This window comes from Pseudomonas sp. GW456-12-1-14-TSB6, assembly GCF_059424205.1.
In genome coordinates this window covers 1-55036 of sequence record NZ_JBWKZE010000022.1, presented here as the reverse complement: position 1 = coordinate 55036, position 55036 = coordinate 1, and the positions used below count along the sequence as shown (strand labels likewise).

At 60.2% G+C, this 55036-nt stretch carries 59 protein-coding genes, 1 tRNA gene and 1 pseudogene (1 of these 61 cut by a window edge); 20 read left to right on the top strand and 41 right to left on the bottom strand.

Going from position 1 to position 55036, the window contains the following annotated elements:
• The 3 genes from xseA to leuA all read left to right on the top strand — a co-directional run.
• Nucleotides 1-747 carry the 3' portion of an exodeoxyribonuclease VII large subunit gene (xseA, locus tag AC07Y2_RS20060; protein WP_007956669.1) on the top strand. The gene continues 633 nt to the left of window position 1, outside the view, so only the last 747 of its 1380 coding nucleotides appear in the window; its start codon lies beyond the left edge, outside the window; its stop codon occupies nucleotides 745-747.
• A gap of 3 nt (nucleotides 748-750) precedes the next feature.
• Nucleotides 751-1572 (top strand): peptidoglycan DD-metalloendopeptidase family protein, encoded by an 822-nt coding sequence (locus AC07Y2_RS20055; RefSeq protein ID WP_039765736.1) that lies wholly within the window; start codon nucleotides 751-753, stop codon nucleotides 1570-1572.
• A gap of 367 nt (nucleotides 1573-1939) precedes the next feature.
• Nucleotides 1940-3619: a 2-isopropylmalate synthase gene (gene leuA, locus AC07Y2_RS20050; protein ID WP_007956672.1), complete on the top strand. Its 1680-nt coding sequence runs from the start codon at nucleotides 1940-1942 to the stop codon at nucleotides 3617-3619.
• A 196-nt stretch (nucleotides 3620-3815) separates the two neighbouring features.
• Here the strand turns inward: leuA and AC07Y2_RS20045 are convergent, their stop codons facing one another.
• The 21 genes from AC07Y2_RS20045 to trmJ form a co-directional block, all read right to left on the bottom strand.
• Nucleotides 3816-4607 carry an amidohydrolase gene (locus AC07Y2_RS20045; protein ID WP_085668158.1) on the bottom strand — a complete coding sequence of 264 codons (792 nt, stop codon included), beginning with the start codon at nucleotides 4605-4607 and terminating at the stop codon, nucleotides 3816-3818.
• Nucleotides 4595-5743, bottom strand: coding sequence for a pyridoxal phosphate-dependent aminotransferase (locus AC07Y2_RS20040; RefSeq protein WP_085668159.1), 1149 nt, complete (start codon nucleotides 5741-5743; stop codon nucleotides 4595-4597). The genes AC07Y2_RS20045 and AC07Y2_RS20040 overlap by 13 nt, the downstream gene beginning before the upstream one ends.
• 156 nt (nucleotides 5744-5899) lie before the next feature.
• Nucleotides 5900-7372 (bottom strand): ribosome biogenesis GTPase Der, encoded by a 1473-nt coding sequence (gene der, locus AC07Y2_RS20035; RefSeq protein WP_007956675.1) that lies wholly within the window; start codon nucleotides 7370-7372, stop codon nucleotides 5900-5902.
• Nucleotides 7373-7508: 136 nt separating this feature from the next.
• Nucleotides 7509-8660 (bottom strand): outer membrane protein assembly factor BamB, encoded by a 1152-nt coding sequence (gene bamB / locus AC07Y2_RS20030; RefSeq protein ID WP_039765728.1) that lies wholly within the window; start codon nucleotides 8658-8660, stop codon nucleotides 7509-7511.
• Nucleotides 8653-9294 carry a tetratricopeptide repeat protein gene (locus AC07Y2_RS20025; RefSeq protein WP_011335807.1) on the bottom strand — a complete coding sequence of 214 codons (642 nt, stop codon included), beginning with the start codon at nucleotides 9292-9294 and terminating at the stop codon, nucleotides 8653-8655. The genes bamB and AC07Y2_RS20025 overlap by 8 nt, the downstream gene beginning before the upstream one ends.
• A gap of 41 nt (nucleotides 9295-9335) precedes the next feature.
• Complete coding sequence (hisS, locus tag AC07Y2_RS20020) at nucleotides 9336-10625, bottom strand: histidine--tRNA ligase (RefSeq protein WP_064383908.1); 1290 nt, start codon at nucleotides 10623-10625, stop codon at nucleotides 9336-9338.
• Between the two features lie 22 nt (nucleotides 10626-10647).
• Nucleotides 10648-11757 carry a flavodoxin-dependent (E)-4-hydroxy-3-methylbut-2-enyl-diphosphate synthase gene (ispG, locus tag AC07Y2_RS20015; protein WP_007956680.1) on the bottom strand — a complete coding sequence of 370 codons (1110 nt, stop codon included), beginning with the start codon at nucleotides 11755-11757 and terminating at the stop codon, nucleotides 10648-10650.
• A gap of 3 nt (nucleotides 11758-11760) precedes the next feature.
• Nucleotides 11761-12810, bottom strand: a complete 1050-nt coding sequence (locus AC07Y2_RS20010; protein ID WP_103386712.1) for a RodZ domain-containing protein — start codon at nucleotides 12808-12810, stop codon at nucleotides 11761-11763.
• A complete protein-coding gene (gene pilW / locus AC07Y2_RS20005) occupies nucleotides 12810-13568 on the bottom strand; it encodes a type IV pilus biogenesis/stability protein PilW (RefSeq protein ID WP_007956682.1) in 759 nt (252 codons plus the stop codon). Before pilW ends, AC07Y2_RS20010 begins: the two co-directional genes overlap by 1 nt.
• A 12-nt stretch (nucleotides 13569-13580) precedes the next feature.
• Nucleotides 13581-14729, bottom strand: coding sequence for a dual-specificity RNA methyltransferase RlmN (gene rlmN / locus AC07Y2_RS20000; protein ID WP_007964428.1), 1149 nt, complete (start codon nucleotides 14727-14729; stop codon nucleotides 13581-13583).
• A gap of 28 nt (nucleotides 14730-14757) precedes the next feature.
• The gene (gene ndk, locus AC07Y2_RS19995) at nucleotides 14758-15183 is read right to left on the bottom strand and encodes a nucleoside-diphosphate kinase (RefSeq protein WP_039765715.1); all 426 of its coding nucleotides are present in this window, start codon (nucleotides 15181-15183) and stop codon (nucleotides 14758-14760) included.
• Nucleotides 15184-15271: 88 nt separating this feature from the next.
• The gene (gene iscX / locus AC07Y2_RS19990; RefSeq protein ID WP_027619659.1) at nucleotides 15272-15472 is read right to left on the bottom strand and encodes a Fe-S cluster assembly protein IscX; all 201 of its coding nucleotides are present in this window, start codon (nucleotides 15470-15472) and stop codon (nucleotides 15272-15274) included.
• Between the two features lie 14 nt (nucleotides 15473-15486).
• Nucleotides 15487-15828 carry an ISC system 2Fe-2S type ferredoxin gene (gene fdx, locus AC07Y2_RS19985; protein ID WP_007956685.1) on the bottom strand — a complete coding sequence of 114 codons (342 nt, stop codon included), beginning with the start codon at nucleotides 15826-15828 and terminating at the stop codon, nucleotides 15487-15489.
• On the bottom strand, nucleotides 15828-17693 hold the full coding sequence (gene hscA, locus AC07Y2_RS19980) for a Fe-S protein assembly chaperone HscA (protein ID WP_007956686.1): 1866 nt from the start codon (nucleotides 17691-17693) through the stop codon (nucleotides 15828-15830). Before hscA ends, fdx begins: the two co-directional genes overlap by 1 nt.
• A 51-nt stretch (nucleotides 17694-17744) precedes the next feature.
• Nucleotides 17745-18266, bottom strand: a complete 522-nt coding sequence (hscB, locus tag AC07Y2_RS19975; RefSeq protein ID WP_007956687.1) for a co-chaperone HscB — start codon at nucleotides 18264-18266, stop codon at nucleotides 17745-17747.
• An 8-nt stretch (nucleotides 18267-18274) separates the two neighbouring features.
• The gene (iscA, locus tag AC07Y2_RS19970; RefSeq protein ID WP_003227904.1) at nucleotides 18275-18598 is read right to left on the bottom strand and encodes an iron-sulfur cluster assembly protein IscA; all 324 of its coding nucleotides are present in this window, start codon (nucleotides 18596-18598) and stop codon (nucleotides 18275-18277) included.
• 34 nt (nucleotides 18599-18632) lie between these two features.
• Nucleotides 18633-19019, bottom strand: a complete 387-nt coding sequence (iscU, locus tag AC07Y2_RS19965) for a Fe-S cluster assembly scaffold IscU (RefSeq protein ID WP_003227907.1) — start codon at nucleotides 19017-19019, stop codon at nucleotides 18633-18635.
• 101 nt (nucleotides 19020-19120) lie between these two features.
• Nucleotides 19121-20335: an IscS subfamily cysteine desulfurase gene (locus tag AC07Y2_RS19960; RefSeq protein ID WP_103386713.1), complete on the bottom strand. Its 1215-nt coding sequence runs from the start codon at nucleotides 20333-20335 to the stop codon at nucleotides 19121-19123.
• Nucleotides 20336-20385: 50 nt separating this feature from the next.
• Nucleotides 20386-20877, bottom strand: coding sequence for a Fe-S cluster assembly transcriptional regulator IscR (iscR, locus tag AC07Y2_RS19955; RefSeq protein WP_007956690.1), 492 nt, complete (start codon nucleotides 20875-20877; stop codon nucleotides 20386-20388).
• Between the two features lie 168 nt (nucleotides 20878-21045).
• Nucleotides 21046-21822: a serine O-acetyltransferase gene (cysE, locus tag AC07Y2_RS19950; protein ID WP_007956691.1), complete on the bottom strand. Its 777-nt coding sequence runs from the start codon at nucleotides 21820-21822 to the stop codon at nucleotides 21046-21048.
• A 2-nt stretch (nucleotides 21823-21824) separates the two neighbouring features.
• Complete coding sequence (gene trmJ, locus AC07Y2_RS19945; RefSeq protein WP_007956692.1) at nucleotides 21825-22595, bottom strand: tRNA (cytosine(32)/uridine(32)-2'-O)-methyltransferase TrmJ; 771 nt, start codon at nucleotides 22593-22595, stop codon at nucleotides 21825-21827.
• Nucleotides 22596-22740: 145 nt separating this feature from the next.
• On the opposite strand from trmJ, the gene suhB reads away from it, so the two are divergent.
• On the top strand, nucleotides 22741-23559 hold the full coding sequence (gene suhB, locus AC07Y2_RS19940) for a type III secretion system regulator SuhB (protein ID WP_007941397.1): 819 nt from the start codon (nucleotides 22741-22743) through the stop codon (nucleotides 23557-23559).
• A gap of 99 nt (nucleotides 23560-23658) precedes the next feature.
• Here suhB and AC07Y2_RS19935 read toward each other — a convergent pair whose 3' ends face one another.
• The 6 genes from AC07Y2_RS19935 to queA form a co-directional block, all read right to left on the bottom strand.
• The gene (locus tag AC07Y2_RS19935; RefSeq protein ID WP_007956693.1) at nucleotides 23659-24207 is read right to left on the bottom strand and encodes a glycine zipper 2TM domain-containing protein; all 549 of its coding nucleotides are present in this window, start codon (nucleotides 24205-24207) and stop codon (nucleotides 23659-23661) included.
• 120 nt (nucleotides 24208-24327) lie between these two features.
• The gene (gene secF, locus AC07Y2_RS19930; protein ID WP_085684627.1) at nucleotides 24328-25242 is read right to left on the bottom strand and encodes a protein translocase subunit SecF; all 915 of its coding nucleotides are present in this window, start codon (nucleotides 25240-25242) and stop codon (nucleotides 24328-24330) included.
• A gap of 9 nt (nucleotides 25243-25251) precedes the next feature.
• The gene (secD, locus tag AC07Y2_RS19925) at nucleotides 25252-27120 is read right to left on the bottom strand and encodes a protein translocase subunit SecD (protein WP_039765691.1); all 1869 of its coding nucleotides are present in this window, start codon (nucleotides 27118-27120) and stop codon (nucleotides 25252-25254) included.
• Nucleotides 27121-27184: 64 nt separating this feature from the next.
• Nucleotides 27185-27520, bottom strand: coding sequence for a preprotein translocase subunit YajC (gene yajC, locus AC07Y2_RS19920; RefSeq protein ID WP_007956696.1), 336 nt, complete (start codon nucleotides 27518-27520; stop codon nucleotides 27185-27187).
• A 43-nt stretch (nucleotides 27521-27563) separates the two neighbouring features.
• The gene (gene tgt, locus AC07Y2_RS19915; protein WP_161794909.1) at nucleotides 27564-28679 is read right to left on the bottom strand and encodes a tRNA guanosine(34) transglycosylase Tgt; all 1116 of its coding nucleotides are present in this window, start codon (nucleotides 28677-28679) and stop codon (nucleotides 27564-27566) included.
• A gap of 14 nt (nucleotides 28680-28693) precedes the next feature.
• A complete protein-coding gene (gene queA, locus AC07Y2_RS19910) occupies nucleotides 28694-29743 on the bottom strand; it encodes a tRNA preQ1(34) S-adenosylmethionine ribosyltransferase-isomerase QueA (RefSeq protein WP_064383916.1) in 1050 nt (349 codons plus the stop codon).
• A 108-nt stretch (nucleotides 29744-29851) separates the two neighbouring features.
• Between queA and AC07Y2_RS19905 the strand changes: the two genes are divergently transcribed.
• From AC07Y2_RS19905 to AC07Y2_RS19875, 7 genes are all read left to right on the top strand, one after another.
• A tRNA-Leu gene (locus AC07Y2_RS19905) sits at nucleotides 29852-29936 on the top strand.
• 93 nt (nucleotides 29937-30029) lie between these two features.
• The gene (locus AC07Y2_RS19900) at nucleotides 30030-30359 is read left to right on the top strand and encodes a hypothetical protein (RefSeq protein ID WP_085610937.1); all 330 of its coding nucleotides are present in this window, start codon (nucleotides 30030-30032) and stop codon (nucleotides 30357-30359) included.
• Nucleotides 30360-30514: 155 nt separating this feature from the next.
• Nucleotides 30515-30886: a hypothetical protein gene (locus AC07Y2_RS19895; protein ID WP_085610938.1), complete on the top strand. Its 372-nt coding sequence runs from the start codon at nucleotides 30515-30517 to the stop codon at nucleotides 30884-30886.
• 119 nt (nucleotides 30887-31005) lie between these two features.
• Nucleotides 31006-31752 (top strand): hypothetical protein, encoded by a 747-nt coding sequence (locus tag AC07Y2_RS19890; protein WP_103386714.1) that lies wholly within the window; start codon nucleotides 31006-31008, stop codon nucleotides 31750-31752.
• Between the two features lie 71 nt (nucleotides 31753-31823).
• Complete coding sequence (locus AC07Y2_RS19885; RefSeq protein ID WP_103386715.1) at nucleotides 31824-33743, top strand: alkaline phosphatase D family protein; 1920 nt, start codon at nucleotides 31824-31826, stop codon at nucleotides 33741-33743.
• A 199-nt stretch (nucleotides 33744-33942) separates the two neighbouring features.
• Complete coding sequence (locus AC07Y2_RS19880; RefSeq protein WP_039765667.1) at nucleotides 33943-34197, top strand: type II toxin-antitoxin system Phd/YefM family antitoxin; 255 nt, start codon at nucleotides 33943-33945, stop codon at nucleotides 34195-34197.
• A complete protein-coding gene (locus AC07Y2_RS19875; protein WP_011335833.1) occupies nucleotides 34194-34448 on the top strand; it encodes a Txe/YoeB family addiction module toxin in 255 nt (84 codons plus the stop codon). Before AC07Y2_RS19880 ends, AC07Y2_RS19875 begins: the two co-directional genes overlap by 4 nt.
• Before the next feature lie 8 nt (nucleotides 34449-34456).
• Here the strand turns inward: AC07Y2_RS19875 and AC07Y2_RS19870 are convergent, their stop codons facing one another.
• Entirely contained in the window at nucleotides 34457-35629 is a 1173-nt protein-coding gene (locus tag AC07Y2_RS19870) for an aspartate aminotransferase family protein (protein ID WP_103386716.1), read from the bottom strand.
• Between the two features lie 102 nt (nucleotides 35630-35731).
• Between AC07Y2_RS19870 and AC07Y2_RS19865 the strand changes: the two genes are divergently transcribed.
• The 4 genes from AC07Y2_RS19865 (at nucleotide 35732) to AC07Y2_RS19850 (ending at nucleotide 38554) form a co-directional block, all read left to right on the top strand.
• Nucleotides 35732-36637, top strand: a complete 906-nt coding sequence (locus tag AC07Y2_RS19865) for a LysR family transcriptional regulator (protein ID WP_039765662.1) — start codon at nucleotides 35732-35734, stop codon at nucleotides 36635-36637.
• A gap of 45 nt (nucleotides 36638-36682) precedes the next feature.
• Nucleotides 36683-37087 carry a GNAT family N-acetyltransferase gene (locus AC07Y2_RS19860; protein ID WP_039765660.1) on the top strand — a complete coding sequence of 135 codons (405 nt, stop codon included), beginning with the start codon at nucleotides 36683-36685 and terminating at the stop codon, nucleotides 37085-37087.
• Nucleotides 37088-37151: 64 nt separating this feature from the next.
• Entirely contained in the window at nucleotides 37152-37676 is a 525-nt protein-coding gene (locus AC07Y2_RS19855) for a hypothetical protein (protein WP_103386717.1), read from the top strand.
• Between the two features lie 173 nt (nucleotides 37677-37849).
• Nucleotides 37850-38554, top strand: coding sequence for a hypothetical protein (locus AC07Y2_RS19850; RefSeq protein ID WP_039765656.1), 705 nt, complete (start codon nucleotides 37850-37852; stop codon nucleotides 38552-38554).
• Nucleotides 38555-38623: 69 nt separating this feature from the next.
• On the opposite strand, the gene AC07Y2_RS19845 is transcribed toward AC07Y2_RS19850, so the two are convergent.
• The 9 genes from AC07Y2_RS19845 to hmpA form a co-directional block, all read right to left on the bottom strand.
• Nucleotides 38624-39115: a RidA family protein gene (locus tag AC07Y2_RS19845; RefSeq protein ID WP_039765654.1), complete on the bottom strand. Its 492-nt coding sequence runs from the start codon at nucleotides 39113-39115 to the stop codon at nucleotides 38624-38626.
• 230 nt (nucleotides 39116-39345) lie between these two features.
• Nucleotides 39346-40233, bottom strand: a complete 888-nt coding sequence (cyoE, locus tag AC07Y2_RS19840; RefSeq protein ID WP_085668163.1) for a heme o synthase — start codon at nucleotides 40231-40233, stop codon at nucleotides 39346-39348.
• Between the two features lie 10 nt (nucleotides 40234-40243).
• Complete coding sequence (gene cyoD / locus AC07Y2_RS19835) at nucleotides 40244-40579, bottom strand: cytochrome o ubiquinol oxidase subunit IV (protein WP_007956718.1); 336 nt, start codon at nucleotides 40577-40579, stop codon at nucleotides 40244-40246.
• Nucleotides 40579-41205 carry a cytochrome o ubiquinol oxidase subunit III gene (locus AC07Y2_RS19830; protein WP_007956720.1) on the bottom strand — a complete coding sequence of 209 codons (627 nt, stop codon included), beginning with the start codon at nucleotides 41203-41205 and terminating at the stop codon, nucleotides 40579-40581. Before AC07Y2_RS19830 ends, cyoD begins: the two co-directional genes overlap by 1 nt.
• Before the next feature lie 3 nt (nucleotides 41206-41208).
• Nucleotides 41209-43239: a cytochrome o ubiquinol oxidase subunit I gene (gene cyoB, locus AC07Y2_RS19825; RefSeq protein ID WP_007956721.1), complete on the bottom strand. Its 2031-nt coding sequence runs from the start codon at nucleotides 43237-43239 to the stop codon at nucleotides 41209-41211.
• A 3-nt stretch (nucleotides 43240-43242) separates the two neighbouring features.
• Nucleotides 43243-44184, bottom strand: coding sequence for a ubiquinol oxidase subunit II (cyoA, locus tag AC07Y2_RS19820; protein ID WP_011335843.1), 942 nt, complete (start codon nucleotides 44182-44184; stop codon nucleotides 43243-43245).
• Nucleotides 44185-45008: 824 nt separating this feature from the next.
• Entirely contained in the window at nucleotides 45009-45518 is a 510-nt protein-coding gene (locus AC07Y2_RS19815; protein ID WP_007956723.1) for a disulfide bond formation protein B, read from the bottom strand.
• A gap of 25 nt (nucleotides 45519-45543) precedes the next feature.
• A complete protein-coding gene (locus AC07Y2_RS19810; RefSeq protein WP_039765648.1) occupies nucleotides 45544-46104 on the bottom strand; it encodes an ester cyclase in 561 nt (186 codons plus the stop codon).
• Nucleotides 46105-46314: 210 nt separating this feature from the next.
• Entirely contained in the window at nucleotides 46315-47496 is a 1182-nt protein-coding gene (gene hmpA / locus AC07Y2_RS19805) for an NO-inducible flavohemoprotein (protein ID WP_074691014.1), read from the bottom strand.
• Between the two features lie 163 nt (nucleotides 47497-47659).
• Between hmpA and norR the strand changes: the two genes are divergently transcribed.
• The 5 genes from norR (at nucleotide 47660) to AC07Y2_RS19780 (ending at nucleotide 51942) form a co-directional block, all read left to right on the top strand.
• A complete protein-coding gene (gene norR / locus AC07Y2_RS19800; RefSeq protein ID WP_103386718.1) occupies nucleotides 47660-49213 on the top strand; it encodes a nitric oxide reductase transcriptional regulator NorR in 1554 nt (517 codons plus the stop codon).
• A 124-nt stretch (nucleotides 49214-49337) separates the two neighbouring features.
• Nucleotides 49338-50240 (top strand): chemotaxis protein CheV, encoded by a 903-nt coding sequence (locus tag AC07Y2_RS19795; protein ID WP_011335848.1) that lies wholly within the window; start codon nucleotides 49338-49340, stop codon nucleotides 50238-50240.
• A gap of 27 nt (nucleotides 50241-50267) precedes the next feature.
• Nucleotides 50268-50726, top strand: a complete 459-nt coding sequence (locus tag AC07Y2_RS19790) for a GNAT family N-acetyltransferase (protein WP_103386719.1) — start codon at nucleotides 50268-50270, stop codon at nucleotides 50724-50726.
• Between the two features lie 61 nt (nucleotides 50727-50787).
• Nucleotides 50788-51105, top strand: coding sequence for a hypothetical protein (locus tag AC07Y2_RS19785; RefSeq protein ID WP_103386720.1), 318 nt, complete (start codon nucleotides 50788-50790; stop codon nucleotides 51103-51105).
• A gap of 87 nt (nucleotides 51106-51192) precedes the next feature.
• On the top strand, nucleotides 51193-51942 hold the full coding sequence (locus tag AC07Y2_RS19780; protein ID WP_103386721.1) for a YkgJ family cysteine cluster protein: 750 nt from the start codon (nucleotides 51193-51195) through the stop codon (nucleotides 51940-51942).
• Here AC07Y2_RS19780 and AC07Y2_RS19775 read toward each other — a convergent pair.
• The 4 genes and pseudogenes from AC07Y2_RS19775 to AC07Y2_RS19760 form a co-directional block, all read right to left on the bottom strand.
• Nucleotides 51939-53039, bottom strand: a complete 1101-nt coding sequence (locus AC07Y2_RS19775) for a methyl-accepting chemotaxis protein (protein ID WP_408980484.1) — start codon at nucleotides 53037-53039, stop codon at nucleotides 51939-51941. The two genes, AC07Y2_RS19780 and AC07Y2_RS19775, sit on opposite strands and share 4 nt — an antisense overlap.
• Before the next feature lie 207 nt (nucleotides 53040-53246).
• Nucleotides 53247-53528 (bottom strand): annotated as a pseudogene (locus AC07Y2_RS19770) (PAS domain-containing protein); the annotation flags it as partial.
• A 147-nt stretch (nucleotides 53529-53675) separates the two neighbouring features.
• Complete coding sequence (locus AC07Y2_RS19765) at nucleotides 53676-53903, bottom strand: hypothetical protein (RefSeq protein WP_039765632.1); 228 nt, start codon at nucleotides 53901-53903, stop codon at nucleotides 53676-53678.
• A gap of 135 nt (nucleotides 53904-54038) precedes the next feature.
• Nucleotides 54039-54398: a DUF6124 family protein gene (locus AC07Y2_RS19760; protein WP_011335854.1), complete on the bottom strand. Its 360-nt coding sequence runs from the start codon at nucleotides 54396-54398 to the stop codon at nucleotides 54039-54041.
• Nucleotides 54399-55036 lie beyond the last annotated feature (638 nt).

The following is a 55036-nucleotide window of genomic DNA, read 5'->3' as shown; positions in this document are numbered from 1 at the left end:
GGCGGCTCGCTGGAAGACCTCTGGTGCTTCAACGAAGAAGCCGTGGCCCGGGCGGTAGATGCCTGCGTCACGCCGATCGTCAGCGCGGTAGGCCATGAAACCGATGTGTCGATCAGCGACTTCGTGGCTGACGTGCGCGCACCGACACCGTCCGCCGCGGCTGAACTGCTTGCCCCGGACTCCAGCCACCTGATCCGTCAGGTCGAAAGTCTGCATCGCCGGTTGGTGATGCGCATGCGTGACCGCCTGATGCGCGATCGCCTGCGCCTTGAAGGCATGACGCGCCGCTTGCGCCATCCCGGCGAACGCCTGCGCCAGCAGGCACAGCGGCTGGATGATCTGGACATGCGCATGCGTCGGGCGTTCGAGCGCCAGCTCAATACCCGTCGTGAACGCCTGATCCGTCTGGAAACCCGCCTCGCCGGGCAGCATCCGGGACGCCAGCTGGCCCTGTTGCGCCAACGTCTCGACAGCCTCGCCGAACGCCTGCCACGCGCCATGAACGAAGGCCTGAAACGTCGTCGCCTACAGTTGCAAAGCCAGATGCAGACCCTGCACGTGGTCAGCCCGCTGGCGACCCTCGGTCGTGGCTACAGCATTCTGCTGGATGAGCGCGGCAACGCGATCCGCAACGCCGCGCAGACTCACACCGGCCAGCGCCTCAAGGCCAGACTGGGCGAAGGCGAACTGCAAGTGCGCGTCGAGGACAATCACCTGACGCCCGTCACCCTTTCTTTACTGGACTGATCCATGCCGCGTTTTCTCGCTCCGCTGCTGTTGCTCTGCCTGACCTTCAACGCCCACGCCGACAGTTACATCACCCGCCTGCTGAACAAACCGGTGCCGGGCGGCGTGGCTGTCGTCGATCTGGGGACCGCTGCGCAAGCGCCGAAAGCCACGTATCAGGGCAAACCGGTGCTGGTGGTCAAGGAACAGAACAACTGGCTGGCGATTGTCGGCGTTCCGTTGACCGTCAAACCCGGCGTTCAGCAGATCAGCAGTGGCGGCCGTAATCTCAACTTCAATGTCGGCAACAAGAAATACCCGGAACAGCACATCACCCTGAAGAACACCCAGCAGGTCAATCCGAACCCGGCCAACCTCAAGCGGATCGAGGGCGAACTGGCCGAGCAGATCAAGGCCTATCGCAGTTTCAGCCCGAACACACCGAGCAACCTGCTGCTGGACAAACCGGTCAACGGACCGCTGTCGAGCAAGTTCGGCGTGCGCCGTTTCTTCAACGGTGAAGAGCGCAATCCGCACGCAGGCCTCGACTTCGCAGTGCCGGCCGGCACGCCGATCAAGACCCCGGCAGCGGGCAAGGTAATTCTGATCGGCAACTACTTCTTCAATGGCAACACAGTGTTCGTCGACCACGGCCAGGGCTTCATCAGCATGTTCTGCCATATGTCGAAGATTGATGTGCAGAACGGCCAGCAACTGGCGCGCGGTGCGGTGGTGGGCAAGGTTGGCGCTACAGGTCGGGCGACCGGGCCGCACATGCACTGGAACGTCAGCCTGAACGATGCGCGGGTCGATCCGGCGATTTTCATTGGGGCATTCCAGCCTTGATTTGTGGGTGAAGCGACTGGCCCCATCGCGAGCAAGGTCGCTCCCACAGGGATTGCGCACGACGAACGGACTGCGCAATCTCTGCAAACATTCACTTTGATTCAGAGAATAAAATCTCGGAAAAAACCACTTTCCGGGTATTCCTCTCAATTTTTTCCGACTGCTTGCCATCCTCATCCCTCGCGGTTAGGGTTGAGGGCATGAAAACCTCTCACACCCTCATTCAGCTTCGCCAGCACCGCAGCCTGTGCCTCGTCAGCGCACGACTGCCGGGCTGAATCGCTGCGCCTCGTCCCACGCTTTTCCAAGAACGTTCGTTCCACCGGCAGGCCGCCTCTTTTCGGCCCAGACAATAAGGAATTTCCCGATGAGCATGCTCAAAGACCCGTCTTCGAAATACCGCGCGTTTCCAGTGATCAACCTGCCGGATCGCACCTGGCCGTCGAAAACCATCGATGCCGCGCCGATCTGGTGCAGCTCCGACCTGCGTGACGGCAACCAGTCGCTGATCGAACCAATGGACGCGGTGAAAAAGCTGCGCTTCTGGAAAACCCTGGTGCAGGTGGGTGTGAAGGAAATCGAGGCGTCGTTCCCGGCCGCTTCGCAAACCGACTTCGACTTCGTGCGCACCTTGATCGAAGACGGCCACATCCCGGACGACACCACCATCCAGGTGCTGACCCAGGGCCGTGAAGACCTGATCGAGCGCACCTTCGAATCCCTGCGCGGGGCGAAGAAGGCAATCGTTCACCTGTACAACGCCACCTCCCCTTCTTTCCGTCGCATCGTCTTCAATCAGGACAAGGACGGGATCAAGGCCATCGCCGTCAACGCTGCCAAGCTGTTCGTCAAATACGCCGCCATGCAGCCGGACACCGAGTGGACCTTCGAGTACTCGCCGGAAACCTTCAGCGCCACCGAGCTGGAATTCGCCAAGGAAGTCTGTGACGCGGTGATCGAGGTCTGGAACCCGACGCCTGAGCACAAGATCATCCTCAACCTGCCGGCCACCGTTGAATGCGCGACGCCGAACGTCTACGCCGACCAGATCGAGTGGTTCCACCGCAACATCAACCGTCGTGACAGCGTGATCATCAGCCTGCACACCCACAACGACCGTGGCACCGGCGTGGCCGCCACCGAGCTGGGCCTGATGGCCGGCGCCGACCGCGTCGAAGGCTGTCTGTTCGGCAACGGCGAGCGTACCGGCAACGTCGACCTCGTGACCGTGGCACTGAACATGTACACCCAGGGCCTCGACCCGCAACTGGACTTCTCGGACATCGACGGCGTGCGCAAGGTCGTCGAAGAGTGCAACCAGATCCAGGTTCACCCACGTCACCCGTATGTCGGCGACCTGGTGCACACCGCGTTCTCCGGCTCCCACCAGGACGCGATCCGCAAGGGCTTCGCCCAGCAGAAGTCCGATGCCCTGTGGGAAGTACCATACCTGCCGATCGACCCGGCCGACATCGGCCGCAGCTATGAGGCGGTGATCCGCGTCAACAGTCAGTCGGGCAAGGGCGGCATCGCCTACTTGCTGGAGCAGGAATACGGCATCAGCCTGCCACGTCGCATGCAGATCGAATTCAGCCAGGTCGTGCAGCGTGAAACCGATCGCCTGGGCCTGGAGATGACCGCGCAGCAAATCCACGCGCTGCTGCACAGCGAATACCTGCAAGCCAACACCCCGTACGCGCTGGTCAGCCATCGCCTGCAGGAAGAAAACGGCAACAGCGCCGTCGAAGTGGAAGTGGCGAGCAAGGGTCAGGGCGAAACCAATCTGCACTGGCGCGGCAAGGGCAACGGCGCGCTGGAAGCGCTGGTGGCCGGTCTGCCGATTCCGGTGGAGATCATGGACTACAACGAACACGCCATTGGCGCGGGCACCAACGCCAAGGCGGCGGCCTACATCGAACTGCGTGTGAACGGCGAACGTGCGGTGCACGGCGTGGGCATCGATGAAAACATCACCACCGCCAGCTTCAAGGCCCTGTTCAGCGCGCTGAACCGCTCGCTGAGCCAGCCGGAAGCGAAAGCGGCGTAACTGACCGCTGCAATGCAAAAGGCCCCTGAGTGCGAACTCCGGGGCCTTTTTATTTTCTATCTGATCGTTCCCACGCTCTGCGTGGGAATGCAGCTCGTGACGCTCTGCGTCACTGGGACGCGGAGCGTCCCTTGAGGCATTCCCACGCGGACGGTTCAACGCCTCGACGTGGGAACGATCTAGGTGATCTGGGCTATCAGGTGAACTCGAAGGTGTCCGCGTCCAGATTCGCCGGGAACCGCTCGCGGTAAGCCGCCAGCGAAGCCGCTTCCAGAACCACCTTGAACACCCCGTCAGCCTCCCCCGCCGCCAGCAACGTCTCGCCCTGAAAATCCAGCACCTGACTGTCGCCGGTATACGCGAACCCCTTGCCATCGGTACCCACCCGGTTGACCGCCGCCACATAGCACAGGTTTTCGATGGCCCGGGCCGGCAGCAACCGGTTCCAGTGTTGACGCCGTGCGCCCGGCCAGTTGGCGGTGTACAGCAGCAGGTCGGTGTCCTGAGCGTCGCGACTCCACACCGGGAAGCGCAAGTCGTAGCAAATCAGCGGACGCACCCGCCAGCCCTTGAGCTCGAACTGCACCTGGCGCTCGCCGGGCGTGTAATGATTGTGCTCGCCGGCCATGCGGAACAGGTGGCGTTTGTCGTAATGCAGCACTTCGCCGTCCGGCCGCGCCCACAGCAAGCGGTTGCGATGACTGCCGTCGGCAGCCTGGATGATCACGCTGCCCGTGACGACTGCGTTCAGCTTCGCTGCCTGGGCCCGCAGCCATTTGCTGGTCGGACCGTTTTCGGCTTCGGCCAGGGTTTCGGACGCCATGGAGAATCCGGTAGTGAACATTTCCGGCAGGATGATCAGATCCGCACCGCGCGCCTGCTCCAGCAACACATCGAAATGCTCGAGATTGGCCTGACGGTCATGCCAGGCCAGGCTGGTCTGGATCAGCGCCAGATTGAGGTCGGGCAACGCACTCAGATCACGCATAGCTTGGCCGCCGCTTCCCGCAGCGTCTCCTCACGTTTGGCAAAGCACAGGCGCACCAGGCGCTGGCCTTCCGGTGGATTCTGGTAGAACACCGACACCGGAATACTCGCCACGCCATGCTCACGGGTCATCCACATCGCCATTTCGACATCGTTCAAATCAGGGCGAATTTGCGAGTATTCGACCAACTGGAAATAGGTGCCGGTGACACGGGTGAAACTGAATCGCGACGGCGCCAGCAGATCACAGAACAGATCACGCTTGGCCTGATAGAAGCCCGGCAGCTCTTCGACGTGTTCCGGATGCTCGGCCATGTAATCGGCCAAAGCAAACTGCAACGGGGTCACGCCGCAGAAACTGACGTACTGGTGCACCTTGCGCAGCTCCGCCGTCAGGGCCGGCGGCGCCACGACGTAACCGGTTTTCCAGCCGGTGACGTGATAGGTCTTGCCGAACGAGCTGACCACGAAGGCGCGCTGATACAGCTCTTCATGGGCCAGCACGCTGACGTGCGGCACGCCGTCAAACACCAGGTGCTCATAGACTTCGTCGCTGATCACGTAGATGTCGCGATCTCGGATCAACGCCGCCAACTGATCCAGCTCGGCGCGACTGATCAAGGCACCGCTCGGGTTGTGCGGGGTGTTAAGGATGATCATCCGCGTTCGCGGGCTCAGGGCTGCGCTGAGTTTGTCGAAGTCGATGGAGAAATCCTTCAGCCCAAGTTGCACATGCACGCAGCGTCCGCCGGCCAGTTCTACTGCGGGCTCATAGCTGTCGTAGGCCGGGTCGAACACGATGACTTCGTCGCCGCTGTGGATAACCGCCTGGATGGCGCAGAAGATCGCCTGGGTCGCGCCGGGGGTCACGGTTACTTCGGTATCGGCATCGACGTTCGCGCCATAACTGCGGGCGATTTTCGCCGCGATCTGCTGGCGCAGCGCCGGCAGGCCGGTCATGGGCGAATACTGGTTGTGGCCGTTGGCGATGTGTCGACCGACCGCGTCGCGCAGTGCCTGCGGGCCGTCGAAATCGGGAAAACCCTGGGAAAGGTTGATCGCTCCGGTCTGCGCCGCGAGCTGAGACATCTGCGTGAAAATAGTGATGCCGACATTCGGCAGCTTACTGGTGATCATCGGGAGCCCCTTGCAGGTGAGCTGCAAGTTTCAAGCTGCAAGCGACAAGTTTCAAGCATCAATCCATCGCCCACAAAAAAGGGCTCTGAACAGAGCCCTTCTTTGCTTCCACGCTTTAACTTGAAGCTTGCAGCTCGAAACCCGCAGCTGCTCTTTTTACTTCTTGTCGCGGCGCTTCTTGCTGGCTTTCTTGTTGTGCGACATCAAACGACGCTTCTTGTTGACCTGGCGGTCGGTCAGCGTGTTCTTGTTGCCTTCGTACGGGTTCTCGCCGCCCTTGAACTCGATACGGATCGGCGTACCGACCAGTTTGAGTACACGGCGGTAAGTGTTTTCCAGATAGCGCACGTACGACTTCGGCACTTTCTCGATCTGGTTGCCGTGGATCACGATGATCGGCGGGTTCGCACCACCCAGGTGAGCGTAACGCAGCTTGATCCGGCGGCTGTTGACCATCGGCGGCTGGTGTTCGCTGACCGCGTCTTCAAGAATCTGCGTCAGGCGGCTGGTCGGCCAGCGGGTGACCGCGGACTTGAACGAGTTCTGCACCGAGGCGTAGAGGTTGCCCACGCCAGTACCGTGCAGTGCCGAGATGAAGTGGATATCGGCGAAGTCAACGAAGAACAACCGACGCTGCAGCTCGACCTTCACGAAGTCGCGCTCGCTTGGCGTCATGCCGTCCCACTTGTTGATCGCGATCACCAGCGCACGACCTGCTTCAAGAGCGAAGCCCAGCAGGTTGAGGTCGTGATCGACCACGCCTTCGCGGGCGTCCATCACGAAGATCACCACGTTGGCGTCTTTGATCGCCTGCAGGGTTTTGACCACGGAGAATTTTTCGACTTCTTCGTGGATCTTGCCGCGCTTGCGTACACCGGCGGTGTCGATCAGCGTGTACTTCTCGTCGTTACGCTCGAACGGGATGTAGATACTGTCGCGGGTGGTGCCGGGCTGGTCGTAGACGATTACCCGGTCTTCACCGAGCATGCGGTTGACCAGGGTCGACTTGCCGACGTTCGGCCGGCCGATGATGGCGATCTTGATCCCGTCTTTTTCGCTCGGGCCAGGAATGCGCTTGGCTTCCTCGCCTTCGGCGACCACTTCTTCCTCTTCACCTTCGGCCGGCTCGTCATCATCGCGCGGGAAGTCGCTCAGGGCGGCTTCCAGCAATTGCGTGATGCCGCGACCGTGGGCGCCGGCGATCGGGATCGCGTGGCCCATGCCCAGCGGGGCGAATTCGGCGCGGGCCATTTCCGGGTCGATGTTGTCGACCTTGTTGGCGACCACGTGGGAACGCTTGTTACGTTTGCGCAAGTGTTCGGCGATCATCTGGTCAGCGGCGGTGAAACCGGCCTTGGCATCTACCAGGAACAGAACGACATCCGCTTCTTCGATGGCCAGCAGCGACTGCTCGGCCATTTTTTCGTCCATACCATGCTCGTCACCGGAGATACCGCCGGTGTCGATCAGAATGTAGGAACGCCCTTGCCACTTGGCCTCACCGTACTGGCGATCACGGGTCAGACCGGACAAGTCGCCGACGATGGCGTCGCGAGTCCTGGTCAGGCGGTTGAACAAGGTGGACTTGCCGACGTTCGGTCGGCCCACCAGGGCGATTACGGGAACCATGCGGCTCTCCACTTCGTTATTTCAGAAAATACAAAAGCCGCTGCGAGGCAGCGGCTGGTGCTCGGGGCAACGCCAGAAAGCGCTGCAAGCCCCGTGGATCCGGGGCCGCCTGGGGGTTTAACCCCAAGCATAGTTGTTACTTGATGGTCAGGGCTTCCAGTTTGCCGCTGTTGCCATACACGTAAATCGTGTCACCCACCACCAGCGGACGGGCACGCAGGCCGTCGCTGTCGATGCGCTCGCGGCCGACGAAACGACCGTCCACCTGACTCAGCAGGTGCAGGTAACCTTCCAGGTCACCGACTGCAACGTAGCTGGAGAACACTTCCGGCGCCGACAGTTGACGGCGGGCCAGCGAGTCGTTGCTCCACAGGGCTGTGGTGGAACGCTCGTCGACGCCTTCAACGGTACCCGACGACAGGCTTACGTAGACGTTGCCGAAACCCTGGGCAACACCGGCGTAGCTCGACGCGTCGCGCTGCCAGAGTTGACGGCCGCTTTCCAGATCCAGTGCCGCGACGCGACCCTGATAGCTGGCAACGTACAGGGTACCGCCGGACAGCAGCAGACCGCCGTCGATGTCGACCACGCGCTCCAGTTCCGAACGACCTTGTGGAATCGCGATCCGCTGTTCCCAGACCGGCACGCCGTTGGAAATGTCGAGAGCGACCACTTTACCGGTCGACAGGCCAGCCACCGCGAGGCGGTTGGTGACGATCGGTGCGCTGGTGCCGCGCAGGGTCAGTACGGCCGGGGTGCTGTCATACACCCAGCGCTGATTGCCGGTGGACGCGTCCAGACCGATCAGACGATCGTCCTGGGTCTGTACCACCACCACGTCACCGTTGTTGGCCGGTGGCGCGAGGACTTCGCTGTTGACGCGCGAGCGCCACTTCTCTTCACCGTTGATGGCGTCGAGGGCAACGACTTCACCGCGCAGGGTGCCGACCATGACCAGACCGTAACCCACGCCAACGGCGCCGGAAACAGGCAGTTCAAGGTCTTTCTTCCATTTCACGTCGCCGTTGCCGCGATCCAGGCCCATCACGATACCGGTCACGTCGGCCGCGTAGATGGTGTCACCGTCGATCGCCGGCACCAGCATGTTGTAGGTTTCGCCCTGACCGTCACCGATCGAACGGCTCCACTGCTTGTGCAGGACCACTTCTTCTTTGAAGTCGGTCAACTCGGCCGGTGGCAGTTCTTTTTTGCTGTTGCTGCTGCAACCCGCGGCCAGAATGGCCAGAGCCAGCAATGCTGCATGCTTCCAACGGATCACGTCACGCATCCCCTTTGGCCAGGTCGTCCAGCTTGATTTGAAGGCCACCGACCGCCGCTTCATCCGACAGTGCCGCCTTGGCTTTTTGATACGCCGCGTTCGCTTCGTCGGTGCGGCCCAGCTGTACCAGCAGGTCGCCCTTGAGTTCTTCGCGAGTGGCCAGGAACGACTTGTCGGCATCGCCTTCGAGCAGTTTCAGGGCTTCATCGGCCTTGTTCTGTGCGCCCAGTACCTGCGCCAGACGCTGACGGGCGATTTCGCCCAGCGCCGGGTTGGCCGGTTTGGCAACGATGGCCTTGAGTTCGGTCGCCGCGTCGTCCAGCTTGCCGCTGTCGACCGCGACCTTGGCCACGAACAGGCTGCCGTACTGCGCGTAGGCAGAACCGCCGAATTCGCTGTTGAGCTTGCCGGCCAGATCCGCAACGCGCGCGGCGTCAGGCTTGCCGTCCGGGGTCAGCGTGGTTTCCAGCAATTGCTGATAGAGCACCGAGGCGCCTTGCGACTGGTTGCTCTGATACTTGTGATAAGCCTGCCAGCCGAACACGATGACCAGCGCCAACAGGCCGCCGGTGACCAGAGGTTTGCCGTTGCGTGTCCACCAGTCCTTCAAATCCGCCAACTGTTCGTCTTCGGTACTCGACACCCCAATACTCCTTAATCGCTAAATCGGCTGTTTGGACAGCTTCAACCCTGCACGACGCAGGTGGCCAGGTGTGCAGCGAGCGCATCCCAGGCAATGCTTTGTTGTTCGCCCTGGCCACGCAGGGGTTTGAAACCTACCACTTGCTGGGCCATTTCGTCGTCACCGAGGATCAGTGCGTACAGCGCACCGCTCTTGTCGGCTTTCTTGAACTGGCTCTTGAAGCTGCCGGCGCCGGCATTGACTTGCAGGCGCAGGTTGGGCAGTTGGTCGCGTACCCGCTCGGCCAGGGCCAGACCGGCCAGCTCCGCTTCTTCGCCGAAGGCGCAGAGATAGACGTCAACCTGACGGGAGATTTCTTCCGGGATCTGCTCCAGGGTTTCCAGCAGCAGCACCAGACGCTCGATGCCCATGGCGAAACCGACGCCCGGGGTCGGCTTGCCGCCCATCTGCTCGACCAGACCGTCATAGCGCCCACCCGCGCAGACGGTGCCCTGGGCGCCGAGCTTGTCGGTGACCCATTCGAATACGGTTTTGCTGTAGTAATCCAGACCACGCACCAGCTTCGGGTTGAGCACGTAAGGAATGCCGACGGCATCCAGACGGGCCTTCAGGCCTTCGAAGTGGGCACGGGATTCGTCATCCAGGTAGTCGGCCATTTTCGGCGCATCGACCAGCACGGCCTGGGTGTCGGCATTTTTGGTGTCGAGCACCCGCAGCGGGTTGGTCTTCAGGCGACGCTGGCTGTCTTCGTCCAGTTTGTCGTGGTGCGCCGAGAGATACTCGACCAGCGCTTCACGATAACGGCCGCGGGACTCGCTGGTGCCGAGGCTGTTGAGCTCGAGCTTGACCGCATCGCGGATGCCCAGCTCGCCCCACAGGCGCCAGGTCATGATGATCAGTTCAGCGTCGATGTCCGGACCGTCGAGGTTGAACACCTCCAGACCGATCTGGTGGAACTGGCGATAACGGCCTTTCTGCGGACGCTCGTGACGGAACATCGGGCCGATGTACCAGAGTTTCTGCACCTGGCCACCGCCGGTGATGCCGTGCTCGAGCACCGCACGCACGCACGCGGCCGTGCCTTCCGGACGCAGGGTCAGCGAGTCGCCGTTGCGGTCTTCGAAGGTGTACATCTCTTTTTCGACGATGTCGGTCACTTCACCGATCGAGCGCTTGAACAGCTCGGTGAACTCGACGATCGGCATGCGGATCTGCTTGTAACCGTAGTTATCCAGCAGACGCGAAACGGTGCCTTCGAAATAGCGCCATACCGGCGTCTGTTCCGGCAGGATGTCGTTCATGCCACGAATGGCTTGCAGAGACTTGCTCACAGAAATTCCTTAATTCGTTCGATCAGCCGCGCGCGATAACCGCTGCGTCAGCTTCGACCTTCTCGGCCGCTTTCTCGCGGATCAGCTTTTCCAGCTCGTCCACCAGATTGTCATTCGTCAGTTTCTGCGACGGCTTGCCGTCGATGTAAATCAGGTTTGGCGTGCCGCCGGTCAAGCCGATATGGGCTTCCTTGGCTTCGCCGGGGCCGTTGACCACGCAACCGATCACCGCGACATCCAGCGGCACCAGCAGGTCTTCAAGGCGCCCTTCCAGCTCGTTCATGGTCTTGACCACATCGAAGTTCTGCCGCGAGCAGCTCGGGCAGGCGATGAAGTTGATGCCACGGGAACGCAGATGCAAAGACTTGAGAATGTCGTAACCGACCTTCACTTCCTCGACCGGGTCGGCCGCCAGCGAGATGCGGATAGTATCGCCAATCCCCTCGGCGAGCAGCATACCTAGGCCCACGGCGGATTTCACTGTACCGGAGCGCAATCCACCGGCTTCGGTGATGCCCAGGTGCAGCGGCTGGACGATTTCCTTGGCCAGCAGGCGGTAGGCTTCAACGGCCATGAACACGTCGGAAGCCTTCACACTGACCTTGAAGTCCTGGAAATTCAGGCGTTCGAGGTGTTCGACGTGACGCAGGGCGGACTCGACCAGCGCAGCTGGCGTCGGCTCGCCGTATTTCTTTTGCAGGTCTTTTTCCAGGGAACCGGCGTTGACGCCGATGCGGATCGGGATCCCGCGGTCACGGGCGGCATCGACCACCGCACGCACACGGTCTTCGCGACCGATGTTGCCCGGGTTGATGCGCAGGCAGTCCACACCCAGTTCGGCCACGCGCAGAGCGATCTTGTAGTCGAAATGGATGTCGGCAACCAACGGCACCTTGACCAGTTGCTTGATCTTGCCGAACGCCTCGGCGGCGTCCATGTCCGGTACCGAAACGCGGACGATATCGACGCCGGCGGCTTCCAGACGATTGATCTGTGCGACGGTGGCAGCGACGTCATTGGTGTCGCTGTTGGTCATGCTCTGCACAGCGATAGGGGCATCGCCGCCCACGGGCACGTTACCGACCCAGATCTTGCGCGATTCGCGACGTTTGATTGGAGATTCGCCGTGCATGACTTATTGACCCAACTTCAGGCGAGCGGTCTCGCCACTGGTGAACGGAGCGACATCGACCGGCTGGCCGTTGTAGCTGACCTGCGCGCCACGGGCAACGCCCAGACGCACGGCAAACGGAGGCTTGCCGACGACAGACAGGCTGTCGCCCTTACGCTTGAGGCCGCTGTACAGCACTTTGCCGCTGCCATCGGTCACTTGAGTCCAGCAATCGGCGATGAACTGCACCTGAACCTGGCCTTGACCTGCGGCCAGAGCAACGGGCGCTGTCGGCGCGGGTGCCGCGACGGCCGGGGCAGTGACGGTCGGTGCAGGCGTGGCCGGAGCGGCTGGCGCCGGATTCGCTGGAGCAGCAACCACAGGCGCTGGCGTATGAGCCGGTGCAGCCGGAGTAGCGGCTGGCGCAGCAGGTGCCGGAGCAACCGGTGCGGTCGCAGGAGCTGCGGCCTCGGTCTCGGCGCCGGTCGATTCAGCCGTGGATTCCGATTGAGGCAGTGCCAGAGCGGTTGAGCCCTCGGCTTCGCCTTCCGCGACGGCCTGGTCTTCCGGCTCGTCCAGCGGATGAATCTGGGTGGTGCCGTCGGCGCCTTCGACTTCGACATGCTCCGGCGCCAGGCCGATCAGGTCCTTGGTACGCAGCGAGGTCTGATCCTGCCACCAGACGAAACCGCCGCCGATGACCGCAATCAGCAGCAACAGGCTGACGATACGCAAAATGGTGTGGGAAACCCGTACCGGCTCTTCAATACGACCCAGAGCGTGGACGTTGCTGCCTTGGGAGTCAGTGCCGGTGGACTGGTCGAATTGCTGGACCAGAACGGTCTGATCCATGCCGAGCAATTTGGCGTACGCGCGAATGTAACCGCGAGCGAAGGTATGCCCGGGCAACTTGTCGAATGCGCCGGCTTCAAGATTGCTCAGGGAAGTCACGGTGAGGTTGAGCTTGAGGGCCACTTCGGCCAGCGACCAGCCATTGCTTTCGCGGGCCTGGCGCAGGGTCTCACCGGGGTTAACGCGATTCGCTGCTACAACTTCGGGATGCGCCGCTTTCATCATTGCTCCGACAGGTATTGCTGATATTCCGGCGTACCGGGATAGAGTCGTTTTAATTGCAGGCCCGCACTGGCGGCCTTGTCGCGATCTTCAAATACTTTTGCCAACCGAACGGCGAGCAACAGACTACGTGCATTTTGCTCGGAGAGCTGGCTGAAACGGTCGTAATAGTCACGCGCGGGCACATAATGCCTGTCTTCGAATGACAACTCAGCCATTTCCAGCAATGCCCGTGGCTGCTGACGGTTCAAACGCAGTGCTTTTTCCAGCTGCTGCTGCGCCAGATCACGCTGTCCGAGCTTCGCCGCCGTCATGCCGAGGTTCTCGAACACCCGCGAACGCTCAGGATACAGGGTATCGGCGGCCGCCTGTTCAAAACGCTCGTAGGCTTCCTTGTAACGCTGTTCTTCGTAGAGAAAACTGCCGTAGTTGTTGAGGATGCGCGCATCGGCGGGACGGGAGGACAAGGCTTTGCGAAAGTGTTCGTCAGCAAGCGCAGGTTCCATCTCGGCCTGAAACACCAGCCCCAGCGCGGCATTGGCGTCGGGATCCGAACCGTCCAGCTCCAGGGCTTTCTTCAGTGGAACCTTGGCCCGTTCGGTCATGCCCTGCTGCAAGTATCCCAGCCCCAGCTGCACGTAGGCAGCCCGCGCTTCGTCACGGCCCTTGCTGGTCTTCATCGGGTTGTAATCGCCCGACAGGACACAACCAGCACACAGGCTGGCCAACAGCAACAGCAGCGCAAAGCGCAGGGACATAGAGATCCTCTCTTAGTTAGTGTTCGCGGCGTTCTGTGCCAGATCGCTGTCGGCGCTCAACTCACGCACGGCGATGTAACGTTCGCTGCGACGGGTGCGATCCAGCACCTGCCCTACCAATTGACCACAAGCCGCGTCGATGTCTTCACCACGGGTGGTGCGCACGGTGACGTTGAAACCGGCCTGGTGAAGCTGATCCTGGAACCGGCGGATGGCGTTGTTGCTCGGCCGCTCATACCCGGAATGCGGGAACGGGTTGAACGGAATCAGGTTGATCTTGCATGGAATATCTTTGAGCAGCTCGATCATTTCCACGGCGTGCTCAAGCTTGTCGTTGACGTCCTTGAGCAAGGTGTACTCGATGGTCAGCACACGTTTCTCGCCAAGGGCGGACATGTAGCGCTGGCACGACTCGAGCAGCATCTTAAGCGGATATTTCTTGTTGATCGGCACCAATTGGTTACGCAATGCGTCATTCGGTGCGTGCAGGGACAACGCCAGGGATACGTCGATGTGCTTGGCCAGCTCATCGATCATCGGCACCACACCCGACGTGGACAGGGTCACGCGGCGCTTGGAGATCCCGTAGCCCAGGTCATCCATCATCAGATGCATGGCGGCCACGACGTTATCGAAGTTCAGCAGCGGTTCGCCCATGCCCATCATCACCACGTTGGTGATGGCGCGGTCGATGGTAGCCGGAACACTGCCGAAGGATTTGTTGGCAATCCACACCTGACCGATGACTTCGGCGGCGGTGAGGTTGCTGTTGAAGCCTTGCTTGCCGGTGGAGCAGAAACTGCAGTCCAGGGCACAGCCTGCCTGGGACGAAACGCACAGAGTGCCGCGCTTGCCCTGGGGAATGTAAACGGTCTCGACACAGCTGCCGGACGCCACGCGCACCACCCACTTACGGGTGCCGTCGCTGGAAATGTCCTCGCTGACCACTTCGGGACCACGGACCTCAGCAACAGCCTTGAGCTTTTCGCGCAAGGCCTTGCTGACGTTCGTCATGGCGTCGAAATCATCGACGCCAAAGTGGTGAATCCATTTCATTACCTGACCGGCACGGAAACGCTTCTCCCCGATTGAGTCGAAGAATTTTTCCATTTCCGGCTGGGTCAGACCCAGCAGGTTGGTTTTAACAGTCGATGTCGTCATGGATTCACCTTCACTCTTAAGCCAATGCTTAGCGAGTGGTTACTTCAGTAGCTGCGAAGAAGTAAGCGATTTCGCGAGCAGCAGCGGCTTCGGAGTCCGAACCGTGAACGGCGTTGGCGTCGATCGATTCAGCGAAGTCAGCACGGATGGTGCCTGGAGCAGCTTCTTTAGGGTTGGTAGCGCCCATCAGCTCACGGTTGCGAGCGATGGCGTTTTCGCCTTCCAGAACCTGAACGACAACTGGACCCGAAGTCATGAAGGCAACCAGGTCGCCGAAGAAACCACGAGCGCTGTGCTCAGCGTAGAAGCCTTCGGCTTCGGCTTTGGACAGTTGCTTCAGTTTCGAAGCTACAACGCGCAGGCCAGCGTCTTCGAAGCGAGTGGTGATCTTGCCGATCACGTTTTTAGCAACGGCGTCAGGCTTGATGATGGAGAAAGTACGTTGAACAGCCATGGTGTAACTCCAGAAACGGTAATTTGCGAAAAATTAAACCCGCGAATTATACGCGGGTTCTTGGGTATTGCCTAACCTGCGAGGACGATCAGTCTACTTCTTCGATCCAGAGAGCCTGAACCGCTTCCAACACTTTCTCGCCAACACGGCCAGAGGTGTTATCAAAGTCGGGAAGTTCCATGATCCATCGCTGCAGGTCGACGAAATTGACAGAAAGCGGATCGACATCCGGCTTGGCCTCAGCCAGCTCTTCTGCAATACGTTGAACATCATTCCAACCGTAGCTCATGACAGTCTTACCAGTCAGTGCGGCGCTTCGGCCGCATGGTTAAGCGAATATTTCGGAATTTCGACGGTGATGTCTTCTTCACCGACGATAGCCTGACAAGCCAGGCGCGACTGGGCTTCCAGACCCCAGGCACGATCAAGGAAATCTTCCTCCAACTCGTCGGCTTCTTCCAGCGAGTCGAAACCCTCGCGGATGATGCAGTGACAAGTGGTGCAGGCGCAGACGCCGCCGCAGGCGCTTTCCATCTCGATGTGGTGTTCGTGAGCCAGTTCGAGGATAGACGTGCCAGGCGCAGCGTCAACGACCATGCCTTCAGGGCAGAACTTCTCGTGGGGCAGAAAAATGACCTGCGGCATCAGATATCCTCGATTTCATTCAGATTGCGCCCGGACAGAGCGGCTTTCACCGTCTGATCCATACGACGGGCTGCAAAAGCATCGGTCACTTGCGACAGACGCTTGGTCTGCTGCTCGATGGCGTAACCATCGGTGCCTTTCATCAGTTCGGTCAGTTCCTGCACCTGCAGATCGATGACCATGCGCTCTTCGGCGTCGAGCAAGCGCTCGCCATCCGCCTCAAGAGCGCCCTGCACCGCTTCGATCAGGCGCTGGGCATCGACTTGCTGCTCGCGAAGAACGCGGGCGACTTTGTCGTCATTGGCGTGCTGGAACGAATCTTTCAGCATCTTGGCGATTTCGCCGTCAGTCAGGCCATAGGACGGCTTGACCTGGATGCTCGCTTCAACGCCCGAACCCAGTTCACGGGCAGAGACGCTGAGCAGGCCGTCGGCATCGACCTGGAAGGTCACACGAATTTTCGCCGCGCCGGCCACCATCGCCGGGATGCCGCGCAATTCGAAGCGAGCCAGAGAGCGGCAATCGGAGATCAACTCACGCTCGCCCTGCAACACGTGGATCGCCATGGCCGACTGGCCATCTTTATAAGTGGTGAAGTCCTGGGCACGAGCGACGGGGATGGTGGTGTTACGCGGAATCACCTTCTCCATCAGGCCGCCCATGGTTTCCAGCCCCAGGGACAGCGGAATCACGTCGAGCAGCAGCAGTTCGCCGCCATCGCGCTTGTTGCCGGCCAGCGTATCGGCCTGGATCGCGGCACCGATGGCCACCACTTGATCCGGATCGATTTCGGTCAGCGGCTGACGCCCGAAGGCTTCGGCGACGGCTTCGCGAACACGTGGAACGCGGGTCGAGCCACCGACCATGACCACAGCGTGCACGTCTTCCAGCTCGACGCCGGAATCGCGCACGGCGCGGCGGCAGGCTTTCAGGCTGCGAGCGACCATTGGCTCGATCAGCGCATCGAAAGCTTCACGGGTCAGCTGTGCTTTCCAGTCGCCGTAGGCAACTTCAACACTGTCGGCATCCGTCAGGGCTTCTTTGGCTGCGCAGGCGGCTTGCAGCAGGCTACGCTGTGCGCCCGGATCGAGGTCGGCGGACAAACCGGCGCTCTCGATGATCCAGCCGGCAATCGCATGATCGAAGTCATCGCCGCCCAGCGCGCTGTCGCCGCCAGTGGCCAGGACTTCGAAGACGCCGCCAGTCAGGCGCAGAATCGAAATGTCGAAGGTACCGCCGCCCAGATCGTAAATGGCGACCAGGCCTTCGGCATGCTGATCCAGACCGTATGCCACCGCTGCGGCGGTCGGCTCGTTGAGCAGACGCAACACGTTCAGACCGGCAAGTTTCGCCGCGTCCTTCGTAGCCTGGCGCTGAGCATCGTCGAAATACGCCGGAACGGTGATCACCGCGCCCACCAGCTCACCGCCAAGGGTGGCCTCAGCGCGCTGACGCAATACTTTCAAGATATCGGCGGAGACTTCGACCGGGCTTTTCGGGCCCTGCACGGTGTCGATGAACGGCATGTGCGATTCGCCACCGACAAAGCGGTACGGCAGTTGATCGCCCAATTGCTTGACGTCGGACAGACCACGCCCCATCAGGCGCTTGACCGACAGCACGGTATTCAGGGGATCAGAGGACGCAGCCAGCTTGGCTGACTCGCCGACTTCGACGCGATCGGCGTGATAACGCACGGCGGAAGGCAGGATGACCCGCCCTTCGGCGTCGGCCAGCGGCTCGGAAAGACCACTGCGCAACGCAGCGACCAGCGAATTGGTAGTACCCAAGTCGATTCCCACAGCCAGACGACGCTGGTGCGGTTGAGGACTTTGGCCGGGTTCGGCGATCTGCAGTAGGGCCATCGTGATCAGGACTTATCTGTATATCAGGCGTGCGACCGGAGCGGCACTGGGTTAATCGTCGAGGCGCTCTTCTAACTGGCGCACTTCGTAGGTGAGCTTGTCGAGGAACTGCATGCGCCGCATCAGGCGTTCGGCCTGTTCGCGCTGCGCTGCATCATCCCAACAGGCTGCGAAGCTTTCGTTGAGCTCTTCCTGGGCGGTTTTCAGGCGACGCTTGAAAGCCGCGACACCGTCCAGGTCGGCACTGTCCTGCAGATCTTCGAGCTCTTCGCGCCATTGCATCTGCTGCAGAAGAAACTCGGGATCGTGGACGGTGACTTCCATCGGCACTTCATGCCCGCTGATGGTCAGCAGGTAGCGTGCGCGCTGGGCCGGACTCTTGAGCGTCTGGTAGGCATCGTTGAGCCGCGCAGACTGCTCGAGCGCCGACCGCTGCTCGCGCTCGGAAGCATCGGCAAAGCGGTCAGGATGAACGCCGCGCGCCAACTCGCGATAGCGCGTGGCCAACTGCTCGAGATCCAGACGAAAGCCCGGCTGCAGCTCGAATAAAGCGAAATGACAAGGAATACCCACGACAAGCCTCAGATGTTGAAGCTTTCGCCGCAGCCACATTCACCGCGTACGTTGGGGTTGTTGAACTTGAAGCCTTCGTTCAACCCTTCCTTGACGAAGTCGAGCTCGGTGCCGTCGAGGTAGGCCAGGCTCTTCGGGTCGATGATCACTTTTTCGCCGTGACTCTCGAACACCTGATCTTCTGCAACCACCTCATCGACAAACTCCAGCACGTAGGCAAGGCCGGAACAGCCCGTGGTGCGAACACCCAGACGAATCCCTTCACCCTTGCCGCGCCCGTCGAGGGAGCGCCGCACGTGTCGAGCAGCCGCTTCTGTCATGCTGATAGCCATCGTTGACTCCTTACTCGTCGCCAAATCTTGAAAGTCAGATCAAGCCTTTCTTCTGCTTGTAATCGCGAACGGCCGCCTTGATGGCGTCTTCAGCGAGAACCGAGCAGTGGATTTTCACTGGCGGCAGGGCCAGTTCTTCGGCCAGCTGAGTGTTCTTGATGGTTTCAGCTTCGTCCAGGGTCTTGCCCTTCATCCACTCGGTAGCGAGGGAGCTGGAGGCGATAGCCGAACCGCAGCCGTAGGTCTTGAACTTGGCGTCTTCAATAACGCCCTGATCGTTGACCTTGATTTGCAGACGCATCACGTCGCCGCACGCCGGAGCGCCGACCATGCCGGTGCCGACATCAGGATCTTCCGCGTTCATCTTGCCGACGTTACGCGGGTTTTCGTAGTGGTCGATGACCTTTTCGCTGTAAGCCATGATTCTCAATCCTCACTCATCAGGGCCGCTCTTGAGACCCTGCAACTGCGCTGCGTGAACCGCCGCGTCGCTACAGGATCTGTATCCGGCGGCTTCTATATTTAGTGTGCCGCCCACTCGATCTTCGAGATATCGACGCCGTCTTTGTACATGTCCCACAGCGGCGACAGAGCGCGCAGCTTGGTAACGGCCTCGCAGACTTTCTGCGCGGCGTAGTCGATTTCTTCTTCGGTGGTGAAGCGGCCGAAGGTGAAACGGATCGAGCTGTGTGCCAGTTCGTCGTTGCGGCCCAGGGCGCGCAGCACGTACGAAGGCTCAAGCGACGCCGAGGTGCAGGCCGAACCGGACGAAACCGCCAGATCCTTGAGCGCCATGATCAGCGACTCGCCTTCAACGTAGTTGAAGCTCAGGTTCAGGTTGTGCGGAACGCGGGCGGTCAGGCCGCCGTTGACGTACAGCTCTTCCAGGTGCTCGACCTGCTTGTAGAAGCGGTCGCTTAACGCCTTGATACGGACGTTTTCGGCAGCCATGTCTTCCTTGGCCACACGGAACGCTTCGCCCATGCCGACGATCTGGTGAGTCGCCAGGGTGCCGGAACGCATGCCACGTTCGTGACCGCCGCCGTGCATGGTCGCTTCGATGCGCACACGCGGCTTGCGGCTGACGTACAGCGCGCCTATGCCTTTAGGGCCGTAGGTCTTGTGGGCGGAGAACGACATCATGTCGACTTTCAGTTTCTGCAGGTCGATTTCGACCTTACCGGTGGACTGCGCGGCGTCGACGTGGAACAGGATGCCTTTGGAACGAAGCAGCTCGCCGATGGCGGCGATGTCGTTGACGGTGCCGATTTCGTTGTTCACGTGCATTACCGACACCAGGATGGTGTCTTCGCGCAGCGCGGCTTCGATCATGGCCGGGGTGATCAGGCCATCTTCGGTCGGATCGAGGTAGGTGACTTCGAAACCTTCACGCTCCAGTTGGCGCATGGTGTCGAGGACAGCCTTGTGCTCGATCTTGGAGGTGATCAGATGCTTGCCCTTGGAGGCGTAGAAATGTGCCGCACCCTTGATTGCCAGGTTGTCGGACTCGGTGGCACCGGAGGTCCAGACGATTTCACGCGGGTCGGCGTTGACCAGATCGGCCACCTGACGACGGGCGTTTTCGACGGACTCTTCGGCTTTCCAGCCGAACACGTGGGAACGGGACGCCGGGTTACCGAAGTTTCCGTCGACCAGCAGGCATTCACTCATTTTTTGCGCAACGCGCGGATCGACCGGGGTGGTCGCAGAGTAATCAAGGTAAATCGGCAATTTCATGGACTATCTCCTAAATCAGGCTGGCTGGCGTGCCGCTAGCTCTCTGGCTGTCATTCGACGGCGGACGCTTCAATCTTGTCCAGGCGCGGCGCCTTGCCATTGCAACGACGCTGATCCTGACGCTGGGCCACTTCCTGCACCTCACGGCGAGTTACGAGGTCGGCCAAGCTGATACCGCTGAGAAATTCGTGAATCTGCAGGCTCAGGTCGCACCACAGGTGATGGGTCAAACAGGTGTCACCGGAGTGGCAGTCGCCCTGGCCCTGGCATTTTGTTGCATCGACCGATTCGTTCACCGCATCGATCACCTGAGCCACCTGGATGCCCTGCATGTCGCGGGACAACTGGTAGCCACCGCCCGGACCGCGAACGCTGGAAACCAGGTTACTGCGGCGCAGCTTGGCGAAAAGCTGTTCGAGATAGGACAGGGAGATGCCTTGGCGCTCGGAGATATCGGCCAGGGACACCGGCCCGTGTTGCGCGTGCAACGCCAGGTCAAGCATGGCGGTCACGGCGTATCGGCCTTTTGTAGTCAGTCGCATGGACAATTACCACGGAGTTCGGAATGGGCGGGAGTATGCAATTCCCGAGCATTTAAGTCAACTATAAGACCTAGTGCTTTAGTCGGGTTTACCCGCAAAAGAGCGCGCGAATGATAGCAGGGTCTGCGGCCTAATGGCACACCGGTCGGCAGCAGCCCTGCAAGTGCGTCAGTGGAGCTTGGATTCGTCCTTGCCCTTGACGCAGGCGAAGTCTTCCTCACGCAGCTCGGGCAGATCTTTCGCACAGTAATTGCTGCCCAGATCCTTCAGCGCGCCACACATTCCCTCCAGACGTCCGTCCACCGCTTGCAGGTGATCGAGCAACTGGCCGATGGCGCGCGCCACCGGGTCGGGCATGTCCTCACTGACGCCGTAGGCATCGAAGCCGATCTTCTCGGCCATCGCCTTGCGCTTGGCGTCGGCCTCATCATCGGACTTGACGATGATACGCCCCGGAATCCCCACCACGGTGGCGCCCGGAGGCACTTCCTTGGTGACCACAGCATTGGAACCGACCTTGGCACCGGCACCCACAGTGAACGGACCGAGCACCTTCGCGCCCGCCCCCACCACAACGCCATCGCCGAGGGTCGGGTGGCGCTTGCCCTTGTTCCAGCTGGTGCCGCCCAGAGTCACGCCCTGATAGATCGTCACGTCATCGCCGATTTCAGCGGTTTCGCCGATCACGATGCCCATGCCATGGTCGATGAAGAAGCGTCGACCGACCTTGGCACCCGGATGGATCTCGATTCCCGTAAGCCAGCGACCGAAGTTCGACACCAGTCGCGCCAGCCATTTCAGATCGTTGCGCCAGAGCATGCCGGCCAGTCGATGAATCCAGATCGCATGCATGCCGGGGTAGCAGGTCAGGACTTCAAAAGCGTTACGCGCCGCCGGGTCTCGGTGGAATACGCTCTGGATATCTTCACGCAAACGCTCGAACATCATTAATCCTTCCGCTTAAGGAGCTCGCCACGGGCCGCTTTCTGGGTTTCCGTGAGGATGCCACGCAAAATATTCATTTCCGCCCGGCTGACCGAGCTGCGTCCATACAACCGGCGCAGGCGCGCCATCAAGTGCCGTGGTTTTTCCGGATCGAGGAATTCGATGGCCACCAGAGTCTGCTCCAGGTGTTCATAGAACCGCTCCAGCTCATCCATGGTCGCAAGCTCTGCGCTTTTCACGGAGGCCACTTCTTCCTTCTCGATCTTGGTCGGCTGACCTTGCGCAGCCAGCCACGCCATGCGCACTTCATAACTCAATACCTGCACCGCCGCCCCGAGGTTCAGCGAGCTGAATTCAGGATCGGAGGGGATGTGCACGTGATAGTGACATCGCTGTAGCTCGTCATTGGTCAGGCCGGAATCTTCACGACCGAACACCAGCGCGATTTCCGCGCCCTGCCCGGCCTCCTCGACCACTTTGGTCCCGCACTCGCGCGGATCCAGCAATGGCCAGGGAATGCGCCGGTCACGGGCGCTGGTGCCGAGCACCAGGTTGCAACCGACCAGGGCGTCTTCCAAGGTGGCGACGACTTGCGCGTTTTCAAGGATGTCACCGGCACCGGAAGCACGGGCATCGGCTTCGTGATGCGGAAAGACGCGCGGATCAACCAGCACCAGACGCGACAGGCCCATGTTTTTCATGGCGCGCGCGGTCCCGCCGATGTTTCCCGGATGGCTGGTGTTGACCAGGACGACACGAATATTTTGCAGCACGGCGGGCGCTCTCGGACTCGGCAAAGGGGTGCAAATCTTACAGAACAGCCTACCGTTAAGCTATGAAAGCGAACAGCGACCTTCACCTGAAGAAAAGTTCTGATAGAATGCGCGGCTTTCTTTAACAACCTTAGGTGACACATCCATGCAGCCCATGCTGAATATCGCGCTGCGCGCCGCCCGCAGCGCCAGTGAACTGATCTTCCGCTCCATCGAGCGCCTGGATACCATCAAGGTCGACGAAAAAGACGCCAAGGATTACGTATCCGAGGTCGATCGCGCCGCCGAACAGAAAATCATCGACGCCCTGCGCAAGGCTTACCCGAATCACTCGATCATGGGTGAAGAGACCGGCCTGCACGCCGGCACCGGCATCGAAGGCGAAGAATACCTGTGGATCATCGATCCGCTGGACGGCACCACCAACTTCCTGCGCGGCATTCCTCACTTCGCTGTCAGCATTGCCTGCAAATACCGTGGTCGCCTGGAACACGCCGTTGTTCTGGATCCGGTTCGCCAGGAAGAATTCACCGCCAGCCGTGGTCGCGGCGCTCAACTGAACGGTCGTCGCCTGCGCGTCAGCGGTCGCACCAGCCTGGACGGCGCTCTGCTCGGCACCGGTTTCCCGTTCCGTGACGACCAGATGGACAACCTCGACAACTACCTGGGCATGTTCCGCGCCCTGGTTGGCCAGACTGCCGGCATTCGTCGCGCCGGTTCGGCAAGTCTGGACCTGGCTTACGTCGCCGCCGGCCGTTTCGACGCGTTCTGGGAGTCGGGTCTGTCCGAGTGGGACATGGCCGCTGGCGCCCTGCTGATTCAGGAAGCAGGCGGCCTGGTGAGCGACTTCACCGGCGGTCACGACTTCCTTGAGAAAGGCCACGTCGTTGCCGGCAACACCAAATGCTTCAAGGCAGTTCTGACGGCGATCCAGCCGCACCTGCCGGCCTCGCTGAAGCGCTAAGCGTTTCGCGAAACCAAAAAAAAACACCCTTCGGGGTGTTTTTTTTATGGGCATGAAAAAGCACCCCGAAGGGTGCTTTTCTTATAAGCCGTCAACCAATCACTGGCCTGGCTCGTTCTGCGACAGGATCAGCTTGCCTTCCTTGTCGACCGGGATCTGGTTGCCCGGATCACGATCCATCCGCACCTTGCCTTCCTTCCCATCCAGCGAATACCGGACGTCGTAGCCCACAACCTTGTCGCTGATGTCATTCACCGTGTTACAGCGAGTCTGAGTCGTGGTGTAGGTATCACGCTCCTGCATACCCTCCTGAACCTTGTTACCGGCGTAACCGCCACCGACCGCACCGGCCACCGTGGCAATCTTCTTGCCGGTGCCGCCGCCGATCTGGTTACCCAGCAGACCACCTGCCAGCGCACCGACCACGGTGCCGGCGATCTGGTGTTGATCTTTCACCGGCGCCTGCCGGGTCACTGTCACATCCTTGCACACTTCACGTGGAGTCTTGATTTGTGTTTTGACCGGTTCTACGGCCAGCACTTGCGCATACTCAGGGCCGCTTTTAACCAGGCTGTAGGTGGCAACAGCACCCCCGGCAGTCACACCGACAGCACCCAATACCGCACCAACCAGCAACGACTTGTTCACATGAACCTCCTGACCATCACATGCGGGACGCGCCCGCGCTTCTCCCAGCCTTGGAGCAAAAAAAAAGACGCGAGTTCAACTCGCGTCTTTTTTGACTGACCGCCGGGAAAACGATGGCCGTTATGGACGGTCGTCGACTTCCTTCTCGGTGTTGACCGGCGGAATCAGGTCTTCCGTCGACAGGTTCAGCCAGATCAGCACCACGTTGGCGATGTAGATCGACGAGTAGGTACCCGCCAGAACACCCACCAGCAGCGCCAGGGAGAAGCCGTACAGGTTGTCACCGCCGAAGAACAGCAGTGCCGCGATCGCCAGCAAGGTCGAAACCGAGGTCGCGATGGTCCTCAGCAGGGTCTGGGTGGTCGAGATGTTGATGTTCTCGATCAACGTAGCCTTGCGCAGTACGCGGAAGTTCTCACGCACCCGGTCGAACACGACGATGGTGTCGTTGAGCGAGTAACCGATGATCGCCAGTACCGCCGCCAGCACCGTCAGGTCGAAGGTAATCTGGAAGAACGACAGGATACCCACGGTCACGATCACGTCGTGGATCAGCGACACGATGGCGCCGACCGCAAACTTCCACTGAAAGCGGAAAGCCAGGTAGATCAGGATGCCACCGAGCGCCAGCAGCATGCCGAGGCCACCCTGGTCGCGCAGCTCTTCACCGACCTGCGGGCCGACGAACTCGACGCGCTTGACGGTCGCCGGGTTGTCGCCGCCGACCTTCTGCAGCGCTTCCGCCACCTGATGGCCCAGCTGCGGGTCTTCACCCGGCATGCGTACCAGCAGATCGGTGGTCGCGCCGAAGTTCTGTACGACGGCTTCGTGATAACCGGAAGAAACCAGCTGCTCGCGCACCTTGGTGACATCGGCCGGACGCTCGTAGGTCAGCTCGATGAGCGTACCGCCGGTGAAGTCCAGACCCCAGTTCATGCCCTTGTGGAACACACTGAAGATTGCCAGCAAGGTCAGGAATACGGTGACGCCGAACGCAAAGTTGCGGACGCCCATGAAGTTGATTGTACGTAACATGGCAGCCCCTTAAATCCACAACTTCTTGAAGTCACGACCGCCGAAGATCAAGTTGACCATCGCGCGGGTGACCATGATGGCCGTGAACATCGAAGTCAGAACCCCGAGGGACATGGTGACTGCGAAGCCCTTCACCGGGCCGGTGCCCATGGCGAAGAGAATACCGCCGACCAGCAAGGTGGTCAGGTTGGCGTCGAGAATCGCAGTGAATGCCCGACCGAAGCCTTCGTTGATTGCACGCTGCACGGTCATGCCGGCGGCGATCTCTTCACGAATCCGCGAGAAGATCAGTACGTTGGCGTCGACCGCCATACCCATGGTCAACACGATACCGGCGATACCCGGCAGGGTCAGCGTGGCGCCCAGCAGCGACATCAGCGCCAGCAGCAGCACCATGTTCACCGCCAGTGCGACGGTGGCGATCAGGCCGAAGAAACGGTAGATGGCGATGATGAACAGCGAGACGAACAGCATGCCCCACAGCGATGCATCGATACCCTTGGTGATGTTGTCCGCACCGAGGCTCGGGCCGATGGTGCGCTCTTCAGCGAAGTACATCGGAGCAGCCAGACCACCGGCACGCAGCAGCAGCGCCAGCTCGGACGACTCGCCCTGGCCGTTCAGGCCGGTGATACGGAACTGCGCACCCAGCGGCGACTGAATGGTCGCCAGGCTGATGATCTTCTTCTCTTCTTTGAAGGTCTGCACCGCGACGTCTTTCTCGACGCCGTCGACCACTTGCTTGGTGTAAGTGGTGACCGGGCGCTGCTCGATGAAGATCACCGCCATGCTGCGACCGACGTTGCTGCGGGTCGCGCGGCTCATCAGCTCGCCACCGTGACCATCCAGACGGATGTTCACTTCAGGGGTGCCGTGCTCGCCGAAACCGGCCTTGGCGTCAGTCACCTGGTCACCGGTGATGATCAGACCACGCTCGATCTGCGCCGGAGGACGGTTGCCCTCACGGAACTCAAAGGTCTCGGAAGTGGCTTTCGAAGCGCCCGGCTCTGCTGCCAGACGGAACTCGAGGTTGGCCGTCTTGCCGAGGATACGCTTGGCTTCGGCAGTGTCCTGCACGCCCGGCAGCTCAACCACGATACGGTTGGCACCCTGACGCTGGACGATTGGCTCGGCAACACCCAGCTCATTGACGCGGTTACGTACCGTGGTCAAGTTCTGCTTGATGGAGTATTCACGGATTTCCGCCAGCTTGGCCGGGGTCATCGCCAGACGCAGCACCGGTTGACCGTTGAGGTCGGCCGGAACAATGTCGAAATCGTTGAAATTCTTGCGGATCAGCGCACGGGCCTGTTCGCGGGAGTCAGCATCGCTGAAGCCCAGCTGAATGGCGCCATTGAGTTGCGGCAGGCTGCGATAACGCAGTTTCTCTTTGCGCAACAGGCTCTTGACGTCGCCTTCGTAGACTTTCAGGCGGGCGTCGAGCGCTTTGTCCATGTCCACTTCCAGCAGGAAGTGCACACCACCGGACAAGTCCAGACCCAGTTTCATCGGGTGCGCGGCCACGCTGCGCAGCCATTGCGGGGTGGTTTGTGCCAGGTTCAGCGCGACGACGTAGTCATCACCCAATGCCTTGCGGACAACGTCTTTGGCCGGCAGTTGGTCTTCAGCCTTGGTCAGACGGATCAGACCGCCCTTGCCGTTCGCAGCCAGGCTCGAAGCCTTGACGTTGATCCCGGATTCCTTGAGCGCGGTGCTTACGCGATCCAGATCGGCCTGGTTGACCTGCAGAGCCGTGCTGGCGCCGCTGATCTGAATGGCCGGGTCATCGGGGTATAGATTCGGAGCGGAATAAATCAGACCGATCGCCAGCACCGCCAGGATCAGAATGTATTTCCACAGAGGATATTTGTTCAGCATCACGCCGCCCGTTATGAACGCGGGGCGCCTTGCGCGCCCCGTCGATTGAGTAGAAGTTGGAACCTTAGATCGCTTTCAGCGTGCCTTTTGGCAGCGTGGCGGCGATGGCGCCCTTCTGGAACTTCATTTCCACGGTGTCGGAAACTTCCAGAACCACGAAGTCATCGGCCACTTTGGTGATCTTGCCGGCGATGCCGCCGGTGGTGACCACTTCGTCACCCTTCTGCAGGCTGCTCAGCAGGTTCTTCTGCTCTTTGGCGCGCTTGGCCTGTGGACGCCAGATCATCAGGTAGAAGATGACCAGGAAGCCCACCAGGAAAATCCACTCGAAGCCGCCGCCCATAGGCGCTGCAGCCGGTGCAGCCGCGTCAGCCATGGCATTAGAGATAAAAAAGCTCATTTAGCACTCCAGTTGCAAATGTTGAATCTTGGGGTCAGAAAACTCAGTCCAAAGGCGGAACGGGAAGCCCGCGTTTGGCGTAGAAGGCATCGACAAAGGCGGCCAATGTACCCTGTTGAATAGCCTCGCGCAAACCAGCCATCAGCACCTGATAATGGCGCAAATTGTGGATGGTATTGAGCATGCTGCCGAGCATTTCGCCGCACTTGTCCAGATGATGCAGATAAGCGCGGGAGAAGTTCTGGCAGGTATAGCAATCGCAGGTCGGATCCAGCGGCGAATCATCATGGCGATGGAACGCGTTACGGATCTTCAGCACGCCTGTATCAATGAACAGATGCCCGTTGCGGGCATTACGGGTTGGCATCACGCAATCGAACATGTCCACACCGCGGCGCACACCCTCAACCAGATCTTCCGGTTTGCCAACGCCCATAAGGTAACGAGGTTTGTCAGCCGGCATCATGCCCGGCAGGTAGTCCAGCACCTTGATCATTTCATGCTTGGGTTCGCCCACCGACAGACCGCCGATGGCCAGGCCATCGAAGCCAATCTTGTCCAGGCCTTCCAGCGAGCGCATGCGCAGGTCCTGGTGCATGCCGCCCTGGACGATGCCGAACAGCGCCGCCGTGTTGTCGCCATGGGCATTCTTCGAACGCTGAGCCCAGCGCAGCGACAGCTCCATGGACACACGGGCCACGTCTTCGTCAGCCGGGTACGGGGTGCATTCGTCGAAGATCATCACGATGTCCGAGCCCAGGTCGCGCTGGACCTGCATCGACTCTTCCGGGCCCATGAACACTTTCGAGCCGTCGACCGGGGAGGCGAAGGTCACGCCCTCCTCCTTGATCTTGCGCATGGCGCCGAGGCTGAACACCTGGAAACCGCCGGAGTCGGTCAGGATCGGGCCTTTCCACTGCATGAAATCGTGCAGGTCGCCGTGTTCCTTGATCACTTCGGTACCCGGGCGCAGCCACAGGTGGAAGGTGTTGCCCAGAATGATCTCCGCGCCGGTGGCGACGATGTCACGCGGCAACATGCCCTTGACCGTGCCGTAAGTGCCCACCGGCATGAAGGCCGGGGTCTCGACGGTGCCACGAGGGAAGGTCAGACGACCACGACGAGCCTTGCCATCGGTGGCAAGCAACTCGAAAGACATACGACAGGTGCGACTCATACTGTTTCCTCTGGGCCGCGCGGCGCGGGATTACGGGTGATGAACATCGCATCACCGTAGCTGAAAAAGCGGTATCCGTTATCGACCGCGGCTTTGTAGGCAGCCATGGTTTCCGGATAACCGGCGAAGGCCGAAACCAGCATCAACAGCGTGGATTCAGGCAAATGGAAATTGGTGACCAGCGCATCGACCACATGGAACGGCCGGCCCGGGAAGATAAAGATGTCGGTGTCGCCGCTGAACGGTTTAAGTACGCCATCGCGGGCGGCGCTTTCCAGCGAACGCACGCTGGTGGTGCCGACAGCGATGACTCGACCGCCGCGCTCACGGCAAGCGGCGACGGCATCGACCACGTCCTGACCGACTTCCAGCCACTCGGTGTGCATGTGGTGATCTTCGATCTTCTCGACGCGCACCGGCTGGAAAGTGCCGGCGCCGACGTGCAGCGTGACGAACGCCGTCTCGACACCCTTGGCGGCGATCGCTTCCATCAGCGTCTGATCGAAATGCAGCCCGGCGGTCGGTGCCGCCACCGCGCCGAGCTTCTCGGCATACACGGTCTGATAGCGCTCGCGATCCGAACCTTCGTCCGGGCGGTCTATATAAGGAGGCAACGGCATGTGCCCGACGCGATCGAGCAGCGGCAGCACTTCTTCGGCAAACCCCAGCTCGAACAGCGCATCGTGACGCGCCAGCATCTCGGCTTCGCCGCCGCCGTCGATCAGGATCTTCGAGCCCGGTTTCGGCGACTTGCTGGAACGCACATGAGCCAGCACGCGGTGGGTATCGAGCACGCGCTCGACAAGGATTTCCAGCTTGCCGCCGGACGCCTTCTGCCCGAAAAGCCGCGCCGGAATCACCCGGGTATTGTTGAACACCATCAGATCGCCGGGGCGCAAATGCTCCAGCAGATCAGTGAATTGACGGTGTGCCAGGGCGCCGCTGACCCCATCCAGGGTCAACAGGCGACTACCGCGACGCTCGGCCAAAGGATGGCGGGCAATCAGCGAATCAGGAAGCTCGAAGGTAAAGTCAGCAACGCGCATGATGGGGTTCGTCTAGCAGGGCCGGAAAGTCTAGCGGAAATATCGAAAATTGACCATGAAACGTGATTGACCAACGGTAGGCACCTCTCTATACTTCGCCGCCATTGAGCCCTGATGGCGGAATTGGTAGACGCGGCGGATTCAAAATCCGTTTTCGAAAGGAGTGGGAGTTCGAGTCTCCCTCGGGGCACCAAAATTAGAAAAGGTCTTGCTTAGCAAGACCTTTTTTTTCGTCTGCCGGAAAGTGCCGCTGACCCTCCGGCGAGATCTCACACAGGTTCACAACATGGAAACGTCACTGGAAACCGTCGCCCTGTTCTCCCTGAAACTCGCCTACGAGGAAGAAGGCCTGAGCCCGATCCTGCGCGATGACATGGTCATGGGCGACTATCAGAAAGACGTGTTCGAACTGCTGGTGCGCCGGGGTGATGTCGAGACGATCCAGTTCAAGATGAATGAGTGTCTGGCGCTGGCGATGGATGCCCTGGGCGGTTTGGAAAAGCCGTTGGGGCGGGAGTTGCACAAACTGTCCGCCGATTTCAACCAGGCACGTTCGATGGAGCAGTTGGACGCACCGCTCCTTGCACTCAAGGGCTATTTGAAAGACGTACTGTAAGGCCTTACAGAAATGCCGGCAGTGGCATCTGGCACTTCAGTTGGGGAGGATGAAGATAGTGGCGCCATGATACTATTTTGCTATCTTGCGACCTTATTGAAAATAGAGGCACTGACGTCCTCTCAAGTGAAATGTCTTTCAGGAAAAAGATCGCAATGGACGCTTGGCTTTTCATGTTTGTCCACGTTGTGACCTGGATCTGGGTCGTGGGCGAAAGGGGCCGCTGGAATTTGCTGGTAGCGAACTGCGCCGGCTTCATCAGCGGCTGGATCGTAGGCTGGGTGTTTGTGATCCTGTACCAGTGGATCTTCGCTGGCGCGAATATGGCGATGCCACCGATTCCGGCGCGCAGCCTGCTGATTGTGATGAGCGGCGCGGGAGCACTGGTCGGCATGTGGATGTGGGTCGCACAGCTCAAGCGACCTGAGTCCAGTCTGCTCCGTCATCTGATCGGGGCTGTCTATGGGACCGCGGCGGGAGCTATTGCCCTGCTACTGACCACCCGACTTATCTATCCAGGCGCTTGACTGAATATCCATGCCATGGAGTAACGATCGACGCGTTGATGGCGCGATGCACCAGGTTTGGTATCTTGACGCCCCCGTCGTGTTCCGGGTTTTGCGAAAGGTTAAAAGGAAAGGATCGAATGGAGTTTCTGCGTTTTCTGGCATTTGTCGCGGCCTGGGGTTTCATGTGGCGCTGGGTGGTGAAAAACCGCGGCAGCTGGAATCTGTTTTACGCCAACCTGGTCGGTGTCGCGGGCGGTTTCATTGTTTCGATGGTGGTGCTGGCGATCACTTTTTCACTGTTCCCGTCGGCGCATCGCTACGAATCCGCGCAGACCGAAAACGTCGTGGCACAGCAGGAAGCCGAGCCGACCTCGTTGCTGCCGGAAGCCGAGGCGGTTGCAAGCCCTGCTGCGCAGAAAGATGCGCCGGTGTTTGCCGCTATCGAGCCGGACAACAAGCCCTCTCCAGCGGATTCCGCGTTGTTGCCGAACTATGCCAGTCGCGCGCCGAAGTCGATGTCGGTGCAATCCGTGATCGACCAGAGTGATGATGAGGGGCGCAAGGCCCTGACGGCGCTGAGCAAAAAACTGCGCGCCGACGCCCAGGGCGACAAATCGATGCTCGCGTATGTCATGTGCAGCCCGTTCGTGACCAGCACCTTGCGCTTCCCCGCCTCTGCCCGGTTTGCTGACAGCAAAAGCCTCACGCCGCAGCGCTTCAAGGATCAGGTTTACTCCTTCAGCAACACCGTCACCGCGCGGAACATGAATGGCGACGATGTGACGTACCGCTTCGACTGTTCCGTACAGGAACAGCCAAGCGTCGACGCGACACCTGCCGAATGGCGCCTGCTGGCACTGAAGCTGGAAAAAGCAGGCTCTTAAGCCCGGTTTAAGAGTTCGAGGCGCCGGCTGCGCTATCATCGTCGGCCTGTGCGCCTTGAGCTTTTCCCCCGATGCCTCCGATACCCGATGACCTGAGCCCGTTGCCTGCTGTTCTGGCCGGGCCACTGCTGCGCCGACTGGAACCAACGCGCTTAGTGCTTTGGCTGGTGGGCAGCCGCGAGCTGTCGCTGACCTTGCGCCTGCAAGGCGTAGGAGACATTCCACTGGATGCCGGGAAATGCACGGTCATTCCGGTAGGCACCCGGGCGTTTGTTCACCTGATCGACGTTCCGCTGGAAACCGCCCTGCCCTGCGACACCCGCATCGACTACGACCTGTTGATCGATGGCTTGCAGCCCATCGCCGAATGGGCGCCACACCTGCTCTACGACGACGCCACCTGCCCGAACTTCGTCCTGCGTTCGCGCATCGACCAGTTGCTCCACGGTTCCTGCCGCAAACCCCATCACCCGGCCGCCGACGGCCTGCTCTGTGTTGACCGGTTGCTGGCCGCCGAAACCGATCCGCAGCAACGTCCCGCCCTGTTGATGATGAGCGGCGATCAGGTTTACGCCGACGACGTTGCCGGCCCGATGTTGCGGGCGATTCATGCCCTGATCGAGCGCCTCGGCCTGTTCGGTGAACACCTCGAAGGCGCGGTGGTCAGCGACAGCGCGAAACTTTACGAACACCCCGCCAGCTACTACCACCGCGCGGATTTACTGCCGGCACTCGAGAGCAACGAGACACTGCGCGAGCGTTTCTTCGGCGGTGCACGCAAGCCGATTTTCACCAGCAGCAGCGCCGACAATCACCTCGTGACGTTTGCCGAAGTCATGGCTATGTATTTGCTGGTGTGGTCGCCTACGCCCTGGGCACTGGTCAATCCGCAGCCGCCAGCACTGACGCCTGACCGCCTCAAGCGCTATGCCCTCGAACAGACCCGCATCGACGGGTTCAAGGCCGGCCTCGGCCAGGTGGCCCGGGCCTTGGCGCATTTGCCGAGCCTGATGATCTTCGATGACCACGACATCACCGACGACTGGAACCTGTCCGCACAATGGGAGGAAACGGCCTACGGCCACCCATTCTCCAAACGCATCATCGGCAACGCGCTGATCGCCTACATGCTGTGTCAGGGCTGGGGCAACAATCCGGATGCATTCAGCGCTGTACTGGAGAAAACCCGAGGCCTGAGCGCCAGCGGTGATGACCGCTATCTCGACGCTCCCGTGCAGGACGAATTGATTGAGGAACTGCTGCGCTTTCAACAATGGCATTTCGTCTTGCCGACCAGCCCGGCGCTGGTGGTGCTCGACACCCGAACCCGACGCTGGCGCAGCGAAATGGCGCTCAAGCAACCGTCGGGTTTGCTGGACTGGGAAGCCTTGAGCGAACTGCAGCAGGAACTGCTCGACCATCCTTCAGCGATCATCGTTTCGCCGGCACCGATCTTCGGCGTGAAGCTGATCGAAACCGTGCAGCGAGTATTCAGCTGGTGCGGTTATCCGCTGCTGGTGGACGCGGAAAACTGGATGGCCCATCGCGGCGCGGCCCAGGTGATCCTGAACATTTTCCGACACTCGCGTACACCGGGCAGTTACGTGGTGCTGTCAGGCGACGTGCATTATTCCTTCGTCTACGAAGTCCTGATCCGACACCGCAAGGCCGGCCCGCGCATCTGGCAGATAACCAGCAGCGGCATCAAGAACGAATTCCCGCCTACCCTGCTGGAATGGTTCGACCGTCTCAACCGCTGGCTCTATTCACCGCGCTCGCCACTCAACTGGCTGACCAAACGCCGCAGCATGCGCATCGTCCCGTACGTGCCGGAACACGCCGAAGCGGGTGAACGGTTGTGGAACTCGGCGGGGATTGGTCAGGTGTTTTTCAATCAACAGGGGCAGCCGAAAGACATCATCCAGCACAACTCGAATGGCGCACCGAAGACCCGGATGCTGGCGCCGGATTTGTCGGACTACCCTGATTAGAAAAATCTCACGTAGACCGTGAGAGGGATCGCAGGCTCGTCGGAATCAGCTTACAGAAGACCCAGAAACGTCTCGACGAGACTTCGGTGATACTCAGCACACCGCAGGCAGCCCGTCTGTGGCACAACCACTGATAGGTATCGCCTTGTCATCCTGTACTCATTTCTGTACGTTCTTTGCATCAAGCGAGGACTACAACATGGACACTATCAACTACACCACAGCTCGTGCGCACTTGGCTGAAACCATGGATCGCGTGAATGAAGACTGCGCCCCGCTTCTGGTAACCCGCCAAAAAGGCGAGCCTGTAGTGATGATGTCTCTGGCCGAATACAACGCGCTGGAAGAAACGGCTTATCTGCTGCGTTCTCCGGCCAATGCCGAGCGCTTGATCAAATCAATTGGCGAAATGCGCGCTGGAAAAGCCAAAGTCAGGCAACTGATTGAAGAATGAAAATCCAGTTCACGCCAACGGGCTGGGAAGACTACTTATGGTTTCAACAAAACGATAAGGCCGGTCTCAAACGAATCAATCTTTTGATCAAAGCGATCCAGCGCCAACCCTTTGAAGGCTTGGGCAAACCGGAGCCGCTCAAGCACAACATGAGCGGCTTCTGGTCACGGCGGATAACTGCCGAGCATCGCTTGGTCTACGCGATCGTAGACGGCGAAATCTGCGTCATAACTTGCAGATTTCACTACTGACCGAGGGATCAGACATGGCTCAGGGAACGGCCAACCCCTCTGACAATCATCCCCACCTCCCGCTCATCAATCGTCAGCGGCGGCAGTAGCCGGATCGTCTTGCCCCGAGTGACGTTGATCAGCAGTCCATGATCCCGTGCAGCAATCAATGTCAGGTCGCGGACCGGCTGTTTCAGTTCGATGCCGATCATCAGCCCTTGCCCACGAATCGCCAGCACATTCGGATTGTCCGCCAGCTCTGCGCGCAAGCGGGTCAGCAGGCGCTCGCCCTGGACCCTGGCATTTTCCAGCAGGCCTTGTTCCTCGATAATCTCGAGCACGGTGCAGCCCACCCGACACGCCAGTGGATTGCCGCCGAAGGTGCTGCCGTGGCTGCCGGGGGTGAACAGATCCGCCGCTCGGCCCCGTGCCAGGCAGGCGCCAATCGGCACGCCGTTGCCCAGACCCTTGGCGAGGGTCATGACGTCGGGAAAGATGCCTTCGTGCTGAAACGCGAACCAGCGGCCGGTGCGGCCGATACCGGTCTGGATTTCGTCGAGCATCAGCAGCCAGGCGTGGCGGTTGCACAACTCGCGCAGGGTCTTGAGGTAGCCGGGCGGCGCCAGTTGCACGCCGCTTTCGCCCTGGATCGGCTCGACCAGAATCGCCACGATCCGCTGGCCATGCTTGCGCTGCACCTGCTCCAGCGCTTGAAGATCGCCGAACGGCACTTTGACGAAATCCCCGGGCAACTCATTGAAGCCCAGGCGCACCGCCGGGCCATCGCTGGCGGACAAGGTGCCGAGGGTACGCCCGTGAAACGCGTTGGCCATCACCACTACCAGCGGCTGCTCGATGCCTTTGCGCCAGCCGTACAGACGCGCCAGTTTCAGTGCGGTTTCATTGGCCTCGGCACCGGAGTTGTTGAAGAACGCCCGCTCCATCCCCGCCAGCCGCGTCAGCTTCTGCGCCAGCGATTGTTGCCAGTCGATGCTGTAGAGATTGGAAGTGTGCAGCAGCAAACCCGCCTGCTCGCTGATCGCCGACACGATGCGCGGGTGCGAGTGGCCGACATTGGTCACCGCCACGCCCGCCACCGCGTCCAGATACTCGCGGCCCGCCTGATCCCAGAGTCGGGTGCCCAGGCCCTTGATGAAGCTCAGGTCCAGCGGTTGATAGGTGTTCATCAGGGCGGCGGTCATGTCGGCAAACTCCAGCGAGGTGAGAGGTGCTGGCAGTATGGTTATCCACCTGAACTGGATAAACTCGGCAAAACTTCAATCATTTAGAAGCCAGGCTTGATAATGGATCTGTTCCAGTCGATGAGCGTGTACGTCAAGGTTGTGGAGTCCGGCAGCATGACGGCGGCCGCGCTGCAGTGCGAAATGTCCACGACCATGGTGGGCAATCACCTGCGGGCGCTGGAGCACCGGCTCGGTGTGCAACTGTTGCAACGCACCACCCGCCGCCAGCGGCTGACCGAGTTCGGCAGCGTTTACTACCAGCGCTGCCTGGAAGTGCTCGGTCTGGTCGCCGACTCCGAACGCCTCGCCGAACAGACGCTGGATGAACCGCGCGGCATCCTGCGGGTGACCGCGCCGCTGACCTTTGGCGTCGAACGTCTGGCCCCGGCGCTCAGTGAGTTTTCCCTGCAATGTCCGCAGGTCAAACTCGACGTGATCCTGACCAACCGCCGTCCGGATCTGCTGGAAAGCGGTCTCGACGTGGCCTTCCGACTGGGCCACTTCGACCAGTCCAACCTGATCGCCCGCCCGCTGATCGACTACACCCTGACCGTCTGCGCCTCCCCGGAATATGTAGCCCGACGCGGCATGCCGCTCACGCCTGAGGAACTGCGCCAACACGACTGTCTGTCCTTCGCCTACCCCGCCGGCGATGACTGGCAATCGGTGGAAAAACAGTGGCGCCTCAGCGGCCCGGACGGAGAAATCATGGTCGACGTCAAAGGCCCGATGCTGATCAACAGCTCCGCCGGCCTGCATCAGGCCGCGCGCACCGGCATGGGCATCGTAATGCTGCCGGATGCACTGGTGGAACAGGACCTGCGCGACGGCAGACTAGTCGTCGTGATGCCGGACTATCAGCCGCCGAATCGCCCGATGCATCTGCTCTACGCGCCGGATCGCTATCGGCTGCCGAAACTGCGTCGCTTTGTCGAGTTCGCCATGCAGATGTGGGGCAGGCCGTAGGCAACGCGACTACTGTTGGAAATACACCAGGGACGGGATGAACAAATGAACAAAGACATTTCAATACGCGACCTCATGCCCACGGAAGTGGAGGCGGCAAGGCAGTTTCTCGAGCGGCACGGCTGGGCTCATCGCACCGGCACCGCCGAACATTTCGCACAGCTTGTTGAGAACTCTCAGCGCACCGCTGTGGCATTGAGCGGCCAGCAGATTGTCGGTTTCGCCCGTGGCATTACCGATGGCTTGTCCAACGGTTACCTGTCGATGGTCGTGGTCGACGGGCAACATCGGCGCGCGGGCATCGGGCGGGCGCTGGTCGAACATGTGATGGGCGACAACAGCGACATTACCTGGGTTCTGCGTGCCGGGCGCGAAGGTGCGGAAGCGTTTTTTGGCAGCCTGGGGTTTGAAACGTCGGTGATCGCGATGGAGCGTTTGCGGCTGAAATAGCCGACGGTTACTGTGACCCCGGCTATGCTCCACCCTCCTCCTTTTCCAGCATGGATGCTGCGCAATGCTCACAATTCTGCAAAACACTCCGATACGGGTTTACCTGATTTTTCTGCTGGTGGTTTGTTTCGGTATAAAGGCGTTCTCTCCCCGCCGCGAAAGCCGTGCCTCTATGCTGATAACACCCCCGGCGTTTTTGGCGTGGTCGCTGTACTCCCTGAACCTGTCGATCAACCCGGCCTTGTTTTTCAGCACCTGGCTCGGCGCGCTGTTGCTGGGCGGTCTCTCGGCCTGGCTGGTGTTCTCCCGCCGGGGCGTGGTGCTCGACGACTCTGCGAAAGGGCTGATCATGCCGGGCACGGTAAAAATCCTGATCATGTACCTGATGTTCTTTTCTGCGAACTACTACTTCAATTACCAGCATGACGTGCATCCGGAGCGTTCCGCCTCCCCGGACATGCTGTTGATCAAGTCGATTATTTCGGGGTTCCTGGGCGGCCTGATCGGCACCCGCTCGTTGAAGCTCTACTGGACACTGCGTGCACTGGCGTCCCGGCGGTTGCCGAGGAATGCCATCGCCAATGAATAAGGCAGAGCGCTCGCGGTGCCAGGTTGCTCAACACAAATCATCCGGACAAATAATCGGCACCAACGGCCCCTTGCTCCGTGACAACGCCGCTGCGCTCCCCTAAATTAGTCGGCCTGAAAAAGCCCCCAGCGCTTTCTCGTCTCATCTCAAGTTAAAAAAGTAGTGAAATTTCAATGTCCGATTTCAACACCGCTGAATCCGTAGTCACTCTGTCGTCCAAAGCGGAATACGAAAACTCCATCAATCTTTCACAACATATCCCACAGGCGAAGATCATCAGCGAGATGGTGCTGGACGCGTTCCAGTCGAGCCGCGAGAGCGATCAAATCCGCGAACTGCGCGCCGCGATCCGTCAGGCACACGACCGCTTCGATGACGACCAGGCCTATGAGCTGATGGGCGAACTCAAGCGCCTGAAGGACGCTGAGGCTGCCGACATCGCTGCCCTCGAAGATCTGAGCAGCAAATTCCCGATCAGCCGCATCCTGTCCAGCTTCAAGGACGATCCGGCGTTCCAGGAAATCGTCTACGGGCTGGCCCTCAAGGTTCTGAACCAGACCCATCAGGCGATCAGCAACCCGAGCGGCGGCAAGAGCAAGGCCGCACGCGCCAAGAAAGACGTCGAAGTGTTCAGCATCAGCAAGGACGGCATCAGCGTGACCCTGCCAATGCGCACACCGCGTTCGCGTCTGAGCGTGGATCGCGAGGCGCTTGAATTCCTCGGTTTCACCTTCGTCGGCGAAGGCGACGAGGCGGAAATCGAAGGCGAAACCTTCGTCGACAACGCCGGCACCGAGCACGCGATCAACCGCAAGAACATCATCACCGCCCTGCAACAGCAGACCGCGTTCGACGGTTACAGCATCGCCGCCCAGTAACACCGGCGCTGACGAAAAAGCCCCGCTCTGAATGTCAGGCGGGGCTTTTTGTTGTCCGCAGATTGGCGGTTATGCCGATGGATGCACGGCGGCAATCATGTCGACTTCGATGGCTGCGTTCTTCGGCAACTGATAGACGCCGACGGTAGTGCGGGTATGGCGCCCGACATCGCCCAACACATAACTGAATACGTCCGAGGCGCCGTTGGCGACTTCGCTGAGATCGACAAAATCCGGCGTGGACTTCACGTACACCGTGACCCGCAACAACGCCCTGACCTTGTCCAGCGAACCGACTGCATCGACGATAAAGGCCAGACACCGCATCGCACTGATGCTCGCCGCGGCCTGCGCATCCTTGAGCGTCAACTCCTGCCCCACTCGCCCTGGATACTGAATCCTGCCCTCGGTGCGCGGCACCATGCCGCTGATGTAGATCTCATCGCGATGACGGATCAACGGCGCGTAATTGCCACCCACCGTGTTCTCGCCATTGATGTCGTAGTTCAGCTCTTTTGCCAGGGCAATGAAGCGCTCGTCGCAGGTCATCCTCTCAGTCATTTCGCCCAGCCTCTTGATCGATGCATGAAGTTGGATCCGAATCTAGGGCTTTTGCCTGTTGATCGCAACCTGTCGATTTCTAGCTAGTCGTTTCGAGGGAATGGCTGATTACCCCACCCTTTTGGGAGAGAGTCTGTTCGCGACAAAGGACGTCGTTTATCCATCATCCGAGCAACAAAAAACCCCGCTCATCTCTCGATGAACGGGGTTTCTCGTACAACGTTCGAACCTTACGGCGCGTACGTCAGCAGCAGCTCGGTCGGCACCTTGAAGTCCAGGGACATCATGACGCTCAACGCGGTGATGGTGAAGATCGAGAACACGAACAGCTTGCGTGCCCAGACCGTGTCATCCACCGCCTTGTAGCCGGTCCAGGCCATGTACAGCCAGTACATGCCCATGGCCGCGGCGACGGCGAGGTAGCTCATGCCGGCGTAACCGCTGAAGGTCAGCATCAAGGTCGCCACGAGGAAGGCCAGGATGTAGAGCAGGATGTGCTTCTTGGCCACCTGGATTCCGCGCTTCACTGGCAGCACCGGAATCGATGCGGCCAGGTAATCGTTGAAGCGGAAGATCGCGATGGCGTAGGAATGCGGCATCTGCCACAGGCTGAACATCACCAGCAGGGTCAGCGCGGCCATGTCGAAGCTGTTGGTCACGGCCACGTAACCGATCACCGGCGGCATGGCGCCCGACAGACTGCCCACCAGCGTGCCGTGAACCGACTTGCGCTTGAGGTACAGGCTGTAGAAGCCGACGTAGATGATGAAGCCGATCACGGCGAACAGGGCAGCCAACGGGTTGGCCACCTTGTACAGCAACGCAACGCCGGCGACACCCAGGACGGTCGCATAGACCAGGGCCAGTTTCAGGGAGATCAAGCCCTGGACCAGCACCCGGTTCTTGGTGCGTTCCATCTTCAGGTCGATGTCGCGGTCGATGCAGTTGTTGAACACGCAACCGGAGGCCACGACCAGGGAAGTGCCGATCATGGCTGCCAGAAACACGGCCAGATCGACATGCCCTTTCGAGGCCAGGAAGAACCCGCCTGCCACAGAAAGCACGTTACCGAAAATGATCCCCGGTTTGGTGATTTGGATAAAGTGCTTGAGCGACATCGGGTTTACCTCACTTCGCCATCATGTAGGTGTGGATGCTGAACATGATCCACAGCGACAGACCGACCAGCAGCACGATCACGATGGCCGTAAAGACGAACGCAATCACGTTGTTACGTTGAGCGATGGAACGGTCCAGGTGCAGGAAGTAATACAGGTGAACGATCACCTGGATCACGGCGAACAGCAGGACGATTGCCAGCGTCGTCGACTTCGGCAGGGTCGGGAACATCACCAGGCCGAACGGGATGACGGTCAGGATTACCGACAGGATGAAGCCGATGGCGTACGACTTTACGCTGCCGTGGCCAGCATCATGGCTGTCATGGGAGTGTGCATTAGCCATTACAGGGTCCCCATCAGGTAAACAACGGTGAATACGCAGATCCACACCACGTCCAGGAAGTGCCAGAACAGGCTCAGGCAGCTAAGACGGGTCTTGTTGGTCGCCGTCAGGCCGTGCTTGTTGACCTGGTACATCATGATGCCCATCCAGATCAGACCGGCGGACACGTGCAGACCGTGGGTACCGACCAGCGTGAAGAACGCCGACAGGAAGCCCGAACGGCTAGGACCGAAGCCCTCGGAGATCAGCAGGTGGAACTCGTTGATCTCCATGGCGATGAAGCCTGCGCCGAGCAGGAAGGTCATGAACAACCAGCCCAGAACCTGCTGCTTTTTACCCTTGTACAACGCCAGCATGGCGAAGCCGTAGGTGATCGAACTGAACAACAGCAGAGCGGTTTCGCCCAGCACGTATGGCAGTTCGAAGATGTCGTGGCCCGACGGGCCACCGGCGACGTTGTTTACCAGTACCGCGTACACCGCGAAGATCGACGCAAACAGAATGCAGTCGGTCATCAGGTAGAGCCAGAAACCGTATACGGTCATCTCGCCCGAGTCGTGGTGATGGTCATCGTGCCCATGGTCATGACCATGGGCGTGTCCAGCATTGGTCACTAAGTTCGACATTGTTTAAGCCTGTTCCAACTTGGTTTCAACACGGGTTGCGGAAGCAGGGATCTTCCCGGCCGCTACCAGACGCTTGTGCTGCTCGGCTTCGATGCGCTCGATCGTTTCAACCGGCACCATGTAGCCCTGATCGTCACGTGCTGCGTGGATCACGAAGTAGATGACAGTGCCGGCCAGGCTGGCGATCGCCAACCACCAGATGTGCCAGATCATCGCGAAACCGAACACGGTCAGCAGTGCGCCCATCACCACGCCAGTGGCAGTGTTGTTCGGCATGTGGATCGGTTCGTACTTGGCCGGGGCCTTGTACGCGGTACCGTTTTCCTTGGCCTCGGTGAACGGATCGATGCAGTCTGCCTTTGGCAGTACAGCGAAGTTGTAGAACGGAGGTGGCGACGAGGTCGACCATTCCAGGGTATGGGCATTCCACGGGTCACCGTGTTCGCACATGTTTTCCGGCTTGTTGCGGTCACGCACCGACACGTACAGCTGGATCAGCTGGCAGGCGATACCCACAGCGATCATCACCGCACCGAACATGGCAACGTACAGGTACGGTACCCACTCAGGGTTGGTGGTGGCGTTCAGACGACGGGTCATGCCCATGAAGCCCAGAGCGTAGAGCGGCATGAACGCGACGAAGAAGCCCGAGATCCAGAACCAGAACGCTGCTTTACCCCAGCCTTCGTGCAGCTTGAAGCCGAACGCTTTCGGGAAGTAGAAGCCGAAACCTGCGATGTAGCCGAATACCGCGCCGCCGATGATCACGTTGTGGAAGTGAGCGATCACGAACAGGCTGTTGTGCAGAACGAAGTCAGCACCCGGGATGGCCAGCAGTACGCCGGTCATGCCGCCGATGGCGAAGGTCACCATGAAGCCCAGGGTCCACAGAACCTGGCTGGTGAAGCGCAGACGGCCCTGGTAGATGGTGAACAGCCAGTTGAACAGTTTCACACCCGTCGGGATGGAAATCAGCATCGTCGCCAGACCGAAGAAGGCGTTGACGCTGGCACCCGAACCCATGGTGAAGAAGTGGTGCAGCCAAACCATGAAGCCCAGTACCGAGATCGCGCCCGAGGCGTAGATCATCGAGTGGTGGCCGAACAGTTTCTTGCCGGTGAAGGCCGAGATGACTTCCGAGAAAATGCCGAATGCCGGCAGGATCAGGATGTAAACCTCAGGGTGGCCCCATGCCCAGAACAGGTTGACGTACATCATTGGATTGCCACCAAGTTCATTGGTGAAAATGTGGAAATCCATGTAACGGTCAAGGGTCAGCAGTGCCAGGGTAGCGGTCAGGATCGGGAACGAAGCCACGATCAGGACGTTTGCCCAGGTGCAGGTCCAGGTGAAGATCGGCATGTCCATCAGTTTCATGCCAGGGGTACGCATTTTCAGCACGGTCGCGAGGAAGTTAACCCCGGTTAACGTTGTACCCAGACCCGATAGCTGTAGCGCCCAGATGTAGTAGTCCATCCCCACGCCAGGGCTGTATTGCAGACCCGACAGCGGTGGATAGGCAACCCAGCCGGTCTTGGCGAATTCGCCGACGCCCAGGGACAGGTTGATCAGCACGACGCCGGACACCAGCAGCCAGAAGCTCAGGGAGTTCAGGAACGGGAACGCAACGTCACGCGCGCCGATCTGCAGCGGCACTGCAAGGTTCATCAGGCCGGTGAAGAATGGCATCGCCATGAAGATGATCATGATCACACCGTGAGCGGTGAAGATCTGGTCATAGTGTTCAGGTGGCAGGTAGCCAGGCGAACCCTCGGTGGCCATGGCCAGCTGGGTACGCATCATGATGGCGTCGGCAAAACCGCGCAGCAGCATGACCATGGCGACGATGATGTACATCACGCCGATTTTCTTGTGGTCGACCGACGTCAGCCACTCGGTCCACAGGTAAGTCCACTTCTTGAAGTAGGTGATTGCAGCGAACAACGCCAGACCACCGAGCGCGATCATCGAGATGGTGACCATCACGATCGGCTCGTGGAAAGGGATCGCTTCCCAACTTAATTTACCAAACATCGTTTACTCCTCTGCCCCGGCAGCTGAATGCGAATTCGAGTCCATATCCGTTGCCGCCACTTCTTTCTCTTTCTTCTCGTGCTTCAGCGGCTTGCCTGGTTTCATGCCTTCGTACTTGTCGACGATGGTCTGGAACAGGTTCGGCGTGACCGAGGAGTAGAGCTCGACTGGATTGTTCTGGCTTGGCTTGGCAAGGGCTGCGTATTCAGCGGCTTCAAGCTGTTTAGGTGCCTTCTTGACTTCACTTACCCAGGCGTCGAAATCTTCCTGAGAAGTTGCGATCGCTTTGAATTTCATACCGGTGAAACCAGCGCCGCTGTAGTTGGCGGAGATACCGTCCATTTCAGCGTTGCGGTCAGCGATCAGGTGCAGCTTGGTGGTCATGCCCGCCATCGCGTAGATCTGGCCGCCCAGGCCCGGGATGAAGAACGAGTTCATCACCGCGTCCGAAGTGATCCGGAAGTTAACTGGCGTGTGCGCCGGGAACACGATCTTGTTGACCGTGGCGATGCCTTGTTCCGGGTAGATGAACAGCCACTTCCAGTCCAGCGCGACCACTTCGATGGTCACCGGCTTGACGTCGGATTCGATCGGACGATACGGATCCAGCGAGTGGGTCGACTTGTAGGTGATGTAACCCAGGGCAATGATGATCAGGACCGGGATGGTCCAGACTGCCACTTCGATCTTGGTCGAGTGCGACCATTTCGGGGTGTAGACGGCGTTCTTGTTGGAGGCGCGGTACTTCCAGGCGAACAGGAAGGTCATGACGATGACCGGCACAACGACCAACAGCATCAGCAGCGTGGCGGTGATGATCAGGTTGCGCTGTTCCAGGCCGACCTGGCCCGTTGGATTGAGCAAGGTCATGTTGCAGCCTCCCAGCAACAACGTGCCGAGCAGCGGCACTAGGCCTAGTAATCTGGGGTACCTGTTTTTACTCATCTCACGACCTCTAAAGCAGCTTGCGCAATGCAGTTGGGTTTTGATCGCCAACACTTCACCCTGCCAAGGGTTGGCATTTTCTTTGGATTGAATAAGGGCCGCCCGTCGCGCGTCAGACGCTCGACAAAACCTGGGACAGCGGTCAGTTCTTATTCGAATTCGTGGTCAAAGGCCTTGTTACAGACCAATTCCATTTGGTGCGGAAAGTTGGAAAGGCACCGACACCTGGGTGTCTCGCAAGCCTCTCGGCTGCCCGACACCCGACTTCCTGCTCGCTCTTTAATAAAGGCTGAACAGTGCCGGGAATTCAGTGCGGGCGATTGTAGATAGGTAGCGCCCTATACACCATGTCTTATCCCGAAATAATTTTTATCGTTCTGAGCAACAATCCATCGCTTTTTTTGCAAAAGTGGCCCATGTTATCGAAATCGATTCTCAACAAAAACACCAAAAAATGTAGGTCTATCGGCCTCAGTTCAGACAGCTCCGAAAGCTTTTTCCCACGGCGCGATCCGCGCAAAGCCCGATATGCCAAGGCTTTTGGCCATCTGCCCGAGTCTGTTAAAACTGCCTGATCCGGCACACGCGTGCAAAAACCGAAAAACGCTGAAACAGACCAATCCTTTTTTGTAACAGCACTCCAATCCGGACCTGTGAAACGCGCTGCGACAGGGCGTGTGTGACAACATGTCGCACACCTGTCGCACCCTTCCTTGCCGTTCGTCACGGTGTTTTCACACAGACCCTGAAATGCAAAACGCCTCGATCTGCGTCACCGCAAATCGAGGCGTTTGGTTTATCGGCGCACGCGCCGAAAAGTTGATTCAGCGCAACGCTTTTCGGTTACGCGAGGTCAGCAGCGGCACCAGGATCACCACCAGCACGAAGGCCACCAGCGCCCATTGCGCCAGCGACAGGCCGAGGATCGGCGGGTACGGCGTCGAGCAGAAACCGTCGACCTGGAAGCCCAGCGGGAAGATCTTCGCCAGCGGCAGGTCATCGACGATCGGCTGCAACACATCGATGCCGCAGCTCACCGCCGGATAGAACTGGGTGTACACGTGATGCCCGGCGACACCAGCGCCGGCGATGGCACAAATCACCACCAGCACCTCGAACACGGTGATGCTGCGCCGGGTGCGCATGGCCGCGCCGATGAACGCGAACAACGCAATCAGCAGTAACGCATAACGCTGCAGGATGCACAGCGGGCACGGCGCCTCGCCCAGCACGATCTGCATGTACAGTGCGCCACCGATCAGCGCCAGGCAGATGATGCCCAGCAACACCAGATAGCGCCGCTCACGTCCCAATCGAATCGTTTCCTCGCTCATCGCGTTTCCCTTTCATGTCCATGGTTCAGCTGGCCGGCGGCTGCGCTTGCAGTTGCGCCATCAGGCTGATGTTGTCTTCGATATGCCAATTGGCCGCGATGCGACCGTTGTCGATCTGATAAATATCGGTTGCCCGGAAGTCTACACGCTGGCCCTGCCCTTTGAGAGCCTTGAACGTGCCGGTGAAATGCCCGCGAAAGTGCAGGTGCACCACCACGCGATCCCCGGCGACGATCATTTGCTCGATCTCGCAGCTCAAGTCCGGCACCGCCGTGCGAAAGAACTTCGACGCCAGCAGCGGCCCGGTCGGCCCCTGTACCCGGCCTTCCGGCGGGGTCTTGTCGACGAACTGCGGCGACAGGGCAGCGGTGGCCAACGCCTCTTCGCCCGTGTTCCAGAAACTGCCATAACGCCGCGCCGCCAGTTCCATCGCATCACGCTTGGCCTTGGGCAGGCTCTGATCGACGATCAGGGTCTGCGGCTGGATCAACGCGGATTCGGCGAACGCGAATGGACTGGACAGCAAGACAACCGACAGGCCCAAAGTGGCCAGGCTGAAACGACGGGAAGAGGCGAAGTGCGACATGGGGACGATCCTGATCATGTAAACGAACGAGCGCCTATCATCAGCATCGGGGAATAAACGATAAACCGGTTAAGAAACGATTAACCTTTAAACAGAATTTAAGAATCAGGGCCGTGTAACGGCCAATCGCGAGTAGGCTCGCTCCCATATTTGAATGCATTTCAATGTGGGAGCGAGCCTGCTCGCGAATGAGGGCAACCCGGTTCCGGATTATTCCAGAGCAGCAGCCGGCCCGAAGAACTCATACCGGCTCTGCTTCTCCGGCACACCCAGGGCCTTCAGGTGACGCTTGATCGCCCCCATGAAACCTTTCGGCCCAAGGAAGTAAGCGTCCACATCACGCTCCGCCGGCAGCCACTCGCCCAGTTGCTCCTCGCTCAACAACCCGACCTTGTCCGCCGCCGGGCTCACGCCGTCATCTTCGGCGTAGCAATAGAAGCGCTTGAGCTGCGGATGGCGCGCGGCCAGCCCGTCGATCCAGTCACGGAACGCATGCACGCTGCCGTTGCGCGCACTGTGAATGAAGTACACCGGACGCTCGGTTTCCAGCGCCGCTTCCAGCATCGCCAGCGTCGGCGTGATACCGACGCCGCCGCTGATTAGCACCAGCGGTTTATCACTGGCGGTCAGGGTGAATTCGCCCGATGGCGGGAACAGTTGGATGCTGGAACCGACATGCAACTGATCGTGCAAATAATTGGAAGCTCGACCACCCGGTTCACGCTTGACGCTGATGCGGTACTGGCCTTTGTTGGCCAGGGCCGACAGCGAGTAGTTGCGGCGGATTTCTTCGCCGTCGAGGATCAGCTTCATGCCGATGTATTGGCCTGGCTCGGCTGCGAGAATCGGGCCCTTGTCCGCCGGTTCGAAGTAGAACGAGGTGATTTCCGCACTCTCCTCGACCTTGGCCGCGACAATGAACTCCCGCGCCCCGCGCCAGCCGCCGACGGCTTGCTCTTTCTGGTCATAAATGGCGGTTTCGGCGCCGATCAGGATCTCGGCCAACTGACCGTAGGCCGCGCCCCAGGCACTCATCACTTGCGGGGTGGCGATTTCTTCGCCGAGCACTTCGGAGATGGCGCGCAGCAGGCAGGTGCCAACGATCGGGTAGTGCTCCGGCAGGATTTGCAGCGCAACGTGCTTGTTGATGATCTTGGCCACCAGATCGCCCAACTGGTCGAGTTGATCGATGTGACGGGCGTACATCAACACGCCGTTGGCCAAGGCGCGAGGCTGGTCACCGCTGGCTTGGTGAGCCTGGTTGAACAGCGGGCGAACCTCCGGGTACTCGGAGAGCATCATGCGGTAGAAGTGGGTGATCAGCGCTTCACCGCCGCTTTCCAGCAGAGGCACAGTGGATTTGACGATGGCTCGATCCTGGACGCTAAGCATAAGGGTGACTCCTGAGCTTTTTCTAAAAGTGCCTTATCCATTCCAGTATTCGTGCCAACTATTTTTTCTATATAAATCAACAGCTTGAAAATTATGTAGTCAGATCGACACAAGCACCTCTATAGTCGCTTCGACTACAACGTGTCTCTTTGACTACAAGCCCATGTCCGCCAAATCATTGCTCACCGCCCTGCTCCCACTGGTCTCCGACCTGTCCCGCGAACTGCCAGAAGGCGAGCGCTATCGGCGCCTGCTCGAAGCCATGCGCGCCCTGCTGCCCTGCGATGCCGCCGCACTGCTGCGCCTAGATGGTGAATGGCTGGTGCCGCTGGCCGTGGACGGTTTGAGTACCGACACCCTCGGTCGCCGCTTCAAGGTCAGCGAACACCCGCGCTTTGAAGTGCTGCTGGCCGGTGAAGGACCGACCCGTTTTGCCGCCGACAGCGATCTGCCCGATCCGTACGACGGACTGGTCGACGGTCTCGACGACCACCTCGAAGTTCACGACTGCCTCGGCTGTCCGTTGTTCGTCGATGAAAAACTCTGGGGCCTGATTACCCTCGACGCCCTCGATCCCGAACGCTTCGAACCTATCGAACTCGATGCCTTGCAAGCCTTCGCCAGTCTCGCATCGGCCACTGTGAATGCCGCCGAACGCATCGAACGTCTGGCGATCCGCGCCGAAGACGAACACCAGCGCGCCGAGGTCTATCGCCAGGCCAGCGGCCAGCAGAACCGCGAAATGATCGGCCAGAGCAAGGCGCATAAACGACTGGTGGAAGAAATCAATCTGGTCGGCGGCAGCGACCTGACCGTGTTGATCACTGGCGAAACCGGAGTCGGCAAGGAACTGGTGGCCCAGGCGATCCACGCTGCCTCCAAGCGCGCCGACAAACCGATCATCAGCCTCAACTGCGCGGCCCTGCCGGACACGCTGGTGGAAAGCGAACTGTTCGGCCACGTGCGCGGCGCCTTCACTGGCGCCACCAGCGACCGGCGCGGCAAGTTCGAACTGGCCAACGGCGGCACGCTGTTTCTCGATGAAGTCGGCGAGTTGTCGTTGACCGTCCAGGCCAAGCTGTTGCGGGTTTTGCAGAGCGGCCAGTTGCAGCGTCTGGGTTCGGACAAGGAGCATCAGGTCGACGTGCGCCTGATCGCCGCGACCAACCGCGACCTGGCCGAAGAAGTGCGCAGCGGCCGCTACCGCGCCGACTTCTACCATCGCCTCAGCGTCTACCCGTTGCGAGTGCCGGCGCTGCGTGACCGGGGCCGCGATGTGTTGTTGCTCAGCGGTTATTTCCTGGAACAGAACCGCTCGCGCATGGGCCTCAACAGCCTGCGTCTGAACAGCGACGCCCAGGAGGCGCTGCTGGCCTACACCTGGCCGGGTAATGTGCGGGAACTGGAACACTTGATCGGACGCAGCGCACTGAAGGCGCTGGGCAACTGCAAGGTGCGGCCGAAGATTCTCAGCCTCAGTGCGCTGGATCTCGATCTGCCGCGCGAGGTTGTGGATAACTCATCGGCGCCGTCCGAAGCAGCCACCCTCCAGCCGTTGATCAGCGGCGACCTGCGCACCGCCACCGAGCAGTATCAGCGGCAGTTGATCAGTGCAGCGCTTGAGCGCAATCGGGACAACTGGGCCAGTGCGGCGCGGGAGCTGGGGCTGGACCGGGCGAATCTGGGGCGGATGGCGAAGCGGTTGGGGATGAAATAAAAGTCCCGCCGTCGGATTGGCGCCGGAATCCCTAAAGCCTGCCGGTTACAAGTCGATAACCCGGCATCGATACTTGCTGGCGATCCGTGCGATCGCCGCTCACCTTTCTCCACAGAAGGTTTTTATGTCTTCCAACAAAGCCCGCGCAGATTCACTTTCGCTTCTGCTGTTTACCTTGCGCAGCGGCAAGCTGATGGCGATCAACCTGCTGAAGGTCAGTGAAATCATCCCCTGCCCGCCGCTGACCAAGCTGCCGGAGTCGCACCCGCACGTCAAAGGCATCGCCACCCTGCGCGGTGCTTCGCTGTCGGTGATCGACCTGAGCCGCGCCATCGGCGAGCGGCCGCTGGAAGACCCGAACGGCGGCTGCCTGATCGTCACTGACGTCAGCCGTTCGAAACAGGGTCTGCATGTGCAGGCGGTGAGCAAGATCGTGCATTGCCTGACCACCGACATCAAACCGCCGCCGTTCGGTTCCGGCGGTTCGCGCGCCTACATTACCGGCGTGACTTCGGTGGACGGCACGCTGGTGCAGGTGCTGGACATTGAAAAAGTCATCCACGGCATCGCCCCGGCACAGATCGAAATGGCCCCGACCGAGCTGAGCATGGAAGACGCCGAAGTGCTGGGTAACGCGCGGATCCTGGTGGTCGACGACAGTCAGGTGGCGCTGCAGCAATCGGTGCACACCCTGCGCAACCTCGGCCTGCAATGCCACACCGCGCGCAGTGCCAAGGAAGCCATCGACTGCCTCCTGGACCTGCAAGGTACGGCGCAGCAGATCAACCTGATCGTCTCCGACATCGAAATGTCCGAGATGGACGGTTACGCCTTCACCCGTACCCTGCGCGAAACCCCGGACTTCGCCCACCTCTACGTGCTGCTGCACACCTCGCTCGACAGCGCGATGAACAGCGAAAAGGCCCGCCTTGCCGGCGCCAACGGCGTGCTGACCAAGTTCTCCTCGCCCGAGCTGACCCACTGCCTGATCGAAGCGGCCAAACACGTCGCAGCCCAGGGTCACTGAGTCTTGAGCGAGACGTTCTGTTTTCTGATGCGGCGCGATCTGAGCCAGGACGTGCCGACCATCGAATGGCCGAACGGCATCGAACTCACGACCTACAGCGCCGAACGCGCATCCGCCGTGCATGAACTGATGCAGATCGGCTACCGCGAAGGCGGTGGTCGGGTGCCGGCGCTGGATGTGTGGCAAAAACAGTTTGAAAACGACCCGGAATACGATCCGGCACTGTGTTTCATCGCCAGCGATGCCGAAGGCGTCATTGGCGTGGCGCAATGCTGGACCAGTTCCTACATCAAGAATCTGGTGGTGCACCCTCGCGCCCAGGGACGTGGATTGGGTCGGGCGTTGCTGCTTCATGCGTTCAAGGCGTTTCAGGATCGACGCGAAGGGTTTGTCGACCTGAAGGTGCTGGAAGACAACCGGCGAGCGCAACGCTTGTACGAAAGGTCTGGAATGTATGTGGTTCGCCGGGAATGGGTGCCGGACTGACAAACTAAAATCCTGCGGCATACTCCAACCTTGGCGATCAACTTCCAAGGATGCCCGAACCATGAAACGCCTCGCCCTCTCCGTACTTTGCCTCATCGCCCCGTTGGCCCACGCCTCCAGCCCCGACGCCTGGGCGGCCTACGACAAAACCGTGCTCGCCAGCTGCACCAAGGCCAGCGGCCTGAAAAACGCCAAACCGGTCGGCAACGCCGCGCAATTCGATGACCGTGTCGGCTACACGGCGCTGTTGCTGCAAGGCCAGTACCCGCAAAAACACATGAAGGGCCAGCAAGGCACCGAGCTGTGTCTCTACAACAAAAAGTCGAAATCCGCATTCGTCACCGAATGGGACTCGATCCGCCCCACCGCCAAACCCTGAGCGAATGGCGCACAACTTGCTTCACTTCGGGCCTGTACGGCGGCTTTATGTCGCCGATTCAAACCCTGATTGAAGATTGCCCGCTCAATGAATACGACCTTTTCCTGCGTAGGCTGCGGCAAATGCTGCACCGATCACCATGTGCCCCTGACCCTGGCCGAAGCCCGAATGTGGGCGGCCGACGGCGGTCAGGTGATCGTGCTGGTGGAGGCGTTTCTTGCCAACGGCCTTGGGCTGCCGGAGCAGCAGCGCGAGCATGCGCAACGCCGTTCGGCAGTTGTCCGCAGCGGAATGTCCGACGCCCATGTGGCGATCACTTTCGCCGCCTACAACGTCGGCCCCTGCCGGAATCTTGACGCAGACAAGCTGTGCCGCATCTACGAGCGTCGACCGCTGGTGTGTCGCATCTATCCCGCCGAAATCAATCCGCACATTGCGCTGAACCCTGCCGCCAAGGACTGCCCGCCAGAATCGTGGGAGCAAGGGCCGCAGTTGATCGTCGGCGGCGAACTGGTGGATCAGGAACTGGTGACGCTGATCCAGCGCTCCCGTCAGGCCGATCGCGACGACATCCGGATCAAGGACGCGATCTGCGGCCTGCTCGGCATCCGCACCACCGCGCTCAAGGGCGACGGGTTTACCGCGTACCTGCCGGACATGGGCGCGTTCGCCTCGGTGATCGATCAGGTCACGGCGCAGCCATTGAGCGAAGTTTCCAGTGAATGGCTGTTCCATGTCTCCGGCGACGACATTGCCGGGCAAGTGCGGGCGGCCGGGGCACAGGTGGTGTCCGAGCCGCCGCAGACTTACGCATTCATTTCGTTGCGGGCGGCCTAAGCGCCCTGCCGCCGTCCCCAGAACTCCCGCGCCAGCGAACGCAAATCCCCCGCCAGCCCCGCCACATCCTGTGAGTTGAGCTGGCTCTGGCGCCCCTCATCCACCGTCAGCTCGCACGCCGTGCGAATACTGACGATGTTGCGGTTGATGTCCTCGCTCACCGCGCTCTGCTCTTCGACCGCTGCCGCAATCTGCAGGCTCATCTCGGTAATCTGTTCGACCCGCCCGCTGATCCCGTCCAGGGCCCGGGCCGCACGCTGCGCCTGTTCGACGCTGTTATCCACATGCTCGCTGCTCTGCTGCATCACCAGCACCGCATCCCGCGCGCCGTTTTGCAGGGTGCTGATCATCCTTTGAATCTCATTGGTCGACTGCTGAGTGCGCTGGGCCAGGCCACGCACCTCATCAGCGACCACCGCAAACCCACGCCCGGCATCCCCGGCCCGCGCCGCTTCGATTGCGGCGTTGAGCGCCAGCAGATTGGTCTGCTCGGCGATGCTGCGAATCACCTCCAGCACCCCGGAAATCTCGCTGCTGTGGCCTTCGAGCTGATGAATCACCTCGGTCGCCCGCCCCAACTCCTCGGCCAGCCGCAACACCGCACTGCGACTCTCGCCCACCAGCAGATGACCCTCACGGGTTTCCGTCCCCGCCATATCCGCCGCCACCGACGCCTGCTGCGCATGGCTGGCCACCTCGGCCACACTGGCCGCCATTTGATGAATCGCCGCCGCCACCTGATCGGTTTCCGCCTGCTGCGCCAAGGTGCTGGTGTGACTGCTGTGCAGATGATCCACCAATTGCGCCGCATGCCCGGCCAGCCGCTGCGACGCATCGCCGATCCGCCCCACCACCGCGCCGACCTGCGCTTCAAGCATCTGCAAGGCAAACTCGATCTGCCCGAACTGATCCCGCCGCCCGGTATAAATGCCCTGGCTCAAGGGGTTGTCGGCAATCAACCGCGCACGCTCGGTCAGACGCTCCAGCGGCCGCAATAACCAACCCACGCCCAGCGCACACGCACCACTGCCGGCTACCAGCGCAGCGGCTTCGATGCCCAGAGACTCCGGCCGCAGCCAGGCTTCAATCCCCAGCACCAGCGCCAGCACCGAACTGGTCAACGCCATGATCTTCGCCCGCAAACTCAGGCTCGGCAGCCACTGCCACCGCGCCATCCGCCCCTCGCGCAACTGCGCATACGCCCGCTCCGCCGCCGCAATCTGCCGCGCATCCGGCCGCGTGCGCACCGACTGATACTCCACCGCCGCACCGTTCTGCGTGACCGGCGTGACATAGGCACTGACCCAGTAATGATCACCGTTCTTGCAACGATTCTTCACCAGCCCCATCCACGACCGCCCACCCTTGAGCGTCTGCCACATATGGGCAAACGCCTGCGCCGGCATGTCCGGATGACGCAGCAAATTGTGCGGCGCACCCAGCAGCTCGTCGCGGCTGTAACCGCTGATCCTGATGAAGTCGTCGTTGGCGTAGGTGATCGCGCTGGTCAGATCGGTGGTCGAGAGAATGTTCGCATCCGGCGCAACATCGACATTGCGCCCGGTCACCGGGAGATTGATCTTCATGGAAAGCGCGCTCGTTGTATTGGAAAGAGTCGGCAGGGCTGCTGACTCTAAGCGCACTCACTGGTTAAACGTTGATCTGGCTCAGGAACTGAGCAATTAGCCATCACTGTGACCGAAAATCACAGCGACGGCCGAGGCGGGATTGAATCAGCGCTTGCCCATCGAACGGCGAGTACCCGAAGGCGCCACACCCGGAATCTTGGCGTGACGATCACCGTCTTTGCCCTTGAACTGCGGCTGCTTGGCCGCTTTGGCAGCTGCCAGCTCACCTGGCTTGAACGGAAACTTGAACGCAGGAATGGTCGGCTTGGATTCACCGGCCTCGGCCAGCTCTGCCGGGACATCGCTCACAGCGTTGTCGATTGGGGAAGTCATGAAAGCTCCGCGAAGCAAAAAAGTCCGGCCCGGTGGATGAGCCGCGAAGGCGCGCAGTATACCTGCGTGAGCGGAGTTTAAAGAGCCCCCAAAAGGGTACGACCGGTTCCTTTTCGGGACTCTTCGACTAGCGGATCACGTTTGCGGATCAACCCGATCCAGCGCCCGGTTCACCGCCAGCTCCGCCAGCATGATGATCTGCTGGATTCCCAACGCCGTACTGCGCTGCGGGCCGGAAAGCTCATTGGCGAAATTGCTGGCGATGGTACTGGCCGACGCCAGGGACTCGCAGGCATTGGCCAGCAGGCTTTCGGTGTCGACGTTGGGAGTGACCATATACATCGTGCTCGGGCGCGGCTTGGTGGGGTTGGGGCAGAGGTAGTAGTCGAGGGCGCGTTTGATGGCTTCGCGGTTACGGGCGAGGTCTTCGGCGCGCATGGCCTCTTCGAGTGGGGTGGGTGATTCGAGGGGTGGGTCGGGTATCAGTTTGTCCATGAAAAACTCCTACTTGGCAATGGAGCCATCCCTTGTCGTTTCCACACGACAAGAGGTGGCAGCTGTACGCAGGGTGGAAAACCGATAAGTAGGCAACCGGCCAGACCGAAGTCTGCCTGCGCACAGCCGCCGCGACGCAGTTTGCAGACGAAAGAAGACATCGGCAACGATTACGGGGAGATGCTTTGCAACTACTTGAAATCAGGTTTCCACGCCTGTTCGCTGAATTGGCAGCGACAGCCAAAGACTAGAGAGCGTGCTTCCGACGGACAACCTGAAAACGTTGTGGGAAGGATCGCCGAAACAGACACAACTTTTAAACATTCGAAAATGGAACGCGGAGCGTCCCGGGCGGCATTCCCACGCGGAGCGTGGGAACGATCAAAACAATCGGTACACCCGACACGTTTCCAAACATCCGAAAATGGAACGCGGAGCGTCCCGAGCGGCATTCCCACGCGGAGCGTGGGAACGATCAAAGCAAAAGCAGTCCGCATTTGCTTCTCGCTTCCCACCACTCAACACAATGAGCGTTAGCTCGAGTACCGCTCTTGACCTGCCGGCCCCATCGGAAGGCTGAGTGGAGGGATTTATCCGGGGGTGGGAGCGCAGCGACCGTGCGGCGAAGCCGCATGCAT

What these genes read in the sequence shown, in the direction of transcription:
- AC07Y2_RS20055 (WP_039765736.1), top strand. Translation starts at nt 751, where the DNA reads ATGCCGCGTTTTCTCGCTCCGCTGCTGTTGCTCTGCCTGACCTTCAAC.
- leuA (WP_007956672.1), top strand. Translation starts at nt 1,940, where the DNA reads ATGAGCATGCTCAAAGACCCGTCTTCGAAATACCGCGCGTTTCCAGTG.
- AC07Y2_RS20045 (WP_085668158.1), bottom strand. Translation starts at nt 4,607, where the DNA reads ATGCGTGATCTGAGTGCGTTGCCCGACCTCAATCTGGCGCTGATCCAG.
- AC07Y2_RS20040 (WP_085668159.1), bottom strand. Translation starts at nt 5,743, where the DNA reads ATGATCACCAGTAAGCTGCCGAATGTCGGCATCACTATTTTCACGCAG.
- der (WP_007956675.1), bottom strand. Translation starts at nt 7,372, where the DNA reads ATGGTTCCCGTAATCGCCCTGGTGGGCCGACCGAACGTCGGCAAGTCC.
- bamB (WP_039765728.1), bottom strand. Translation starts at nt 8,660, where the DNA reads ATGCGTGACGTGATCCGTTGGAAGCATGCAGCATTGCTGGCTCTGGCC.
- ispG (WP_007956680.1), bottom strand. Translation starts at nt 11,757, where the DNA reads ATGCACGGCGAATCTCCAATCAAACGTCGCGAATCGCGCAAGATCTGG.
- AC07Y2_RS20010 (WP_103386712.1), bottom strand. Translation starts at nt 12,810, where the DNA reads ATGAAAGCGGCGCATCCCGAAGTTGTAGCAGCGAATCGCGTTAACCCC.
- pilW (WP_007956682.1), bottom strand. Translation starts at nt 13,568, where the DNA reads ATGTCCCTGCGCTTTGCGCTGCTGTTGCTGTTGGCCAGCCTGTGTGCT.
- rlmN (WP_007964428.1), bottom strand. Translation starts at nt 14,729, where the DNA reads ATGACGACATCGACTGTTAAAACCAACCTGCTGGGTCTGACCCAGCCG.
- ndk (WP_039765715.1), bottom strand. Translation starts at nt 15,183, where the DNA reads ATGGCTGTTCAACGTACTTTCTCCATCATCAAGCCTGACGCCGTTGCT.
- iscX (WP_027619659.1), bottom strand. Translation starts at nt 15,472, where the DNA reads ATGAGCTACGGTTGGAATGATGTTCAACGTATTGCAGAAGAGCTGGCT.
- fdx (WP_007956685.1), bottom strand. Translation starts at nt 15,828, where the DNA reads ATGCCGCAGGTCATTTTTCTGCCCCACGAGAAGTTCTGCCCTGAAGGC.
- hscA (WP_007956686.1), bottom strand. Translation starts at nt 17,693, where the DNA reads ATGGCCCTACTGCAGATCGCCGAACCCGGCCAAAGTCCTCAACCGCAC.
- iscA (WP_003227904.1), bottom strand. Translation starts at nt 18,598, where the DNA reads ATGGCTATCAGCATGACAGAAGCGGCTGCTCGACACGTGCGGCGCTCC.
- iscU (WP_003227907.1), bottom strand. Translation starts at nt 19,019, where the DNA reads ATGGCTTACAGCGAAAAGGTCATCGACCACTACGAAAACCCGCGTAAC.
- AC07Y2_RS19960 (WP_103386713.1), bottom strand. Translation starts at nt 20,335, where the DNA reads ATGAAATTGCCGATTTACCTTGATTACTCTGCGACCACCCCGGTCGAT.
- iscR (WP_007956690.1), bottom strand. Translation starts at nt 20,877, where the DNA reads ATGCGACTGACTACAAAAGGCCGATACGCCGTGACCGCCATGCTTGAC.
- cysE (WP_007956691.1), bottom strand. Translation starts at nt 21,822, where the DNA reads ATGTTCGAGCGTTTGCGTGAAGATATCCAGAGCGTATTCCACCGAGAC.
- suhB (WP_007941397.1), top strand. Translation starts at nt 22,741, where the DNA reads ATGCAGCCCATGCTGAATATCGCGCTGCGCGCCGCCCGCAGCGCCAGT.
- secF (WP_085684627.1), bottom strand. Translation starts at nt 25,242, where the DNA reads ATGTTACGTACAATCAACTTCATGGGCGTCCGCAACTTTGCGTTCGGC.
- secD (WP_039765691.1), bottom strand. Translation starts at nt 27,120, where the DNA reads ATGCTGAACAAATATCCTCTGTGGAAATACATTCTGATCCTGGCGGTG.
- yajC (WP_007956696.1), bottom strand. Translation starts at nt 27,520, where the DNA reads ATGAGCTTTTTTATCTCTAATGCCATGGCTGACGCGGCTGCACCGGCT.
- tgt (WP_161794909.1), bottom strand. Translation starts at nt 28,679, where the DNA reads ATGTCTTTCGAGTTGCTTGCCACCGATGGCAAGGCTCGTCGTGGTCGT.
- queA (WP_064383916.1), bottom strand. Translation starts at nt 29,743, where the DNA reads ATGCGCGTTGCTGACTTTACCTTCGAGCTTCCTGATTCGCTGATTGCC.
- AC07Y2_RS19900 (WP_085610937.1), top strand. Translation starts at nt 30,030, where the DNA reads ATGGAAACGTCACTGGAAACCGTCGCCCTGTTCTCCCTGAAACTCGCC.
- AC07Y2_RS19895 (WP_085610938.1), top strand. Translation starts at nt 30,515, where the DNA reads ATGGACGCTTGGCTTTTCATGTTTGTCCACGTTGTGACCTGGATCTGG.
- AC07Y2_RS19890 (WP_103386714.1), top strand. Translation starts at nt 31,006, where the DNA reads ATGGAGTTTCTGCGTTTTCTGGCATTTGTCGCGGCCTGGGGTTTCATG.
- AC07Y2_RS19885 (WP_103386715.1), top strand. Translation starts at nt 31,824, where the DNA reads ATGCCTCCGATACCCGATGACCTGAGCCCGTTGCCTGCTGTTCTGGCC.
- AC07Y2_RS19880 (WP_039765667.1), top strand. Translation starts at nt 33,943, where the DNA reads ATGGACACTATCAACTACACCACAGCTCGTGCGCACTTGGCTGAAACC.
- AC07Y2_RS19875 (WP_011335833.1), top strand. Translation starts at nt 34,194, where the DNA reads ATGAAAATCCAGTTCACGCCAACGGGCTGGGAAGACTACTTATGGTTT.
- AC07Y2_RS19870 (WP_103386716.1), bottom strand. Translation starts at nt 35,629, where the DNA reads ATGACCGCCGCCCTGATGAACACCTATCAACCGCTGGACCTGAGCTTC.
- AC07Y2_RS19865 (WP_039765662.1), top strand. Translation starts at nt 35,732, where the DNA reads ATGGATCTGTTCCAGTCGATGAGCGTGTACGTCAAGGTTGTGGAGTCC.
- AC07Y2_RS19860 (WP_039765660.1), top strand. Translation starts at nt 36,683, where the DNA reads ATGAACAAAGACATTTCAATACGCGACCTCATGCCCACGGAAGTGGAG.
- AC07Y2_RS19855 (WP_103386717.1), top strand. Translation starts at nt 37,152, where the DNA reads ATGCTCACAATTCTGCAAAACACTCCGATACGGGTTTACCTGATTTTT.
- AC07Y2_RS19850 (WP_039765656.1), top strand. Translation starts at nt 37,850, where the DNA reads ATGTCCGATTTCAACACCGCTGAATCCGTAGTCACTCTGTCGTCCAAA.
- AC07Y2_RS19845 (WP_039765654.1), bottom strand. Translation starts at nt 39,115, where the DNA reads ATGACTGAGAGGATGACCTGCGACGAGCGCTTCATTGCCCTGGCAAAA.
- cyoE (WP_085668163.1), bottom strand. Translation starts at nt 40,233, where the DNA reads ATGTCGCTCAAGCACTTTATCCAAATCACCAAACCGGGGATCATTTTC.
- cyoD (WP_007956718.1), bottom strand. Translation starts at nt 40,579, where the DNA reads ATGGCTAATGCACACTCCCATGACAGCCATGATGCTGGCCACGGCAGC.
- AC07Y2_RS19830 (WP_007956720.1), bottom strand. Translation starts at nt 41,205, where the DNA reads ATGTCGAACTTAGTGACCAATGCTGGACACGCCCATGGTCATGACCAT.
- cyoB (WP_007956721.1), bottom strand. Translation starts at nt 43,239, where the DNA reads ATGTTTGGTAAATTAAGTTGGGAAGCGATCCCTTTCCACGAGCCGATC.
- cyoA (WP_011335843.1), bottom strand. Translation starts at nt 44,184, where the DNA reads ATGAGTAAAAACAGGTACCCCAGATTACTAGGCCTAGTGCCGCTGCTC.
- AC07Y2_RS19815 (WP_007956723.1), bottom strand. Translation starts at nt 45,518, where the DNA reads ATGAGCGAGGAAACGATTCGATTGGGACGTGAGCGGCGCTATCTGGTG.
- AC07Y2_RS19810 (WP_039765648.1), bottom strand. Translation starts at nt 46,104, where the DNA reads ATGTCGCACTTCGCCTCTTCCCGTCGTTTCAGCCTGGCCACTTTGGGC.
- hmpA (WP_074691014.1), bottom strand. Translation starts at nt 47,496, where the DNA reads ATGCTTAGCGTCCAGGATCGAGCCATCGTCAAATCCACTGTGCCTCTG.
- norR (WP_103386718.1), top strand. Translation starts at nt 47,660, where the DNA reads ATGTCCGCCAAATCATTGCTCACCGCCCTGCTCCCACTGGTCTCCGAC.
- AC07Y2_RS19795 (WP_011335848.1), top strand. Translation starts at nt 49,338, where the DNA reads ATGTCTTCCAACAAAGCCCGCGCAGATTCACTTTCGCTTCTGCTGTTT.
- AC07Y2_RS19790 (WP_103386719.1), top strand. Translation starts at nt 50,268, where the DNA reads ATGCGGCGCGATCTGAGCCAGGACGTGCCGACCATCGAATGGCCGAAC.
- AC07Y2_RS19785 (WP_103386720.1), top strand. Translation starts at nt 50,788, where the DNA reads ATGAAACGCCTCGCCCTCTCCGTACTTTGCCTCATCGCCCCGTTGGCC.
- AC07Y2_RS19780 (WP_103386721.1), top strand. Translation starts at nt 51,193, where the DNA reads ATGAATACGACCTTTTCCTGCGTAGGCTGCGGCAAATGCTGCACCGAT.
- AC07Y2_RS19765 (WP_039765632.1), bottom strand. Translation starts at nt 53,903, where the DNA reads ATGACTTCCCCAATCGACAACGCTGTGAGCGATGTCCCGGCAGAGCTG.
- AC07Y2_RS19760 (WP_011335854.1), bottom strand. Translation starts at nt 54,398, where the DNA reads ATGGACAAACTGATACCCGACCCACCCCTCGAATCACCCACCCCACTC.